General features: G+C 51.6%; 47 protein-coding genes (2 of these 47 running past the window's edge). 32 read left to right on the top strand and 15 right to left on the bottom strand.

Features of this window, described 5'->3' with window-relative positions; all coding sequences use genetic code 11:
• The 4 genes in view from ACFQ88_RS16960 to ACFQ88_RS16945 are tightly spaced (at most 30 nt apart) and all read left to right on the top strand, a layout consistent with a single transcriptional unit that may run on beyond the window.
• Positions 1 to 1,279: the 3' portion of a spore germination protein gene (locus ACFQ88_RS16960; RefSeq protein ID WP_379454873.1), read on the top strand. Its footprint begins 305 nt before the window's first position; 1,279 of the gene's 1,584 nt are visible here — the last part of the coding sequence; its start codon lies beyond the left edge, outside the window; the stop codon is at positions 1,277 to 1,279.
• On the top strand, positions 1,276 to 2,382 hold the full coding sequence (locus ACFQ88_RS16955) for a GerAB/ArcD/ProY family transporter (RefSeq protein WP_379454872.1): 1,107 nt from the start codon (positions 1,276 to 1,278) through the stop codon (positions 2,380 to 2,382). Before ACFQ88_RS16960 ends, ACFQ88_RS16955 begins: the two co-directional genes overlap by 4 nt.
• A 30-nt stretch (positions 2,383 to 2,412) precedes the next feature.
• Positions 2,413 to 3,651, top strand: a complete 1,239-nt coding sequence (locus ACFQ88_RS16950; protein ID WP_379454871.1) for a Ger(x)C family spore germination protein — start codon at positions 2,413 to 2,415, stop codon at positions 3,649 to 3,651.
• Complete coding sequence (locus tag ACFQ88_RS16945; RefSeq protein WP_239628078.1) at positions 3,648 to 3,875, top strand: hypothetical protein; 228 nt, start codon at positions 3,648 to 3,650, stop codon at positions 3,873 to 3,875. Before ACFQ88_RS16950 ends, ACFQ88_RS16945 begins: the two co-directional genes overlap by 4 nt.
• A gap of 58 nt (positions 3,876 to 3,933) precedes the next feature.
• On the opposite strand, the gene ACFQ88_RS16940 is transcribed toward ACFQ88_RS16945, so the two are convergent.
• Positions 3,934 to 5,286, bottom strand: a complete 1,353-nt coding sequence (locus tag ACFQ88_RS16940; protein ID WP_239628077.1) for an ABC transporter substrate-binding protein — start codon at positions 5,284 to 5,286, stop codon at positions 3,934 to 3,936.
• 225 nt (positions 5,287 to 5,511) lie between these two features.
• Positions 5,512 to 7,449 carry an ABC transporter ATP-binding protein gene (locus ACFQ88_RS16935; RefSeq protein ID WP_379454870.1) on the bottom strand — a complete coding sequence of 646 codons (1,938 nt, stop codon included), beginning with the start codon at positions 7,447 to 7,449 and terminating at the stop codon, positions 5,512 to 5,514.
• A 272-nt stretch (positions 7,450 to 7,721) separates the two neighbouring features.
• Here ACFQ88_RS16935 and ACFQ88_RS16930 point away from each other — a divergent pair, with 272 nt between their 5' ends.
• The 11 genes from ACFQ88_RS16930 to ACFQ88_RS16880 all read left to right on the top strand — a co-directional run bounded on the left by ACFQ88_RS16930 (position 7,722) and on the right by ACFQ88_RS16880 (position 22,899).
• Entirely contained in the window at positions 7,722 to 8,843 is a 1,122-nt protein-coding gene (locus ACFQ88_RS16930; RefSeq protein WP_239628074.1) for an ABC transporter ATP-binding protein, read from the top strand.
• Positions 8,844 to 8,863: 20 nt separating this feature from the next.
• Positions 8,864 to 11,878 carry an extracellular solute-binding protein gene (locus ACFQ88_RS16925; RefSeq protein WP_379454869.1) on the top strand — a complete coding sequence of 1,005 codons (3,015 nt, stop codon included), beginning with the start codon at positions 8,864 to 8,866 and terminating at the stop codon, positions 11,876 to 11,878.
• Positions 11,879 to 11,936: 58 nt separating this feature from the next.
• Complete coding sequence (locus tag ACFQ88_RS16920) at positions 11,937 to 12,845, top strand: carbohydrate ABC transporter permease (RefSeq protein WP_379454924.1); 909 nt, start codon at positions 11,937 to 11,939, stop codon at positions 12,843 to 12,845.
• A complete protein-coding gene (locus ACFQ88_RS16915; protein WP_239628067.1) occupies positions 12,845 to 13,747 on the top strand; it encodes a carbohydrate ABC transporter permease in 903 nt (300 codons plus the stop codon). Before ACFQ88_RS16920 ends, ACFQ88_RS16915 begins: the two co-directional genes overlap by 1 nt.
• A 20-nt stretch (positions 13,748 to 13,767) precedes the next feature.
• On the top strand, positions 13,768 to 15,915 hold the full coding sequence (locus tag ACFQ88_RS16910; protein ID WP_379454868.1) for an SMP-30/gluconolactonase/LRE family protein: 2,148 nt from the start codon (positions 13,768 to 13,770) through the stop codon (positions 15,913 to 15,915).
• Positions 15,912 to 18,245 (top strand): DUF5696 domain-containing protein, encoded by a 2,334-nt coding sequence (locus ACFQ88_RS16905; RefSeq protein ID WP_379454867.1) that lies wholly within the window; start codon positions 15,912 to 15,914, stop codon positions 18,243 to 18,245. Before ACFQ88_RS16910 ends, ACFQ88_RS16905 begins: the two co-directional genes overlap by 4 nt.
• The gene (locus ACFQ88_RS16900) at positions 18,242 to 19,108 is read left to right on the top strand and encodes a carbohydrate ABC transporter permease (protein ID WP_239635517.1); all 867 of its coding nucleotides are present in this window, start codon (positions 18,242 to 18,244) and stop codon (positions 19,106 to 19,108) included. Before ACFQ88_RS16905 ends, ACFQ88_RS16900 begins: the two co-directional genes overlap by 4 nt.
• Positions 19,109 to 19,125: 17 nt before the next feature.
• Complete coding sequence (locus ACFQ88_RS16895) at positions 19,126 to 20,094, top strand: carbohydrate ABC transporter permease (RefSeq protein ID WP_239628063.1); 969 nt, start codon at positions 19,126 to 19,128, stop codon at positions 20,092 to 20,094.
• 128 nt (positions 20,095 to 20,222) lie between these two features.
• On the top strand, positions 20,223 to 20,936 hold the full coding sequence (locus ACFQ88_RS16890) for a response regulator transcription factor (protein WP_239628062.1): 714 nt from the start codon (positions 20,223 to 20,225) through the stop codon (positions 20,934 to 20,936).
• Between the two features lies 1 nt (position 20,937).
• Entirely contained in the window at positions 20,938 to 22,308 is a 1,371-nt protein-coding gene (locus tag ACFQ88_RS16885) for a sensor histidine kinase (RefSeq protein WP_239628061.1), read from the top strand.
• Positions 22,309 to 22,347: 39 nt separating this feature from the next.
• Positions 22,348 to 22,899, top strand: coding sequence for a glycerol-3-phosphate responsive antiterminator (locus tag ACFQ88_RS16880; protein WP_379454866.1), 552 nt, complete (start codon positions 22,348 to 22,350; stop codon positions 22,897 to 22,899).
• 21 nt (positions 22,900 to 22,920) lie between these two features.
• Here ACFQ88_RS16880 and ACFQ88_RS16875 read toward each other — a convergent pair whose 3' ends face one another.
• Positions 22,921 to 24,585: a glycerol-3-phosphate dehydrogenase/oxidase gene (locus tag ACFQ88_RS16875; RefSeq protein WP_379454865.1), complete on the bottom strand. Its 1,665-nt coding sequence runs from the start codon at positions 24,583 to 24,585 to the stop codon at positions 22,921 to 22,923.
• 288 nt (positions 24,586 to 24,873) lie between these two features.
• On the opposite strand from ACFQ88_RS16875, the gene glpK reads away from it, so the two are divergent.
• A complete protein-coding gene (glpK, locus tag ACFQ88_RS16870) occupies positions 24,874 to 26,364 on the top strand; it encodes a glycerol kinase GlpK (RefSeq protein ID WP_379454864.1) in 1,491 nt (496 codons plus the stop codon).
• 166 nt (positions 26,365 to 26,530) lie between these two features.
• On the opposite strand, the gene ACFQ88_RS16865 is transcribed toward glpK, so the two are convergent.
• Both ACFQ88_RS16865 and ACFQ88_RS16860 read right to left on the bottom strand, forming a co-directional pair.
• The gene (locus ACFQ88_RS16865; RefSeq protein WP_239635516.1) at positions 26,531 to 27,337 is read right to left on the bottom strand and encodes a histidinol-phosphatase; all 807 of its coding nucleotides are present in this window, start codon (positions 27,335 to 27,337) and stop codon (positions 26,531 to 26,533) included.
• A gap of 5 nt (positions 27,338 to 27,342) precedes the next feature.
• Complete coding sequence (locus ACFQ88_RS16860; protein WP_239628049.1) at positions 27,343 to 28,245, bottom strand: LysR family transcriptional regulator; 903 nt, start codon at positions 28,243 to 28,245, stop codon at positions 27,343 to 27,345.
• A gap of 269 nt (positions 28,246 to 28,514) precedes the next feature.
• On the opposite strand from ACFQ88_RS16860, the gene ACFQ88_RS16855 reads away from it, so the two are divergent.
• Positions 28,515 to 30,047, top strand: coding sequence for an MDR family MFS transporter (locus ACFQ88_RS16855; RefSeq protein ID WP_379454863.1), 1,533 nt, complete (start codon positions 28,515 to 28,517; stop codon positions 30,045 to 30,047).
• 65 nt (positions 30,048 to 30,112) lie between these two features.
• Positions 30,113 to 30,676: a PadR family transcriptional regulator gene (locus tag ACFQ88_RS16850; protein WP_239628044.1), complete on the top strand. Its 564-nt coding sequence runs from the start codon at positions 30,113 to 30,115 to the stop codon at positions 30,674 to 30,676.
• A gap of 167 nt (positions 30,677 to 30,843) precedes the next feature.
• Here the strand turns inward: ACFQ88_RS16850 and ACFQ88_RS16845 are convergent, their stop codons facing one another.
• Positions 30,844 to 31,632, bottom strand: coding sequence for a TIGR01457 family HAD-type hydrolase (locus tag ACFQ88_RS16845; protein ID WP_379454862.1), 789 nt, complete (start codon positions 31,630 to 31,632; stop codon positions 30,844 to 30,846).
• A gap of 132 nt (positions 31,633 to 31,764) precedes the next feature.
• Here ACFQ88_RS16845 and ACFQ88_RS16840 point away from each other — a divergent pair, with 132 nt between their 5' ends.
• From ACFQ88_RS16840 to ACFQ88_RS16825, 4 genes are all read left to right on the top strand, one after another.
• A complete protein-coding gene (locus ACFQ88_RS16840) occupies positions 31,765 to 32,439 on the top strand; it encodes a DNA alkylation repair protein (protein ID WP_379454861.1) in 675 nt (224 codons plus the stop codon).
• A 227-nt stretch (positions 32,440 to 32,666) separates the two neighbouring features.
• On the top strand, positions 32,667 to 33,158 hold the full coding sequence (locus tag ACFQ88_RS16835) for a cysteine dioxygenase (RefSeq protein WP_239628036.1): 492 nt from the start codon (positions 32,667 to 32,669) through the stop codon (positions 33,156 to 33,158).
• Positions 33,159 to 33,333: 175 nt separating this feature from the next.
• Positions 33,334 to 34,182 carry a helix-turn-helix domain-containing protein gene (locus ACFQ88_RS16830; RefSeq protein WP_379454860.1) on the top strand — a complete coding sequence of 283 codons (849 nt, stop codon included), beginning with the start codon at positions 33,334 to 33,336 and terminating at the stop codon, positions 34,180 to 34,182.
• Between the two features lie 140 nt (positions 34,183 to 34,322).
• Positions 34,323 to 38,375 carry a X2-like carbohydrate binding domain-containing protein gene (locus tag ACFQ88_RS16825; protein WP_379454859.1) on the top strand — a complete coding sequence of 1,351 codons (4,053 nt, stop codon included), beginning with the start codon at positions 34,323 to 34,325 and terminating at the stop codon, positions 38,373 to 38,375.
• A 704-nt stretch (positions 38,376 to 39,079) separates the two neighbouring features.
• On the opposite strand, the gene ACFQ88_RS16820 is transcribed toward ACFQ88_RS16825, so the two are convergent.
• Positions 39,080 to 40,339 carry an MFS transporter gene (locus tag ACFQ88_RS16820; RefSeq protein WP_379454858.1) on the bottom strand — a complete coding sequence of 420 codons (1,260 nt, stop codon included), beginning with the start codon at positions 40,337 to 40,339 and terminating at the stop codon, positions 39,080 to 39,082.
• Positions 40,340 to 40,568: 229 nt separating this feature from the next.
• Here ACFQ88_RS16820 and ACFQ88_RS16815 point away from each other — a divergent pair, with 229 nt between their 5' ends.
• The 3 genes from ACFQ88_RS16815 (at position 40,569) to ACFQ88_RS16805 (ending at position 42,739) form a co-directional block, all read left to right on the top strand.
• Positions 40,569 to 41,531, top strand: a complete 963-nt coding sequence (locus tag ACFQ88_RS16815) for an acetylxylan esterase (RefSeq protein ID WP_379454923.1) — start codon at positions 40,569 to 40,571, stop codon at positions 41,529 to 41,531.
• 104 nt (positions 41,532 to 41,635) lie between these two features.
• Positions 41,636 to 42,118: a CcdC family protein gene (locus ACFQ88_RS16810; protein ID WP_379454857.1), complete on the top strand. Its 483-nt coding sequence runs from the start codon at positions 41,636 to 41,638 to the stop codon at positions 42,116 to 42,118.
• A 159-nt stretch (positions 42,119 to 42,277) separates the two neighbouring features.
• Positions 42,278 to 42,739 carry a zinc ribbon domain-containing protein gene (locus tag ACFQ88_RS16805; RefSeq protein ID WP_239628026.1) on the top strand — a complete coding sequence of 154 codons (462 nt, stop codon included), beginning with the start codon at positions 42,278 to 42,280 and terminating at the stop codon, positions 42,737 to 42,739.
• Between the two features lie 48 nt (positions 42,740 to 42,787).
• Here ACFQ88_RS16805 and ACFQ88_RS16800 read toward each other — a convergent pair whose 3' ends face one another.
• The 5 genes from ACFQ88_RS16800 to ACFQ88_RS16780 form a co-directional block, all read right to left on the bottom strand.
• Positions 42,788 to 43,159 (bottom strand): c-type cytochrome, encoded by a 372-nt coding sequence (locus ACFQ88_RS16800; protein ID WP_379454856.1) that lies wholly within the window; start codon positions 43,157 to 43,159, stop codon positions 42,788 to 42,790.
• Positions 43,156 to 43,359: a twin-arginine translocase TatA/TatE family subunit gene (locus ACFQ88_RS16795; RefSeq protein ID WP_239628023.1), complete on the bottom strand. Its 204-nt coding sequence runs from the start codon at positions 43,357 to 43,359 to the stop codon at positions 43,156 to 43,158. Before ACFQ88_RS16795 ends, ACFQ88_RS16800 begins: the two co-directional genes overlap by 4 nt.
• Before the next feature lie 200 nt (positions 43,360 to 43,559).
• On the bottom strand, positions 43,560 to 44,288 hold the full coding sequence (tatC, locus tag ACFQ88_RS16790; RefSeq protein WP_379454855.1) for a twin-arginine translocase subunit TatC: 729 nt from the start codon (positions 44,286 to 44,288) through the stop codon (positions 43,560 to 43,562).
• A 15-nt stretch (positions 44,289 to 44,303) separates the two neighbouring features.
• Positions 44,304 to 46,028 carry a GMC family oxidoreductase gene (locus tag ACFQ88_RS16785; protein ID WP_239628021.1) on the bottom strand — a complete coding sequence of 575 codons (1,725 nt, stop codon included), beginning with the start codon at positions 46,026 to 46,028 and terminating at the stop codon, positions 44,304 to 44,306.
• Positions 46,029 to 46,043: 15 nt separating this feature from the next.
• Complete coding sequence (locus ACFQ88_RS16780) at positions 46,044 to 46,811, bottom strand: gluconate 2-dehydrogenase subunit 3 family protein (protein ID WP_239628020.1); 768 nt, start codon at positions 46,809 to 46,811, stop codon at positions 46,044 to 46,046.
• A gap of 272 nt (positions 46,812 to 47,083) precedes the next feature.
• Between ACFQ88_RS16780 and ACFQ88_RS16775 the strand changes: the two genes are divergently transcribed.
• A complete protein-coding gene (locus tag ACFQ88_RS16775; RefSeq protein WP_239628019.1) occupies positions 47,084 to 47,542 on the top strand; it encodes a chemotaxis protein CheX in 459 nt (152 codons plus the stop codon).
• Positions 47,543 to 47,676: 134 nt separating this feature from the next.
• Entirely contained in the window at positions 47,677 to 48,450 is a 774-nt protein-coding gene (locus ACFQ88_RS16770; protein WP_379454854.1) for an SDR family NAD(P)-dependent oxidoreductase, read from the top strand.
• 150 nt (positions 48,451 to 48,600) lie between these two features.
• Here ACFQ88_RS16770 and ACFQ88_RS16765 read toward each other — a convergent pair whose 3' ends face one another.
• Positions 48,601 to 48,864 (bottom strand): DUF2573 family protein, encoded by a 264-nt coding sequence (locus ACFQ88_RS16765; RefSeq protein ID WP_239628015.1) that lies wholly within the window; start codon positions 48,862 to 48,864, stop codon positions 48,601 to 48,603.
• 281 nt (positions 48,865 to 49,145) lie between these two features.
• Between ACFQ88_RS16765 and ACFQ88_RS16760 the strand changes: the two genes are divergently transcribed.
• Genes ACFQ88_RS16760 through ACFQ88_RS16750 form a run of 3 tightly spaced genes read left to right on the top strand, consistent with a single transcriptional unit; the run spans position 49,146 to position 52,031 of the window.
• The gene (locus tag ACFQ88_RS16760; protein WP_379454922.1) at positions 49,146 to 49,982 is read left to right on the top strand and encodes an alpha/beta hydrolase family protein; all 837 of its coding nucleotides are present in this window, start codon (positions 49,146 to 49,148) and stop codon (positions 49,980 to 49,982) included.
• 47 nt (positions 49,983 to 50,029) lie between these two features.
• A complete protein-coding gene (locus ACFQ88_RS16755; protein WP_239628010.1) occupies positions 50,030 to 51,448 on the top strand; it encodes a DEAD/DEAH box helicase in 1,419 nt (472 codons plus the stop codon).
• A 43-nt stretch (positions 51,449 to 51,491) separates the two neighbouring features.
• A complete protein-coding gene (locus ACFQ88_RS16750) occupies positions 51,492 to 52,031 on the top strand; it encodes a hypothetical protein (protein WP_379454853.1) in 540 nt (179 codons plus the stop codon).
• Positions 52,032 to 52,136: 105 nt separating this feature from the next.
• On the opposite strand, the gene rsgA is transcribed toward ACFQ88_RS16750, so the two are convergent.
• Positions 52,137 to 53,192, bottom strand: coding sequence for a ribosome small subunit-dependent GTPase A (gene rsgA / locus ACFQ88_RS16745; RefSeq protein WP_379454921.1), 1,056 nt, complete (start codon positions 53,190 to 53,192; stop codon positions 52,137 to 52,139).
• A gap of 262 nt (positions 53,193 to 53,454) precedes the next feature.
• On the opposite strand from rsgA, the gene ACFQ88_RS16740 reads away from it, so the two are divergent.
• Positions 53,455 to 55,236, top strand: coding sequence for an ABC transporter ATP-binding protein (locus tag ACFQ88_RS16740; RefSeq protein ID WP_379454920.1), 1,782 nt, complete (start codon positions 53,455 to 53,457; stop codon positions 55,234 to 55,236).
• Between the two features lie 109 nt (positions 55,237 to 55,345).
• On the opposite strand, the gene ACFQ88_RS16735 is transcribed toward ACFQ88_RS16740, so the two are convergent.
• Complete coding sequence (locus ACFQ88_RS16735) at positions 55,346 to 56,953, bottom strand: FAD-dependent oxidoreductase (protein WP_379454852.1); 1,608 nt, start codon at positions 56,951 to 56,953, stop codon at positions 55,346 to 55,348.
• A 276-nt stretch (positions 56,954 to 57,229) separates the two neighbouring features.
• Here ACFQ88_RS16735 and ACFQ88_RS16730 point away from each other — a divergent pair, with 276 nt between their 5' ends.
• Positions 57,230 to 57,671, top strand: partial view of an S-layer homology domain-containing protein gene (locus tag ACFQ88_RS16730; protein WP_379454851.1) — the 5' portion only. It continues 1,106 nt past the right edge of the window; only the first 442 of its 1,548 coding nucleotides appear in the window; the start codon lies at positions 57,230 to 57,232; the stop codon falls past the right edge of the window.

Genomic DNA, 57,671 nt, shown 5'->3' with positions numbered 1-57,671 from the left:
AAATTTGGCCAAAAACATTAGCGTTTGCCACGCTAAGGAGCTTGCCACCATGGAAGAGGCGGTGGGGCAAATATCCAAGGGAAATCCGGTCATGTTCATCGACGGGTATGAGAAGGCAATCTCGCTCGGCGTAGCCAAGTGGGCGAAGAGAAGCATTGAAGAGCCTGTAGCCGAATCGGTCGTGCGCGGTCCAAGACTTGGCTTTACCGAAACGATCGGCGTGAATACCTCATTGCTCCGCCGAAGCATCAAGAGCCCCGCTCTGAAGATGAAATTGCTCAAGATCGGGCAGTACACCCAAACCGAAGTAGTCGTTACCTACATAGACGGCATCGCCGATATGAACCTGGTTAATGAAGTGATCAGCCGGCTTAAGAGGATTGAAATCGACGGAATTATTGACAGCGCCTATATTGAGGAGCTGATCGGCGACAATGCGATGAGCCCGTTTCCGCAGCTGATGTCAACGGAGCGTCCGGACGCCGTTAGCGCCAACCTGCTGGAAGGAAGAGTCGGCATTATCATCGAAGGCTCTCCATTCGTGCTCGTCGCTCCGATCACCTTGTTTTCTTTATTGCAATCTCCCGAAGACTACTATCAGTCGTTTTGGGCAGGCTCGTTAATCCGGTGGCTGCGGTATTTCTTCTTCGTTATAGCACTGACGGTCCCATCGGCTTATGTGGCGATTCTTACCTATCATCAAGAGATGATCCCTACGACCCTTTTGCTGAGTGTTGCCAAATCACGTGAGGAAATCCCGTTCCCGGCATTAGTGGAAGCTCTGCTGATGGAGATCACGTTCGAGGCGCTGCGTGAAGCGGGGCTGCGGCTCCCCAAGCAGGTCGGCGCTGCCGTAAGTATCGTCGGTGCGTTGGTTATCGGCCAAGCGGCTATTTCCGCCGGTCTCGTTTCCTCGCCGATGGTCATGGTCGTTGCCTTCACGGGAATCGCGTCATTTACCTTTCCGCGCTATACGCTCGGCATTGCCGTTCGGCTGCTGCGGTTTCCGCTCATGTTCCTGGCCGGCTTTCTCGGCTTGCTCGGGCTCATGCTCGGGATTATATTGATCGTCATCCATCTGAGCACGCTTCGCTCCTTCGGGGTTCCTTATCTTTCCCCTTTAGCTCCATTGAAGAAGAACGAACTGGGGGACGTTCTGATCCGGGCCCCGTTATGGACGCGTGATAAGCGGCCGCACCTGAGTAATGGCCTATATAACGCTTACCGGCAAGTTCCCGGGCTGCAGCCGAAGCCTCCTCAAGGAGAGGATGCCGGATGATGGAGAAAGGAAAGCTGTCTGCTCTTCAAATGGGTATTCTGATGTACCCGACGATCTTGGCTACAGCGATCCTGATCGTTCCCGCGATTACAATAAGATACGCTCACAGAGATTCGTGGCTCTCTCCGCTGTGGGCGGCACTTGGCGGACTGCTTCTTGTATTGATCGTCGACCGTCTCAATAAACGGTATCCGCAGATGAGTATGATTCAGGCAAGCGAGCACATTTTGGGGAAGCCGCTCGGCAAAGTATACGGGTTTCTCTACTTTTTTTTGTATACGCAGGACACCGGTTTTGTTATTAGGGAATACGGAGAGTTTGTGGTAGGGAGCTTTTTGCCAAGCACACCTCTTATCGCCGTAGCCATCTGTATGATCTTTACATGTGCCGTTGCCGTTCGCTGCGGCGTGGACGTATTGGCGAGGTGCGGCCAAGTTTTCGTGCCGTTCATGATTTTCTTTTTGCTGCTGGCGTTTGTTCTGCTTATTCCGGATGCGAAAATTCATCAGCTTTTCCCTATGATGGAGAACGGGCTCCGTTCATCGATTCGTGGCTCGTTTACGTTAACGAGCTGGTTCGGCGATTTCATTTTCCTTTCATTCTTATTTCCTATGCTGTCAGACCGGTCTAAGGGAAGAACATGGGGGTTCATCGCTGTTATCGCTGTCGCCTTCACGATGAGTATAACGAATTTCTTTATTCTGCTGTTGTTTGGAGAAGTCGCGGCCAATTTTACTTATCCGGTTATGGTTGCCGCCCGCTATATTAGCCTTGCCGATTTCATCGAGCATATGGAGGCGCTGGTCATGGCGGTTTGGGTGATGAGTATTTTTTTGAAAATTTGCGTGTATTACTACACGCTCGTTCTGGTCTTCACTCAATGGCTCGCTATCGAAAACTTTCGCTCGACAGTGTACCCGCTTGGCATATTACTTGTGCCGTACACTCTCTGGATTGCGCCTAATTTGCAGGAGATGGCCCATTTTTTCGATGTTGTCGGAGCGATCTATATGATCTTTATGAAAATGCTGCTGCCTCTTCTGCTGCTCGTCATCGCCTGGCTGTGCAAAAAAGAGGCTCCGCCCCAGCCATCAAACCATTGACAACCGGAGAGAGGGAGGTCCTATACCCGCATGATCGACATAATCAGACTCATCTTGCAAAAAGCCGGGATGACGGCCTTTCCGGGAAAAGCGGTCGGTTTACTTCTGCCACTGCTGCTCGTTATTCCGCTGGCCGGCTGTTGGGATCGAAACGAAGTGAACGATTTGATGCTCATCATGGCTGCCGGCCTGGATAAAAGGGACGACAAGACCATCGAGCTCTCAGTCGAAGTATACGTCCCAAAAGCCTCGGGAGGCGGCGAGCATGGAGCATCCGGAACGGGCAGCAGCACGGGCGGGGCGCAGACGCTGATCAAATCGGCTTATGGAGTGACGCTGGCGGACGCGATGGCTAAGCTCCAGGAGCAATTTCCCCGGCGCATCTTTTGGGGGCATTGTGAAATTTTTATTTTCGGCGAAGAGCTGGCCAAACAGGGAATCCGCAATCAGCTTGATTTTATGATGCGAGCTCCGGGGCCACGTGAACGTGCTGACGTATTTGTAAGCAGTGAGGCGAAGAAGGTCATAGGGCTGATACCGCCAATTGAAAGAAGCTCGGCGGAGGTGCTGCGCGAGATGGCCAAGCTGCAAACCGGGATGAAGGTGACGGTCAAGGATTTGGCCGAAATGTTGATCGGTGATGCGCAGGCTGCTGCCGTTCCTTGGGTGGATATCGCTCCGGCCGATCCGTACAAGCAGCCTAATCAGACGATAGGCTTTATCCATGGTACAGCGATATTCAAGAAAGACAAAATGGTCGGAAGGCTGGACGACCGGTTGACTCGCGGCTTGCTCTGGCTGAGGGACGAAGTGGCGACGTCCACCGTTACATTCACTCCGAAGGAATCCACCGGATACATATCGAGTAAGCTGCTGCGCAGCAAAACCCAGTTGATCCCTAAGATTGAGGGGGATAAGTGGAGTGTGACCGTCAAGATCGATACGGAAGACGATGTGATTCAAAATACGACGGGGATGGATCTGAACAAGCCCGATATTTCTCGCAGTCTGGAGCGCCAATTGGCGGAAGCGATTGAAAATCGGATCAAAGCTGCGCTCGTCCGTCCGCAAAAGCAGCTTAACGCCGATATTTTCAACTTTGCGGAGGCGTTTCACCGCAAATATCCGCAGGAGTGGAAGGAAGCCAAAGAACGGTGGAACGAGCTGTTCCCGACCGTCGAGGTAAGAACGGAAGCGACAGCCAAAATATTGCGTACCGGTATGGCGACCGTCGGGGCTACCCGGAAGGAAGGAGAGGTGAAGAAGTGAGTCTGGGCTCCATGATTACGATTACCGTTGCGGTGATTCTCCTCTTTTGGTATGAATGGCCGAAGCTGAAGCGATATTCCGGCAAGGAGAAGGGGGCTTTTATTGCAATCACTGCCTTGGGTTGGATCCTGTCGATTCTCCTTCTCCTGTTTCCGGAAATGCCCGGGCCAACGCAGCTGGTCCATGCGATTTTCAAGCCGCTCGGCCAGCTTCTGGAGCAATAAAATGCAAGAACAAAAGCAGCCTGTGCGGCTGCTTTTGCTGCTTGGAGCAGGGGAGACATCATTGCGCTTTGATTTTCGCTTCGACGATCTTGTTGATTTCTTCATTCGCATCGCGCAGGGCGGAGTTGATGTCTTTCTCTTTCTTGAGTACTGCTTCATAGGCATCGATGATCGCTTTGTTCGTGTCGCTGCCCTGATACTTGGACGTGCGGGGGACGGACGGCTTCAGCTTAACGATGCTGCTTAAGTTCAATGTTTTGTTGGCGAATTCGGGAATCCCTCGCCCGTATTCCTGCACTACCTTGTCGTTCTTCAGGACGGACATTTTGCCGTTGCGTGCCAAATCCAGCTGCACTTCATCCGACAGGGCGGTTTCGATAACGAGGAAGGCCGCCTGCTTATTCGGGCTTTGCTCGGTTATGGACAAGTTCGGAGTGTCGACATTCGTGCTGTAGCCCATTTTATCGCGGTGCTGCGGATAGGTTACGACGTCCCAGTTCATGTCCGGCGCTTGGCGAAGAGCGTTCAAGGTGCTGCTGTAGCCGGTAATCATACCCAGCTCGCCCTTGATAAAGGCTGCCTGGTTATTGCCGAAGTTGATCGTGTTATACGGAGCATCGGAGTTGCCCGGGTAGTTGTAGATGCTGTCCCACAGCTCGAACGCTTTTTTCCAAGGATCGGTTGTGATGATAGCCTTGTTGTCTTTATCCAGCTGATACAAGGTGATTTGGTTGATCATCCGGTTGACCCCGTCGGGGAAAAATCCGCGGTACTGGATGCCGTCGTAATTCCTAGTAATTTTTTTGCCGAGATCGCCGACCTCTTCCCAGGTCATACCGTCCTTCGGATAAGGCACCGCGAATTTATCGAACAGCGCTTTATTGTAAAACAGCCCGAAAGCATTGTTGTACACAGGCAGAGCTCCCAAATAGTCGGAGCTGCCGTTGACTTTGATATATTCCAGCATTTCCGGAATGACCCGGTTCGTATCGAATTTGTTCTGTTTGATAATCGGATCCATGTTATATAGCAATTTCAGGTCGATCAGCTGCTTGAGCGTCGACCCGTAGCCAACGACAATGTCGGGAATGGTCCCGGCCGCGATCAGCTCGTTCAGACTGAAGCCCTTCTCCGACGTGTTGATATATTCGACGGAAATATTGGGATATTTCTTGGCGACAGGCTCGGCGATGTACTTTTTAAATTCCGTGTCGCTGAAAATTCCCTGACTTGTTGCAAACTTGACGGTAACTGGTCCTGTAAGCGCTTTCGGAATATCGGCCTGTTCAGTCTTGTTGTCTTTAGCGCTGCCAGTTCCCGAGGTACCTGAACCGCCGGCGTTACAACCAGAAAGCATGATCGCTGCACATGTTAGAACGATAGATGTCTTTTTGAAACGGTTTGTTTTCAATGACGTTCGCCCCTTTAAATGATTTTAGCGTTTCACGAGTCTGAGCTACAAAAATAAGAACGCTTTCAAAGTATTGTAAACGATTTGCCGGAAGTTCAACGATGGCTAAAGTTCAGAACTTTTTATCCATTACTCATGAGTTGCGGCACAACGAAAAAAAAAGAGAGAAGTACCTGTATAGGTGCTTCTCTCCTCTGTAATTACGTTTCGATATGGATTGAACTATTAAGTCCCGAAGCTGAGGCTTTTTAGTTCGTCGGGACGCATGGCCTTCAGCTGCTTCTCATATAATTCGCGGTATAGGCCGCCTTGCTGAAGCAGCTCTTGATGCGTGCCTCTCTCGACGATTCGGCCTTGATCGAAAACAAGGATCTGGTTCGCCCGGACAACGGTAGCCAGCCTGTGGGCGATAATGAAGGTCGTGCGGTCCTTCATCAAATGCTCCAGCGCTTCGGTGACCAGCGCCTCGGATTCCGCATCCAGCGCGGATGTCGCTTCGTCCAGGATGAGGATGCGCGGATTTTTGAGCAGCGCCCTTGCGATGGCGATCCGCTGCTTCTGGCCTCCGGATAGCCTGACGCCCCGTTCGCCGACGACCGTATCGTATCCCAGCTCCATTTCGGAAATAAACCCGTGCGCATTCGCGGCTTTGGCGGCTTGCTCCACAAGCTTCATGTCAGCGGCCGGATTTCCGTAGGCGATGTTCTCGTAGATCGTTCCCGAGAACAGCATATTGTCTTGAAGGACAAGAGCTATTTGCATGCGCACATCGAACAGATCGTAATCCTTAAGATTGACTCCGTCGAGGTACACATCCCCTTGATTCGGGTCGTAAAACCGCGGGATCAGGTTGATGAGCGTCGATTTGCCGGCGCCGCTCGGACCTACAAGAGCAACGACGTCGCCTGGGCGGACGGTGAAGCTGATGTCGCTTAGCGCCACCCGCGTTTCCTTGATCATCGGCGGAGGATCCATCTTCGTTTTGGGCGGAATGATGTAAAACTTTTTGGCGGGCTCGGCCATATCGACCAAATCCGGATCGTATTTTTTGCCGGGTGTTTTCATCTCTTCCGGGCGTTCGGACACATAAGTGAAGGAGACGTTGTCGAAAACGACGCTTCCCTTGCAATGCTTGAGCGGCACCGGATTTTCCTTGACCGTAATCTCGGGCTCGATGTCGAACACTTCAAAGATTCTCTCGATGTTGCTCATGGAGTTCTGAATCGTCACGTTGGCTTCGGCAAACCGCTGGATCGGTCCGTACAGCTGTCCGAGATAAGCCTGAAAGGCGACGAGAGATCCGATGGTCAGCTCTCCCTTGAGTACAAGCAAGCCTCCGGTGAACCATATGATCAAGCCGCCCGTCTGTGTGAACGTTTGGCTGATGCGCCCCAAGGAGTTGGCCAGGAGCTGCGCTTTGTTGGCGTGGGAAATATGATTTTTGGCCTGCTTTTCAAAGCGTTCCATCTCTGTTTTTTCCTGATTGAACGATTGAACGACCTTCATCCCCGATATTTTCTCGACCAGCACGCCGTGAATTCGCTCCATCTGACGATGGACGGACCGCCAGGACAGCCGTATGCGCACATTCATGTTCGTAAAAGTTAAATAATACAAAGGCAGGAGCCACAAAGAGAGCAGCGCCAGCTGCCAGTTCAGCTTGAACAGCATGAAGCCGGCGAAAAAGACGAGAAACAGATCGATGATGAGATTGATAATGCCGCCGTTGACCAGGTTCTGCGCGCCGTTCACATCGTTCATAATCCTCGTTACGATGCTTCCCACCTGCCGGTTGTCGTAAAAGCGCTGCGACAGCTTCTGCATATGCTGGTACAGCTGATGGCGAATATCGTATACCATCCGGTTGCCTAGGCGGAACGTGATGGTATTTCGCAAGAAGTTGATCCAGATGCCGAAAGCATACACGGCGCCGAGAAAGGTGACCGCTTTTCCAAGCGTCCAGAAGCTTTCCTTCTGAGGGAGCACTTCGTCGATCAAAATTTTCGTCATCCAGGGCCCGATCATCGGCACGGCAAATTGCAGTATGCCGAGCGAAAGAATGAGCAAAAGCGTAAAGCGGTAAGGCTTCAAAAACGTTAAGTACCGTTGGACCAGCTTTTTCTTCTCGGCCGGCTCGGCCGGATTTTGAGCGGACGCATCCATGCAATCCCTCCCTGCAGTTGTCGTAAATTTCCAACAGATTAGACAATAGCACAGTCGTTCTCAAATAAAAATGAAGAATTGCCTTAAGATTCATGGACTATTTTGCTTTGGAATCGCTGAGCTTCTTTCCATTTTCAATAGTAAAACATTGTCGGAATATGGAAAAGCATGCCGTAATGGCAGCGCTTCACACAATTATTCACACTATCTTCACACGGAATTCATTACAATGATTTCTAAGATTAAGTAAATTTGCGCGTGGAGGCGGGAATATGGCGAGAATTCTTATCAATCATCTCTATAAGCGATATGGGAAAGATAAGCATCCGGTCGTGAAGGATTTCCATTTGGAAATCAAAGATAAGGAGTTTTTGGTCTTTGTCGGACCGTCCGGCTGTGGGAAGTCGACGACACTAAGGATGATTGCCGGGCTGGAGGACATCTCCGAAGGAGAGATCTATATCGGCGATACGCTGGTGAACGATTTACCTCCGAAAGACCGGGACATCGCGATGGTGTTCCAGAACTATGCTCTTTACCCTAACATGAGCGTTTACGAAAATATCGCGTTTGGACTTCGTTTGCGCAAGCTGCCTAAGCACGAAATCGATTTGGCTGTAAAGAGGGCGGCAAGAGTATTGGAAATCGAGCAGTATTTGAGCCGCAAGCCGAAGCAGCTGTCCGGCGGTCAGCGCCAGCGTGTTGCCTTGGGACGCGCGATCGTGCGCAATCCGCAAGTATTCTTGATGGATGAGCCGCTCTCCAACTTGGACGCGAAGCTGCGCGTGCAGATGAGAACGGAAATTATTAAGCTTCACAAGACCTTGGGCGTTACGATGATTTACGTTACGCATGACCAGATCGAAGCGATGACGATGGGCGACAGAATCGTTGTTATGAAAGACGGTATCATCCAGCAGGTGGACACTCCGGAGACGATCTACACGAATCCGGCGAACACCTTCGTTGCGAGCTTTATCGGTTCTCCTCCGATGAACTTTATCGAAGGGCGCATCACCGAGAACGCCACCGGGAAGCTTGAATTCCATACGCAGCGTTTTGCCCTTGCGATTCCGGAAGGCCGGGCGCATGCTTTGATCAAGAACAAGCAAGTTAATAAGGTGGTTACGCTGGGCATCAGACCGGAGAACATCAGCCTGGAGGAAATGGTATTCCAAGCGTTCCCGAACGCGATTATCCCGGGAACACACAAGCTGAGCGAGCTGATGGGAGCCGACCGGTACCTGCACCTGGATATTGGACAGGATCGGATGCTGGTTGTCCGTGTCAATCCGCGTTACCACTATGATGAGGAAGATAAAGTTCAGGTGGCCGTCGATATGTCGAAAGCCCTGTTCTTCTATAATGAAACCGGCGAACGAATCATGGATTAACAATGTCATATGGGAAAGGAGTGAACAATTTGCAAGCTGTCAAATGGAAACGCATACGAAACCGCTTTCTTGCAGTGCTTCTTATCGGAGCGCTAGGTTTGACCAGCACCGGCTTTCCGACGCTTCCGCAGCAATCGGCCAGCGCAGCCGATACGTCCAAGCCGGCCGCGCCTCAAACCAACGCCGCAGCACCCGCGTCCGGTCAGGCGAATCAGCGTCAGGTGGTTAAGGCGGCGGAATTCGAGCCGTACTATGCCAACGTGTTGAAAGGCTGGAAGGACAAAGGAATTAAGGATGGAGCCGCTCCGATCGAAATCAGCGCAGCGAAGACATCGCAAAAATCCGATGAGTCCGTGGCGAAAGTAGGCAATTACGAAGGCAAGAACAACGTTCTGATCTGGAACAGCCCGCGTGAGAGCTGGGTTGAATACCAGATCGACGTGCCTGCAGACGGATTGTACGAAATTCACGTCTCTTACCGTCCGTTTACCGGCCAAGGACTTCGCCGTCCGATTAACTGGGCTGTGAAGCTGGACGGAGCGCACCCGTTCCGCGAAGCTTCCTCCATTACGCTGTACCGTGAGTGGAAGGATGCCCGTCCGATTAAGAAGGATATCGACGGCAACGACATCCGTCCGAAATCCGAAGACATTTCAGGATGGTCGGTCAAGCCGCTGATTGACTCCGCGGGAGCCTACTCCGAGCCGCTTCAATGGTACTTCAGCAAAGGATCGCACACGCTGCGTCTCCAAGGCTTCGAGCCGGTAGCTCTGGAATCCATCAAGCTGGTACCGCAAACGAAGCTTAAGCCGTACAAGGACGTTGCGGCGGCTTATCCGCAATCGAAGCCGGTTACAGCTGAGGTTGCCACGCTGCAAGCCGAGGATGTGAAATCGAAGAGCGACTCCGCGATTCAGATGGTTTCCGACACGGATCAAAGATCGGTGCCATTAGCGAAGGGCAGAATTACGTTTAACAGCATCGGCGGTAAAAAGTGGTACGATCAAAACCAGGAAGTGACCTGGACCATCGACGTTCCTGAATCAGGCAAGTACAAATTCGGAATGCGGGCGCTGCAAAATACGATTTCGCAAAAAGCATCGTTCCGCCGTATTGCGATTGACGGAAAAGTGCCGTTCCAGGAAATGCTGCAATACCGATTCCCTTATTCTACAGGCTGGGAAGGCGTCGTATTGTCGGACGATCAGGGCAAGCCTTACGAGTTTTACCTGGAAAAGGGACAGCATACGCTGACGATGTCCGTTACCCATTCGCCTTTTAAGCCGGTTATTCTAGGAATTGAGGAAATTACCGATATTCTCATGGGAATCGATCAGGACTTGAAGTCACTCACAGGCGGACAAGACGACAAGAACCGTACCTGGAAGATCGCTCAGGATATGCCGGATCTGCCGAAGCGGCTAGCTACCGTATCGGAAAAGATGCAAAAGCTGTCCGAGCAAGTGCTGCAGGTGAACGGACGTAAAGATAACGTAAGCGAAAGCATCAATACGTCGATCCGGGATATCGAAGAGCTCTTGTCGAAAGTAGACGACATTCCTTATCACATGGATACGATTACTTCCATGAACGAGAAGGTCAGCAAATTCATTGAAACATTGGTTCAGCAGCCGCTTCAGCTGGACGAAATTTATATCGCTCCGGCAGAGAAGAATATTACGAATATGGAAGCCTCCTTCATTTCCAAGATGAAAGGAATGGTCGTTAACTTCTTCTATTCGTTCCAATCGAAAAACCGTTTGAGCGATATGGACGACAAAGTGCTGAACGTATGGGTTCAACGCGGTCGTGACTATGTAACGCAGCTGCAGGAGCTTTCGGATGAAATGTTTACTCCGGAAACCGGTATACAAGTAAAAGTAAACCTGCTTCCAAATGCTCAGCTGCTTGTTTTGTCGAACGCTGCCGGATTGCAGCCTGACATCGCATTGGGGTTAACCCAAGACTTGCCGGTTGACTATGCGATACGTAACAGCGTTTACGATCTTTCGAAATTCCCTGACTTCAAAGAAGTGTACAATCGTTACAGCCCGGGCTCCTGGCTTCCGTTCTATTACAACAAAGGGTACTACGCGCTTCCGGAAACGCAATCGTTCCACGTGCTGTACTACCGTAAAGATATTTTGAGCCGTCTCGGACTTGCGATTCCAAACACTTGGGATGAAGTTTACGATATGCTGCCTACACTGCAGCAAAACTATATGAACTTCTACATGCCTCCTACGGAGTTCATGACATTCATTTATCAGAACAAAGCCGAGTTCTTCGATAAGGACGGCGTAAAGACGGCGCTCGATAAGCCGGAAGGCTTCAAGGCGTTCAAGCAATGGACGGATTTGTTCAACATCTACGCTATGGACCGTTCCGTATCCAGCTTCTATCAGCACTTCCGCAAGGGAACGATGCCGATCGGTTTTGCCGACTACAATATGTACATTCAGCTGTCTGCGGCAGCGCCTGAGCTGAACGGCTCCTGGGGCATCGCGCAAATTCCGGGCACGGTTCAACCGGACGGATCGATCGCTCGCTGGTCCGGCGGCGGACAGACGTCGGGAGTTATTTTCAACTCCTCCAAGAAGAAAGACCAGGCATGGGAATTCATGAAATGGTGGACATCCGCCGATACTCAAGAGCGTTACGGGTCGGATCTTGAAGCGTTTAACGGTATCGCCTTCCGTTGGAATACCGCTAACGTCGAAGCGTTCTCCAAGCTTCCTTGGAAACGAGATGACGCTAACGTCATTTTGTCGCAGTGGAGATGGTACAAGGATATGCCGAACCTGCCGGGCGGTTACTTCGTAGGTCGGGAAATCAATAATGCCTGGAACCGGGCCGTTGTTGACGGCATGAATTACCGAAGCTCGCTGGAAATGACCGTATTGGATATTAACAGGGAGTTAAGGCGTAAGCAGCAAGAATTCGGATTTATCGATGCGAATGGCAACGTGATTGAAACCATGCAGCTGCCGGTTGTCGATAAGCCGTGGGATGGGGTGAATCCGTATGTTAAGTAACCAAGCAAGCCTTTCGACGAAAACGGGCTCTCCGGTCAAACTGACATGGACGGATAAAATGAGAAGTCTTATGTCAGAGATTTGGTCTTACCGTTTATCGTATTTGTTTATTGCTCCGTTCATGTTTTGCTTCATTGCCTTTATCGTAATACCGGTGGTTGCGGCGATCGGCTTAAGCTTCACCTACTTTAACGCCATCGAGCCGCCCCGGTTTATCGGGTGGACGAACTTTCAGAACCTGATTTCACAGGATTTGACCTTTTTGAAATATGCATTGCCGAATACGTTCAAGTTCGCGATTATCGTCGGACCGGGCGGTTATGTCCTGGCATTTCTCCTTGCATGGTTAATTACCCAGTTACCGGCTAGATTACGCAAATGGTTTGCGCTGGCGATGTATACTCCTTCGCTTACGATGGGTATCGCGATGTCGATCGTATGGCTGCCTTTGCTTTCCGGTGACCGTCTAGGTTATTTGAACAGCGTACTCCTGCAGATTGGTTTTCTCGATGAGCCATTGCTGTGGGTTACAGACAAAAAATATTTGATGAATTCCATGATCGTAGTTACGCTATGGTCGAGTATGGGTGTCGGCTTCCTTGCCATGATGGCCGGTATTCTGAACGTCAATCCGGAGCTTTATGAAGCAGGACGCATTGACGGCATGAAGAGCCGTTTACAGGAAATCTGGTATATTACGATTCCTTCGATGAAGCCGCAGATGCTATTTGGCGCTGTTATGGCTATCGTTTCGACCTTTAAGGCGGGTTCCATCGGTGTGGAGCTGTCGGGACAAACGCCGACTCCGCAGTATTCGGGACATCTCATCATTAACCATATTGACGACTATGGATTTATCCGGTTCGAGATGGGTTATGCAGCGGCAATTTCCGTATTCCTGCTTATCCTGATGTACTTGTCGAATAAATTTTGCTGGGGATTGTTCGGCTCCAAGGAGGATGAATAATGCAAAACGCAGCGGTCTGGTTAAAAAATATCAATCCTTGGAGAAAAAAGTCCAAATTAAAGTCGATGGACACATTTCAAAAAGTACTCGTATTTTTACTTGTCCTATTCTCCATCTTCATGCTGCTTCCGCTCATCTTTATATTTAACCATGCGCTGAAGCCGTATCAGGAGCTCTTTATTTATCCTCCTAACATCTTTGTTAGGGAGCCTTCGTTCCAAAACTTCGTCGAGCTGTTCCTGGTAGCTTCCAGCTCGACGGTACCTGTTACCCGTTATTTGTTCAATAGCTTGGTTATATCGGGAGGTTCGGTTGTTCTCGTAACGATTGTTAGTGCGCTGTGCGCGTATCCGATATCGAAGCATAAGTTTCCGGGTCATAAAATTGTGTTCTCAACAATAATATTGACGCTCATGTTTGCGCCAGAGGCCGTACAAATTCCACGGTACCTTGTAGCGAGCAACCTGGGCATCATGAACACGTATTTAGGCCATCTTTTGCCGCTTCTGGCAATGCCCGTCGGGGTGTTTCTGCTTAAGCAGTTTATGGATCAATTGCCTAACGAGCTGCTGGAGGCCGCAAGGATGGATGGAGCGACGGAAATACACACGTTCTTGCGTATCGTTATCCCTATTGTTATGCCGGCAATTGCAACGGTTGCCATCCTGACGTTTCAGAGCTCCTGGGGCAACGTCGAAACATCCACGTTGTTCATGCAGGACGACGAGATGAAGAACTTCCCGTTCTTCCTGTCCACACTGACCAACAACTTGGCGAACAACGTTGCGAGACAAGGCGCCGCAGCAGCAGCTGCGATGGTTATGTTCGTTCCGAACCTGATCATTTTCCTTATATTCCAAGGTAAAGTCATAGAGACGATGGCCCATTCCGGGATCAAATAATAGAGAAAGGAGGAAGAACCATGATTGTCAAAACAAGAGGGCGCCGGCCGATGGTTATCCTTTTACTGCTGGCCATGCTTGTATCCGTGATGATGCCGATAACGGCTCTGGCTTATGTGCCGTATGATACGAACTATAAGGACGGCTTTGATCAGCTTGTCTGGACGCAGTCCGCGTACACTCCGGTAGAAGTTATGGGACGCGAGATTTACATTCCTGATCCGAAAGATCCGAGCAAAATGGTGCATTCTCCGCTGGTTCAGCCGAAAGGGATTTTCATTGACGATAAAGATAATATCTATATTGCCGATTCCGGCAACAACCGGATCGTTCACCTCGATGAAAAAGGTAATTTCAAACGGATTATCGATGTGAAGGAAAGCCCGATGAAGAAGCCGGAAGGCGTATTTATCAACAAAAACGGTGATATCTACATTGCGGACACCGGTAATAAGCGCGTCATTCGGCTCGACAACAGCGGCAAGCTGATCCGTGAGTTTAAACGTCCGGATTCCAAGTTTTTGCCTGAATCGTTCAAATACGATCCGATCAAGGTTGCTGTAGACAAACGGGGCTTCTTGTACATCGCTACACTAGGCGGTTACCAAGGCTTGCTGCAGCTGGATCCCGAAGGCAATTTCCAAAGCTTCTTCGGAGCCAACAAAACGGAATTTTCCGTTATGGACGCTTTGAAACGGATGCTGTATACCCGTGAAATGTATTTGCGGGAGATCAGTAAGCTGCCAGGTTCGGTCAGCAGCGTAACGATCGACCAGAACGGCTTTATTTACACGGTAACGAAAGAAGTAACCAAAGGGCAAATCAAGAAGCTTAATATCGCAGGCAAAGACTTGTTGGCTACGGTCAATGATTCCTCTGCAACAGGCGAGGAGATAAAGACATTCGGGGAAGTCCGCTTTCCGAGCAGAGATAAGCTGACACCGAAGCTTAACGACTTGACGGTAGACCGCAACGGGAACATTACCGCAATCGACTCGACCTTGAAGTATGTAAACCAATACGATGCGAACGGTAACCTGTTGTTCTTCTGGTCCGGTGATACGAGCGCTTCGGCCTCGAAGCTGGGCGTAGTAAAGACGCCTTCGGCCATCGCATCCAACTCGAAGAACAACCTGTTCATTCTTGACGAGGAAAACAACGTAGTGCAAGTTTTCCGTTTGTCCGAGTTCGGAGAACTGGTGCATAAGGCGAACCAGCTGACGCAGGAAGGTCGCTACGAAGAGAGCGAAAAGCCATGGCAGGAAGTGCTGCGCCTGAATGCTTATTATACTCCGGCTATGCTCGGCCTTGCCAAAGCGGCCTACAAAAAAGGCGATTATGAAACGGCACAAAAGCTGTTCTATGATGCCGGACAAACGCAAGGTTACTCCGATGCGTTCTGGCAAATCCGCTTGAACTGGTTCCAGAAGAACTTCGGTATGCTGATGAATATCTTTTTGGTTGTAGTTATCGGCTATCTGGTGCTGAATAAGCTAACCAAGAAGAGTGCGTTCCGTCAAAAATGGCGCAACCGCCGCAGATCGCAAATTCCTCTGGTTATTCAACTGAAGCATGCGTTCTATATATTGAAGCATCCGATCGACGGATTTAGCGCTATTCGCTATGAAGGAAAAGGAAGCTTCGCAAGCAGCTTCATCATGCTGATTTTGGCTTTGATTTCGTTCTGTATCTATAAAGGCTTTACGAGCTTTACGTTTAACCCGACCATCGTATTGGATGTGAACCTGGTCACTTTATTTTTCCAATTTATGATTCTATGGTTCGCATGGATCATTTCCAACTACTTGATCAGTACCATTTATCGCGGTGAAGGACGTTTCCGGGATGTTGCCTACGGCAGCACCTACGCACTGTTCCCGCTGGCGCTTGTAGGTCTTCCTCTGACGCTCATTTCCAACATCATGACCTTGAGTGAAGATTCGATCTTCTCTTTCTTGCAGGTAGCGATGGTTGTCTGGATCGGACTGCTCATGTTCTGGAAAGTTCAGGCGATGCAGAACTACAGCGTCGGGGAAACGGCAATGAACATTTTCCTGTCACTGGTTACGATGACCCTGCTGGGCGTTCTGGTGTTCATAACCTTCGGCTTAAGCAGTGAGCTGAAAGACTTCTTCTTCTCGATCTATCAGGAGGTGACGATCCGATGAGACGTAAGCGGCACAAAATAGTCCTCTCTGCAACATTGGCTGCGGCGTTAAGCATATCGCTTATCGCTACGCAAACCGTACAAACGATTAATGCAGCGGATCCACCGGCTGCCGGATCGGCGAAGACGGATAACGCAGCTCAGCCGGCTGCCAACACGCAAGCACATGCACAGGCACCTGCGCAAGCTCCGGCCCAGCAGGCCGCTCAGCCTGTGGATATTAACAAGGTGAAGGCTGAGCTCCCGAGCGATGCGAACTTCAAGCTGGCTGCGCAAAGCGATAAGCTGAAGCTTCTTGTGGACAGCACTACGGGACATTTTCAAGTAGAAGATAAACGGAACGGCGAAATTTGGCGCTCATATCCGAATCCGGATCAATGGCCTCAAGAAACGATTACCGGTACTTGGCGCAACAACTTGCGTTCTCCGATCATGCTGGAGTATATCGATGCGGCTAACTTCAAGTCGCAGCCGAAAATGACCAGCTTGCTTGAGGACAAGGGCGCAGTGGAGGGATTGCAAACGACAGCAACCGGATTTAAGCTGACGTTTAACTTCAAAACCTCCGGCTTCAAAATCCCGGTGGAAGTGAACGTGAAGGATGATTACATTGAAACGAAAATCATCGACAGCGGCATTACGGAAGGCAAGCTGAGCTTGCTGAACCTGAAGCTGTATCCGATGTTCGGAGCGGAGCCTTCTATCGGCCAGGACGGCTATATGGTCGTACCGGACGGCTCCGGCGCATTGATTCGCTTCAAGCAAAAATCAATCAACGACAAGTCGATTTATCGCGAGAACATGTATGGCAGCGACATTTCGTTCTACGCGGAAAGAACGGCGCGCCTCAACGCCACCTTCCCTGTATACGGAATGAAATCCGGCGATAAAGCATTCGTCGCCGTGCTGACAGGCGGAGAAGAATACTCCAAAGTATTCGGTTCCCCGTCCGGGGCATTCGGTATCTCCAACTGGATGACGTCGGAGTGGCAGTACCGGATCAAGTTTTTCCAGAATACGAGCCGGAAAGGAAATGCGGGCTTCTTCACGTACAGTAAAGAACGGTTCACTTCGGAAGCACGCTCCACCCGATATTATTTGCTGGAAAAAGATAAAGCCGACTATGTCGGAATGGCGTCCAAATACCGCGAATACTTAATGAAGGACCAAGGGCTGCAGCAGCTGAAAGTGACATCGAACAAAATTCCGATGTTCCTCGATATTGTCGGTGCCGATATTAAGAAGGGCATGCTGTGGGATAAATATTTGACGGGAACCACGACGTCCGAAGCGATGGAAATGGTGAAGAGACTGTACGGTCTTGGCATCGAGAACATGTCCGTTAACTATCTGGGATGGCAGAAGGGCGGTTACAGCTCGTTCGGCGGCTTGTTCCCTGTAGACAAAAGACTCGGCGGCAACGAGGGGATGAAGCAATTCATCCAGTATGCTCACACGTTGAACGTTCCTGTCTTTCTTGGAGGCAACTATACTTACAATAACAATGAGCGCGACGGCTTTAATCCTAGATACGACGGTATGCGCAACTTGGCGGGAAGACTTCAGGAATTCGAGCAATTTTCCAACCTGGAAAAAATAACGTTAATGAGCCCCGAGTTCTCGGCCCAATCGTTATCTAAGGATTTAAAGGAGTTCAAAGAGCTCGGTGCGGACGGCGTTCACTTCGAGGACGGGATCGGCCGTTTCTTGAACAGCGATTTCAACACTCGTTATCCATCCACTAGAACCGAGACGATGCGCACGCAGCAGGACATGCTGAAGGAAGCTAAAGAAACGCTAGGCAATGTCAGCGTTGAAAGAGCAAACGCGTATACATTGAAGAATATATCTCATATTCACCGCTTCAACGACGATTTCTCTTACGATTTGTTCATTGACGAAGCGATTCCGTTCTATCAGATCGCCATTCACGGATTGGTCACTTATTCCTCCAACTGGGCGAATTTGCGCAATCAGTATAAGACGGAAATGCTTCGCAGTATAGAATATGGTGCAAGCCCTTCATTCATTTTCACCAACGCGCCTTCGGAGGAAATGAAAGGAGCTTACTCCGTCTACTATTACAGCATGAACGTGCATGACTGGGAATCGACAGCAGTAGAGGAGTACCAGCGTTACAACAAGGCATTAGGAGACGTACAGAACAAGTTTATTACCGGACATCGTACCATCGCTCCAAATGTCAAGGAAGTTACTTATGAAGGCGGCAAGAAAGTCATTATTAACTACAACACTACGGCTTACAGCGACGGTAAAATTAGCGTTCCAGCGCAAGACATTGCCGTTGTGGCAGGAGGGGGAAGCCAATAATGCGTAAATTAAAATTGAGCTCCACCGCTCTCCGCAAAGTGGAAGGATCACTGTTTATAACCCCTTGGGTTATCGGATTTCTGGCATTTATCGCTTTTCCTCTGGTGTACTCGTTTTACATGAGCTTCAACCGGGTCAAAATTACAGCCGGCGGCGTAGAATATACGCCGGTCGGACTGCAATATTACCGCGAGATCCTGTTCGCCGATGGCGGCTTGCTGTATAACGATTTGCTTCCGTTCTTGCGCCAGGCTTTAATTATGATTCCGGTTATCGTTGTATTTTCCTTGTTAATCGCGATTTTGCTCAATCAGAAGTTCATTGGCCGTTCGTTTTTCCGGGTTATCTTCTTCCTGCCGGTTATCTTCTCTACCGGTCAAATCATTCAGGAATTTATAACCCAGGGCGAAGGAACGCTGGCTTTCGTACAAGAGTTTGAAATCGGCGGATACATTAATACTTACTTGCCTAAGACTTGGGCGGCACCGCTTAACTCCATTATCAACTCGTTCGTGTTGATTCTATGGAACTCGGGTGTGCAGATCTTGATCTTCCTTGCCGGACGGCAAACGATTTCCACCTCGGTTTATGAAGCGGCGAGGATTGATGGCGCCGATCCATGGGAGACGTTCTGGAAAATCACTTTGCCTGGTTTGACTCCGTTTATTTTGCTGAACCTGATTTACACTGTAGTAGACCTGTTTACGTTTCCGTCGAATCCGATCATTGCTAAAGTCAACACGACTAACTACGGATTATCTAGCGCCCTTGCCTGGATTTACTTTGCTATCGTACTGATCTTCCTGGGGCTTGTATTGTACATTTTCTCCCGGGTAACCAAATCCGCAAGCGGAGCCAAATAGAAAGGAGGCGTAACGGAATGCAGAAAATAGTCAGAGATATTAAAAACGTGCGACTGGATACCCATTCCATCATGCGATGGCTTGGGGCAACCAAGAGAGTGCTCATCGGTAAGGAAGCCGACAAAGGCTTAATCTTCCGCTTGTTCATGTACTTGATTCTGATCGACGTTGCGTTTATTTATATCAAGCCCATTATCTACATGGTAACGACGATGATCAAGGATTCGGCGAACTTGCTGGATCCGGCGGTTATCTGGGTACCGCGCTCATTCTTTATGGGCCATTTGGAGGAAGCTTTCCGCTTATTGAAATATTCGAATGCTTTTTTCATCAGTGCGACAGTGGCTCTGAGCGTAGCGGTACTGCAAGTCATTTCCTGCGCCATCGCCGGCTATGCGTTTGCGCGGCTTGACTTCCCGCTGAAAAAGTTCTGGTTCGTATGCTTGATCTTTACGTTCGTTATGCCGCCGCAGGTTACGATTCTTCCTTCCATCCTGCTGTTTAAGGATTTCGGCTGGATCAATACGTACCTGCCGCTGATCGTACCGGCGGTCTTCGGCCATGGTTTGAAAGGCGCTTTGTTCGTCATCATTTATCGCCAGTTTTTCAGTACATTGCCTAAGGAATTGGAGGAAGCGGCCAAAATTGACGGCGCCAGTGTATACCGGGTGTTTTTCCGGGTTATGCTTCCGATTTCCTCCTCGGCGATTATCGTCGTATTCTTGTTCTCCTTCGTTTGGAACTGGAACGATTTCTACTTCCCGACGATGTATATGTTCGGAGCTAAGGAAGTTCCGTTGTCCATCAGTTTGTCTCGTCTGGCAGCGTCCTTGACGGCTGAAGCGGAGCAAACGGGACCGAGCATTTTTGCAGAGCCGATCAAAATGGCGGCATCGTTCCTGATCATTATGCCGGTCTTGATCGTGTACACCTTTACGCAGCGCTGGTTCGTCGAAGGCGTGGAGCGTACCGGTTTGGTAGAGTAGGAAGGAAGCCTGACTCGCTCAGGCTTTTTCTCTTCCCGATTTCCTTGAAAAAAGCCTGAAAAAATCAGGCTTTTTTCTTGTGTAATAACGGTTGGACAAGTAATATGAAGAGATGGGGGGAGTTATCAATGCAAATATTACTTGTGGAAGATGAGCCAAAAATCCGCGAAGTAGTAACCGCTTATTTAAAAAATGAAGGTTGGGAAGTCGATTGTACGGCAAACGGCCTGGAGGCTGTGCAGCTTTTTGACAATAACTCCTACGATCTGGTTATCCTGGATTTGATGCTGGAGGGCTTGCCAGGTGAAGAAGTATGCAAACGAATTCGCGAGAAATCGGTCGTGCCTATCATTATGCTTACCTCCAAATCCCGTGAGAGCGATACGATAGCAGGGCTCAACCTGGGTGCGGATGATTATATAGCCAAGCCGTTTCGCGTAAAGGAAGTCATTGCCCGCATTCATGCGTTAACCAGAAGGATACATGCCTACAAGCCGGATAAGGCCAAGGAAACGGTTCTGACGTTCGACAGAGGGCAGCTGGTTATCGACCTGGAAGCGAACACACTGCTCGTTAGAGGGGTCCATGCGAACCTGACGACCACCGAATTCAAGCTGCTGACGGTATTCGCAGGCAAACCGGGCAAGACTTGGTCGCGGAGCGATTTATCTTATCATGTGCTAGGCTACAGGTTTCAAGGAGACAGCCGGTCCATCGATACCCATGTGAAAAATTTGCGCAAAAAAATCGAGGAAGATTCTAAGGATCCTAAATATATATTGACCTTGGTTGGGACAGGCTACAAATTTGCGGCAGAACCTGATGTGAAGGAAGCTACATGATATGATCCGAGTATTCCGCAAAATGAATGTCATTTTATTTATTACGCTTCAAAGCTGCTTCCTGCTTATTATTTCCGTTATAGCGTACGGATACAATTTCAATTGGCAAAATGTATTCGACCGGTATCAGCAGGATCAGTTGAAGGTAACCGCTTACAAGCTGATCGACGATATGCGAAACGAAGATTTGTCTGTTGGACCTTACAATACGGACCAAAAATCGTGGTTGACCCGAAGAGCGACGCTATACGGCATCCTTGTCCGTTACCAGGAAGACCGGTTTAATGTATGGTTCGATATGTTCAGCCGCGTGCAAAATGAAAAGGACCTCATTATTCAAGAATATCCCGTTGTGGCCAAAGGGGAAATGCGGGGCACGTTAAGAGTCGGCTATTTGAAAACGGTCAATCAGAACGATCCGAACGTAATAGCTTACCAGGAAATGATGCATAAGCGCTCCGCGTATCTTTACGGAATTCTCATTCTGATTTCCATCATCGTCAGCTTCTTCGTGGCGCGTCTCTTGTCAACTCACCTGCACAGGCTGCAGGAAACAGCCAATAAAATCCGTCTAGGCAACTGGGAAGTACAAGCTGCAGTCAAAGGGCCGGAAGAAGTGAGAGGGCTCGCTCTCACGCTGAATGAGCTGTCCAGAGAGCTGAAGAAGCAGGAGGATTGGCGCCATCATCTGATGGAGGACTTGACTCATGAGCTGCGTACGCCGCTTACATCCATGCTATCCCAGCTGGAGGCGATGATTGACGGCATTTACGAAGTCGATATGGAATGGCTGCAGCAGATTTATGATGAGCTGATCCGCCTGACCCGGTTGATGAACGATATGGAAAAGCTGTCGGAAGCCGAAGCGGCCCGATTTACAATTCATATCCGGCGTGTCAACATGGTTCAGCTCGCGCAGAACGTATTCCGCAATTTTCAGCAGATGGCCAAAAGCAAAGGAGTCAAGCTGCAATTCATGCCCACGAATGCTCCGTGCTATGCTGAGGTAGACAGGGATAAAATGATTCAGGTTATTTCCAACATCGTATCGAACGCGATTAAATATACGAATGAAGGCGGCAAAGTGACCATCGGCGTCGACTGGACGATAGATTCCACTATTATCTATTGTGAGGATACAGGAATAGGCATCGGTGCTGCGGACCTGCCGTACGTGTTCAACCGGCTGTACCGAGTAGACAAATCGCGCTCGCGCTTCAGCGGAGGCGTCGGTTTGGGGTTAAGCATTGTCAAAGCGCTCGTGGAAGCGCATGAAGGGAAGATTGAAGTATCCAGCAAGCTGGGCAGCGGCTCAGTGTTCAAGGTGACGATCCCGAACGTGTACAAGTCGTTGGAGCAGCAGCTCGGATGAGCGAATGTGAATGTCATAGACAAGAAGGGGGAAGGGGCAGTGAATTTTTACGGTCAGAGGGTTCTTCCCGCAGTCCGCAAAATGCGCGATTTGGAGCTGCTGCTGAAGAGCCAGTTTCAATATTTGGTGCTGCTGGATATCCATATTTCGCAATTGATGAATATCGTTCAGCTGGCAAGAAGCAGCCAGAAGAAGATGCTGATCCATGCGGATTTAATCCACGGCTTGAAAAATGACGAATACGCGATTGAGTTTCTGTGCCAGACGATCAAGCCGGCCGGCGTGATTTCAACGAAAAGCGCCGCGATCGCTACGGCCAAGAAAAATAACGTATTGGCGATACAGCGCCATTTTCTGCTGGATACGACGGCATTGGAAACGACATATAAACTGACGGAGAAGGTCAAACCGGATTTTATCGAGGTATTGCCGGGGGTTATGCCTCACATTATCGCGGAGATGAAGGAGCAGCTGGGCATACCGATCTTGGCCGGCGGATTGATTCGTACGGTGGATGAGGTGGAGCAGGCTCTCCAAGCGGGGGCGGTCGCCGTAACGACCTCCCGCCGGGATATATGGAGCCATTATTAAGTAGGATGGGATGACAGCCAATTAAGCTTCCAGCGGCTGAACCGCATCATGAATGTGCATTTCCAGCAAGCGGGCTTGACGCAGGATCTCTTCGTCCGTCCAGCCGTACAGCTGGGACATATAGGCAATGACGGGCTGCTTCCACTTCTGAACGGAAGCGATATCGAAGTAAAGGGCGCCCGTCCGGCGGATGAAAAAGTCCAGCGGGGTCGATACCATCTCGGCCTCGATGCCGTACAGCAGCGACGCAAACCATGTTCCGGGTATCCCGTATTGCTTGGCTTCTTCTTGATGAGCCTGATACAGCTCGAATACACGCCCCGCATTGGAGCCGTAACGCTGAACGAGAACGGCGGCTTCGGCTTCCTTCAAACCGCAGCGCATTCCCTGCTGCACCATTTGCTTGGTGAACTCCTTGAACCCTCTCGAACCGCCGACATCGCCACCGGAGAGCTTAATTTGATCTGTCGTGCATCCAGGGTAGGCGGCATGTCCCTGCTGCTCCAGCTGGTTTGCGACGAGGTTGACGATACGCTCGGCCATTTTCCGGTAACCGGTCAATTTGCCGCCGGCGATGGTAATGAGACCCGATGGCGCGATAAAAATTTCATCCTTCCGCGAGAGCTCGGACGGCGATTTGCCGTCTTCGTGAATTAGCGGACGCAGACCCGACCAGCTGGACTCGACATCCTTAGGGCCCAACTGAAGGGTTGGGAACATAAAGTTCGCCGCGCGCAAAATATAGTCACGGTCCTCCAGCGTCATCCGCGGATGAGCAATATCTCCGTTATAGTTCGTATCGGTAGTTCCGATATAGGTTTTGCCGTCGCGAGGAATCGCAAACACCATCCGTCCGTCCGGCGTATCGAAGTAGATCGCCTGCTTCAGCGGGAACCGTTGGCCGTCGATCACAAGATGGACGCCTTTGGTCAAATGAAGCCGTTTGCCCTGCTTGGAGCCGTCGATCTCCCGGATCGTATCGACCCATGGGCCGGCGGCGTTGACGATTTTTTTCGCGCGGATTTCGAAGCTCTCCCCGCTCAGCTGATCCACCGCACGCACTCCCACCAGCTTTCCTTGCTCGTACAGCAGCTCCTCCGCTTTGGCGTAATTGATAGCCTTCACACCGCGGCGCACCGCTTCTTTCATTGTTTCAATCGTCAAGCGCGCATCATCCGTGCGGTATTCGACGTAATATCCGCCGCCTTTCAGCTTGTCTTTACGAAGCAGCGGCTCCATGGTGAGCGTTTTGTCCTTATTCAGCATGATCCGGCGCTCCTGCCTGCGGACTCCAGCTAAAAAATCATATACGAGCAAGCCGACGGAAGTGGCAAGCTTGCCGTACGTGCCGCCCTCGATGATCGGGAGCAGCATCCATTCCGGCGTCGTCACATGCGGAGCATTCTCGTAGACGATCGCTCTTTCCTTACCGACCTCGGCGACCAGCTTGAATTCCAGCTGCTTCAGGTAACGCAGCCCGCCGTGGATCAGCTTGGTGGAACGGCTCGATGTTCCTGCGCCAAAATCCTGCATCTCGATGAGACCTGTATCCATACCGCGCGTCCTCGCGTCGAGGGCTATCCCGGCCCCGGTGATCCCTCCGCCAATGACAAGCAGATCGAGCGTCTGCGCAGACAAGCTTTGTTTATGCTCCGAACGGTGCGTTCCGGAAAAATTCGTCGTCATGTGATATCCATCCTTTTGGTTAGTTGGTTGGTTCAAAGGTTCAGAGCAACAAAAAGACCGCTAACATGCCTTTGCATAGAAGAAGCTGATTCCAGCCTTCTGCAAAGTATGTTACGGTCTACTCTTAATCTCTGACCAAATTATTAACTTGTTAATTACCCGTATCATATCATGAGACAGCTTGAGAATCAATATAGTTGACAGAGAAAATGTTCCTGTGTTAGATTTCAACTTGAAAACGGTTTATACTGTTACGGAGTTTCCGGAAGCGGCGAGGAGGAGAAATACATGAACAATGAACCCCGTTATGTCGTTGCTATAGATCAAGGAACAACCAGCTGCCGAGCTATCGTGTTCGATAAGCAGGGGACGATAGTCCATACGGCGCAAAAGGAATTTACCCAGTTTTTTCCACAATCCGGCTGGGTGGAGCATGACGCGGAGGAAATATGGCAAACGCAGCTTGACGTATTGCGGCAAGCGGTGCAATCGGTTTCACTGTCCGATATTGCCGCAATCGGCATTACGAACCAGCGGGAAACGACGGTCGTATGGGACAAGCAAACCGGCAAGCCGCTGCATCCGGCTATCGTATGGCAATGCCGCAGAACGAGCGCAATATGCGACGATCTGAAGCAGCGGGGCTGGGAGGACAAGATCCGAAGCAAGACAGGGCTTGTGGTCGACGCTTATTTTTCGGGAACCAAGCTCAAATGGATACTGGATGCCCATCCGGAGATCCGGGAGAAGGCGGCTCGGGGAGAGGCGCTGTTCGGCACGATCGACAGCTGGCTGATCTGGAAGCTGACCGAGGGGCGAAGCCATGTCACGGACGTATCGAACGCTTCCCGCACGATGCTGCTCAATATTCATACGGTGCAATGGGACCAGGACATTTTGCAGGAATTCCAAGTTCCGGAGGCGATGCTGCCGGAGGTGCGCTCGTCCAGTGAAGTGTACGGACATACGAGCCTGCTCGGTGACGGAACGGCGGCTATTCCCATCGCGGGTGCTGCCGGAGATCAGCAGGCGGCGCTGTTCGGTCAAGGCTGCTTTGCCGCAGGGACGGCAAAGAATACGTACGGAACCGGGTGCTTCGTCCTGAAGCAAACCGGAGAAAAGCCGGTTCTATCGCAAAAAGGATTAATTACGACGATCGCATGGAAGCTTAACGATAAAGTGTACTATGCGCTGGAAGGCAGCGTCTTCAATGCAGGAACGGTCGTGCAATGGCTGCGCGACGGCATGGGGCTCATTCGGGATGCAGCGGAAACCGATGCTCTGGCATCCTCGGTCGAGCATACCGAAGGCGTCTATTTCGTGCCGGCGTTCACCGGGCTGGGCACCCCTTATTGGGAGCCTGATGCTCGCGGTATGATCACGGGTCTGACAAGAGCTTCGTCCAAAGCGCATCTGGTACGTGCGGCGTTGGAATCGATCGCCTACCAGAGCGCGGAAGTGCTGAATGTGATGGAGGAGGAGTCGGGCATTCACCTGCGTGAGCTGCGCGTAGACGGCGGCGCGGTGAAGAACAATTTCCTGATGCAGTTTCAGGCCGATCTGCTGGGAGTTCCTGTCGTCCGTCCTCAGGTCATTGAAACAACGGCGTTGGGCGCAGCGCTGCTAGCCGGTCTGGCTGTTGGCTTCTGGAAGGACACGTCCGAGATCGAGCAGCTGAAGGGGCACGGAAGCACGTTCACCCCTCACGGGGACGATGATGAGCGTGAACGGAAAATGGCCGGGTGGAAGCGGGCCGTTGCCTATCAGGTTCAATCATAATCGGCCGCAGCAAGAGGTCGACAAGTAAAAGAAACGGCATATAGTCATCATACTACTCATAACCAAGTCCGATTCTCTCTACATTTAATCTGTAGAAGGGTTCGGGCTTTTTTTGCGTAAAATAAAACGACCTTCCCAACCAAGGAAAGGCCGTCGTACTCATCGTTTATAACGGAACGATTTGACGTTCTTTTTGCTTGAAATAAACCCATTCTTTGAAGCCGATCTCTTTGAGCCGCTTGCTGACCAAATCCCAGTCGTCACCGACGCGCTCAGGCTTGTGGGCATCGGAGCCGAAGGTCACCTTGACGCCGAAATGGTTCGCTCGTTCGAGAACGGCGTCGATCGGATACCATCCGCCGCAGTCTTTCGTCTTGCCTGATGTATTGATCTCGATTGCGACATCCTGCTCGGCGATCACCTTCAGCGTCTTGTCGACGGCATCCGTCGGAATATCGGAGAAGGCGGGGTAGAAGCCGCGCATCGCATCAATGTGGCCGAGAATTTGGAACATGCCGCTGCGGGCGGATTGGGCAATCAAATCGTAATACATCTCTTTTTGCTCGATCTTCTGCTCGTCTGTCAGGCCGTTCCAGCGCTTTTTGTTAAAAATGCTGACGCCTCCGGACAAATGGACCGAACCGATCAAATAATCGAAGGGATACTGCTCGTAAATTTTGCGGTACACTTCCGCATGCTCTGGAAAATAGTCCGACTCGCAGCCAAGCAGCACATCGATTTTGCCGCTGTACTCCTGTTTCAGCTTAAGCACTTCCTCCACGTAACGGCTGAATTCGCTCTTGGCCATAGCAATGCCCGGCTGTTCCCGGTCAACGTCGCTTGCAAAATAAGGAGAGTGATCGGAAATCCCGATCACCGACAGACCATGGCGGATGCCGGCTTCAATATAGTCGCGAATCGTCCCCAATGCATGGCCGCAACGCTCGTGGTGGGTATGCAAATCGAATTTCAACATAATCACTCCGATCCGATAAATTGAGTTTCCTGCATGCCTTTCAAATCCTGCAAAAACTGATGCAAAGCGGAGCTCAAGTAGCGTCCCGACTTGTACACGACGCCGACGGGATGGCTGCTCTCCAGCTCGTTTACTTTAATCATCTTTAAGGTACCGAGTCTTAGCTCAGTAGCAATGGACATCTTGGAGATGATCGCGGCGCCCAGATTCAGCTCGACCATCCGCTTCACTTCCTCACTGCTGGACAGCTCCATGACAATTTGCGGCGTAAGGAACCGCTGTTTGAATATTTGATCGACGAATCGCCGTCCTGCGGTCTCGGGAGATAGCATGATCAGGGGAATGTCCTGAAGCTTCTCGATAGGCACATGCTGAAACCGGCTAAGCGGGTGCTGCGGAGAAACGACGAGCTCGAAGGTATCGTAATACAGCACGGAGCATTCCAGTGCAGGGTGCTTTTCGAACAGGTACGTAATGCCGATGTCAATGTTACCGTTCTCGACGTTTTGCATGATTTGCGACGATGTCATGGAATGGATGGTCGTTTTGATCAGCGGGAATTGATCTTGGAAATACGATAGTACCCGCGGCAATATTTGAATGGCGATCGAAGTTGTCGTTCCGAGGTGGATATGCCCTTGCGGCGTACTGTTCAAATCGGCGAGACGCTGTTTCAAATCCTCAACAGTCTGCAGGATAAGCTCCGCATGCTCAAGGAATACCCTTCCGCTATCGGTCAGTGTCACAGGCTGGTTGCGGTCGACCAGCACCGTCTTGAACTCGTCCTCCAGGCTTTTGATCTGGGCCGATACGGCGGGCTGCGTAAGGTTCAGAACCTCTCCCGCTTTGCGAAAGCTCATGGTTTTGGAAATGGTAAGCAGTGTCTCCAATTGGTTTAAATTCAATACCGGACCCTCCTCTCCCAAAGGGGTTATATGTTTCATACATACGGTTTACAGCGCGATAAAATAGATTATATTTATCAACTTTACAAAAAATATAAAAACCTTTTCTCAATATAGTACCATTATATGATACTTGAAGGGAGGGAGCAAACAAAAACTACTTTAGTGCCAAAATAGTTTTATTAATAAATAGTTAAATCACTTGAATACTACTCAAATTTGAATATAATATCTAGTGTAGCAAAACCATGGAAATGAGGGAAGACTTAATGCCACCAAAAAAATCAAATGTCCGTTGGACGATTGCGGGCTTGATGCTCGGACTGCTGCTCGCCTCGCTCGATCAGACCATCGTATCGACTGCTATGCCTACCATCGTCGGAACGCTTGGCGGCTTGGACAAATTCGTATGGGTGTTCTCCGCCTACTTGATCGCCAATGTCGTATCGATGCCTATCTTCGGCAAATTGTCCGATATGTACGGGAGAAAGCTGTTTTTCCTGCTTGGTCTCGGCGTATTCATGATCGGCTCCGCGCTGTGCGGCATGTCGTCGTCCATGCTCGAGCTGATCATTTACCGGGCGATTCAGGGGATCGGCGGAGGCGCGCTGATGCCTATTACGTTCACGATTATTTTCGACTTGTTCCCTCCGGAGAAGAGGGGGAAAATGCAAGGTCTGTTCGGCGCCGTCTTCGGCATATCCAGTGTGCTGGGACCGCTGGCAGGAGCTTATTTTACGGATAATGTGGATTGGACCTGGATTTTCTACATTAACCTGCCGTTAGGCGTTATCTCCTTTGCTCTTATCGCCTTGTTCTATCATCCTGCACTGCCTACGAACCGCAATCAGAAGATCGACTGGCTCGGAACGGTTACGTTCGCCGGCGCCATCTTGTGCCTGATGTTCGCCTTGGAGCTCGGAGGCAAGGAGTTTGCATGGAATTCGCTGCCAAGCTACGGATTGTTCGGCGGCTTCGTGCTCCTGTTCATCTTGTTCTTGTGGATGGAGACGAAGGTTCCCGCTCCGGTCGTGCCGCTGCAGCTGTTCCGCAACCGGCTGTTCAGCTCCAGCATGGGCGCAAGCCTGGTGTATGGCGCGATTATGATGGCCGCCGCTTCCTATATTCCCCTGTTTATCCAGGGAGTATTCGAGGGCTCGGCAACTAGCGCCGGGCAAGTATTGACGCCGATGATGCTCGGGGTAGTAGCAAGCTCTACTTTGGGCGGAAGGTTTATCGGCAGAACGAGCTACCGGAATATTATGCTCGTATCGGTCACTTTGCTTCTTATCGCGACCTTGCTTCTCAGCATGGTTTCGGTGACTACGCCGCGATGGGTCGTTACGTTGTATATGGTTGTGATGGGTCTCGGCGTTGGGGTCTCGTTCCCGGTTACATCGATGTCGGCGCTGCACCAAATCGGTCCGCAGCAGCGCGGGATTGTGACTTCGCTGGTCAGCTTTTTCCGGTCGATCGGCTCGGCCATTGGCGTTACCGTGTTCGGGGCGGTTCAAGCCGCAGCTCTGAGAGCGAATTTGGCGGAATCGCTCCCCGGCTCCGAGCTAGCCGGAAAGCCTGTCGATGCGCAGGTGCTGCTGCAGCCTCAAGTTAGAGCATCCATACCGGGACCGGAGCTGCAAAAGATGATCATCGCTTTGGCTGATTCCATTGCCTTTGTATTCGCCTGCACGGTGTTTATGGCGGCTGTCGGACTCGTGTTCGTGCTGTTGATGGGTAAAGCAAAAATGGAAATTGCCGCATCGCAGCAGAAGGCTATGCATGCCGAGCAAGTTAAAGCTTGATCTCCCGCGGCAGCGTACGGTAACATGTACAGTGCCGAGTTTGCCGGGAGGGTGAGGAAAAGCCGATGTCGATGAAGCTCGTCATTTTGGGGCTGCTTATGGAGAACAATGCGCATCCCTATGAAATACGCGCAACGATGAAAGAACGCGAAATGCATCATTATATTAAAATGCGGGACGGATCCCTCTATTACGCTATCGATCAGCTGCGTAAAGAGGGCTTGATAGAGACCGTGGAAGTCGTAAGAGACAGCAACCGTCCGGATAAGACGATTTACCGGATTACCGATCAGGGGAAGGAGCTTTTTCAAGAGCTCCTTCTACAGCAGTTCGAGGAGCAGAAGGAGCTGTACGATCCTATGGGGACGGCACTGATGTTTGCCAAGGACGGGGATCAGGAGGAAATTCACCGTATCCTGAGTAGCAGGCTGGAGGAGCAGAAAAAGCGGGTGCGCCAAATGCGAGAGCTGTACGAGGAGCACATACCCATCGTCTCCCGCGGCGTGCTGCACATGATGATGAATGCTTACGAGCACGGCCTAACCCAGCTTCGCTGTCTGGAGCGGATGGTCAAGGACGCGAAGGACGGACGGATGGCGGAGCGTGGAATTCCGCTCGAGGAGCAATAACAAGAAGCCGCAGCGAGCACCGGAGGGTGCGCGTGCGGCTTCTTTTTGTTTTGCCGGCGGCGATAGACGGTATCGCCGCGATGATCCCGCAAGCGAGACGCGGCTTCTTCCGAAAGTAGCCGCGTCTCGCTAAGAGCTGGCCGCCGCCCGCCGGCACGAGGCGGCGGTTAGGCCTCCTCCGACAGCTTGACGGCCAGATCCGTCAAGCTGTCGCAGACCAAGTCGGGCTCGAACCCGGTCCGCTGCAGCTGCTCCTGCAGCGTGTCCCGGCTGATGAGCCCGGTAAGCACGAGCGCGGTTCGGCATTGCGCTGCGATACCGCCGCGGATGTCCGTCAGCAGGTTGTCCCCGACAACCCAAATCTGCTCCGCCGGCAATCCGAGCTTGCGGATGGCGTAATTCATAATAATCGGCGACGGCTTGCCGATGACTACGGGCTCGGTTTGGCTGGCCCGCTCGATCGATGCGCCGATCGATCCGGCGCCGGGACGCAGCTCGTTGTTCCACGGGAGCAAGTGATCGGGATTGGTCAGCACGAATTCCGCTCCTGCGCGAATGCGGCTGACGGCTTCCGCCAGCAACTCGTAATTAAAGCTGCGGTCGATCCCTTGCACGACGAAGTCGGCCTGCCCTTCCGTCACCGATTCGAAGCCTGCGTCGCGCATCGCTTGCTGCAGACCATTTTCACCGATGATATAAGCGCGGTTCCCTAACTTCCGTTCCTGCATGTATAAGGCAGCCGCCTGGGAGGAGGTCAGCACTTCTTCCGGACTTGCCTCAATGCCTACCTTGGCGAAATGCTCCACTACCTGCTCCGGCGTACGGGAGGAATTGTTGGTCACGAACAAGTACGGATAGCCCTGTTCCTTCAACCATTGTATGAACGATGCCGCTCCGGCAATCGGCGAATCTCCATGATATAAAGTTCCGTCCAAATCGAGTAAAAATCCAGGCACTTTTCAATGTCCCCCTTGTTGATAGTAATAAGTTTCAGTGTAGCAAAAGAGGACGGGCTACGCCACACAATGATATAATGGAAGGATAAAGGGAACGATGTGGTTCCTTTACATTGGATTCGGAGGGGCCTAATGAACGCATACACGGAGCAAATCGTTCGAATATTGGCACAGCACCACAACGCTGAGGATGCCGTGGCGATGAAGCAATATATGCGGAACCAGTTTGAATTTCTGGGAATAAGGAAACCTCAGCGTGAATCGCTGTGCAAGCAATTCATCCAGGAGCAGGGAGTGCCGTCGATCGAGATGCTCCCCGATATCATAACGGAGCTGTGGAATTTGCCGGAGCGGGAGTATCAGTACACGGCGCTCGATATATTGGCCAAATCGGTCAAAAGGCTGAATCCGAACCATATGAGCCTGTTGGAGCGGCTTATTGTCAATAAGTCATGGTGGGATACGGTCGACGGCATCGCGCCGAATATGGCGGGGCATCTGCTCAGACAGTATCCGGAGCTGATTGCGATGTATGCGGAGCCTTGGATTGAATCGGATAATATGTGGCTGAACCGGTCTGCGATTTTGTTTCAGTTGAAATATAAACAGCATACGGATGAGAAGCTGCTCTATGACTACATTGTCCGCAAGGCGGATTCGAACGAGTTTTTTATTCAAAAAGCGATCGGCTGGGCGCTGCGGGAATATGCCAAAACAAATCCGGGCTCGGTTCAGCAGTTTATCGATAGTCATGAATTGAAGCCTTTGAGCAGGCGGGAAGGTTTAAAGCATCTGCAGAACGCTTAAGCATAATACAGCAACGGTTGAGGCGATACCTATTCTGGCGATACCGATTCAGGCGAAAAGAAGACACTGGGCGCGAACGGCCCGGTGTTTTTTTGTTGTTCATGTGCTTCTTTCATGGGATTTGTGCGCGATACAGGCACCTGCAGGGCATTAGCGGAATACACCATACATTATAAGATTTTCTTATGCGTATCTGCAGAAAAAGTTATTAATGGAGGTTAACCACCATGAAACTACTTGAAGCCATCGGGCAAGCGTTTCAGCATGTCAAAAGTCCGTCTCCCCATGAATTGAGAGCGTTGATGCAGCAGCTGGATATGAATCCGGAAGAGGTATCCTCGTATGTCGAAGAGCCGTCGTGTTTGCCCTATGGAAGAACCGTCCTGTTCCGGTCGGACGAAGTGGAGGTCATCCTGATCCATCTGCCGGCAGGAAGGGAGACTTACATCCACGATCACGGGGCTTCGGAAGGATGTGCTTTGGTGCTCGAGGGCCAGTTGACGAACCGTCACTACCGGCTGGGGACGGGAGGGTACGCTTATGAGAGCGGAGCAAGTATCGTGAAGGCGAACCAGTTCATGTATGCTCCAACCGGTCAAATTCATCAGATGTGCAATGAAGGTAAAGAAAGGGTCGTTTCATTGCATGCCTACACGCCTGTCATGAAGGATACGAAAATCTATGCCACTTACGAGCAGGTGTTGGATTACGTCATTTAGCCGGTTTGTGCGCCCGGACCTGGAGCTTGCTTGCGTCCGTGGCGCATTTTTTTAGGTACAGGAGAAGAATACGCGTCCGCTGCACATCTACTATACGAAACAAGAAGGGGAACGAAGTCCGGAAATAGAAAGTAAAGGGAGCTAGCATAACAGCGGATAAAATGGGGGGATGGAGTTGGATAAAGTCGCAGCGCAATTGTTAAACCGCCAGCTGTCGTATTTGCAGGTGCAGCTGCTGAATGCCAAGCTGTCGAGATGTACGCAGGATTGGAGAATGCTGCATATTTCCCCTACCTACAACAAACTGTATTACATACGCGACGGAGAAGGGTGTGTGCAGATCGGCAACGAGCTTTTTTATCCCCGGCCCGGGGAGCTGATGCTGATTCCAGGCGGAGTGAAGCATTCGTGCTCCACCACCGGTGGCACGCCCTATACGAAATATTGGTGCCATTTCAAATCGAACATCAATTTCGGCAGATTGTTGAACCGTTTGAATCTTCCCTGCCTCGTTCAGGTGGAGGATGCAGGCACCATGCAGCGGCACTTTGAAGAGATGATACATCATTATTCCAACCGCGGCCCGACGGCATCGATCCGGATTCAGGCCGCTCTGTTCTCCGTCATCAGTCTGTTTCTCGAACAGGCATTGGCCAACCAGCATCATCACATGGGCTCCGGAATCGAACGCAAACTGATTGATTCCTTGCATTATATCGACGCCCATTTGGCCGAGGAGCTTACTGTCGAGCAGCTGTCCCTCCATGCCCATTTCCACCCCAATTACTTCATTCGCATGTTCAAAAAACATATGGGCACGCCGCCGATGAAATATATCCATGAGCGCAGGCTCGAAAAGGCGCAGCAGCTGCTGACTTCGACCGAACTGACCGTAGGCGAAGTAGCCGGCAGGACAGGCTTTAACGACGTGTCGTATTTCTCGGCGGCTTTTAAGAAGCATACCGGCGCGACTCCTTCGGATTACAGGAATATACCTGCAGCAAGCGCCAGGACGAACCGATAATGCGGCTCCATTCGGCAGGTTAGTTTTACAACAATAAAGGTTAGGCAGACAACTTCTTCTTGCTATGTAAGCGCTGTATTATGGTGTGGTGGGCTCGATACGTGCTCACGGCACTTTATACATAGGAGAGGCGGGAAATAATGAGACCAACGAGGCGATGGAAGGCGCTGCTTGTTGCAAGTGCGCTGATTTTCGGCAGCTTGCCATGGGGGGAGGGAGGACATAGGTTGCAAGCACAGGAAGGACCCATGCAGCTGTACGTAGCCACTAACGGCAGCGATACGAATGACGGTTCATTGAACAGCCCTTTTGCTACGCTGGAAAAAGCGAGGGATACGATTCGCGAAAGAAAGGGCGCCGGCGGACTGCCTGCATCCGGTGTTACGGTGAACATCCGGGGCGGCGAATACCGATTCACGGATACGTTTCAGCTGGATGAACGGGATTCCGGGGCGGAGGGCGCTCCTGTTGTGTACCAAGCCTATGGCGGAGAAAAAGTATCCTTCCTCGGCGGCGATACACTGGATACATCGTTGTTTCAGCCGGTTACGGATGCTGCCGTGCTGGCACGCATTCCGCAGGAAGTCGCAGGTAAAGTGGTCCAGGTCGATTTGAATGCACTTGGCATTACCGATTACGGGCTTCTAGGAAGCAATACGGCGGTGGCTCCGGAGCTGTTTTTTAACGGCAATGTCATGACCTTGGCCAGATGGCCGAACAGCGGTTTTACGACGGTCAACCAGGTCGTGTACACCCCGAATAGCACAGCGGGAACGGGCTATACGTTTACCTACAAGGATGACGGGCTGCGCAAATGGTCCAGCAGCGACTATACGTGGATGCTCGGGTATTGGGGTAACGACTGGGCTACGAACGATCTGGAGATCAAATCGATCGACTGGGACCGGAAAACGATCGAAACATACAAGGGAACGAGCTATGCGATGAAAGCCGGACAGCGGTTTTACTTCTACAATGTTTTGGAAGAGCTCGATGCTCCGGGTGAATGGTATTTGGACCGCAATGCAGGAATGCTTTATTTTTATCCTCCTGCCCCCGTACAAGGCAAAAAGATTCAGCTGTCTCTATTCAACAAAAACATGATAACGATGAACAATGCATCGAATATTATTTTCAGCGGTTTGTCGATGGAGGTTCATCGCGGTAATGCCATCGATATGACCGGCGGCGAGAACAACCAGATCCGTTACAGCGAAATCAGCAAGATGGGCGGCTACGCGGTCAAAATTAACGGCGGACGCAACAACGGCGTCTACGGCTCCCGGATTTACAGCATGGGCAATGGTGGCGTCTCATTAAATGGAGGGGACTTCACGACTCTGACTCCGGCGGGGAACTATGCCGACAATAACGATATTTACGACTACGCCAGAATCAAACTAACCTATACTTCTGCGGTGGAGCTGAACGGAGTCGGCAACCGGGCGACGCATAACAAAATGCATGATGCTCCCCACCTCGCGATCCAGTTCCGAGGGAACGACCATGTGATGGAGTATAACGAAATTTATGACGTGGTCAAAGAAACGGCGGACGCGTCGGCCATTTACTCGGGAAGAAGCTTCGTATGGCGCGGCAATGCCATTCGCTATAATTATTTCCATGATATTATCGCCAGCGATCTGCGCGTTTCTACCGCTGCTATTTATTTGGACGATTACATGAGCGGCGTGGAGATGCGGGGCAACGTCTTTTCCAAGATCGGCAAGCAGGCGTTCAAGCTGGCCAACGGACGGGAAAATATTGTCGAGAACAATATCGTCATCGACTCGGGAACGTCCATTGCCTTCATGACCCGCGATTATAAGCCGGGTGAGACGAACTATAATTCACTGATGAGCAAATTCAATCAGGTTCCTTATCAAAGCGATCTCTGGAGAGAGCGTTATCCTACGCTGCCCGATATTTTAAACGACGAGCCTTTGCTGCCGAAACGGAATGTCGTCCGCAACAATGCAATTGTGAGCAGCGGGGCCATTTCGGGAGACGTGAACCGCAACATGCAGCTCGGCACGTTTGCCAACAACCTGACCTATGCCGATAAAAATGCTCTCGGGTTCGTGGATCCGGCAACAGGCAACTTTCAGCTGCGGAACGATTCGGTCATTTACACCCAAATACCGGAATTCCAGCCTATTCCGTTCGGCGAAATCGGCATTCAAGCGGCGGGCTTGCCGCAGGCTCATTCCGCTCTGACCGTTCCGTCCATTCAGTTCATGCAAAATGGCGGGGATGTCGCGGTCGGCGTTCATCTGAACGGCAATACGCTGGCTTCCGTATCCGATGCGTCCAGCCGGCTTATCGAAGGCGTCGATTACGTGAATCAGGGGACATCCGTCCTGTTGAACAAACAATACCTGTCCAAGCTGCCGATTGGACCGCATACGCTTACGTTTGCTTTCAGCGCAGGGAATGAGTCGCTGCTCACCGTGTACGTTCAACCGCCTGCCAGCGCAGAGCTTGGTTCGTCGACCTTGAAGTATGCGCTGGGCTCGGGAGACAGCTCGATTGCGTTGAATCTGAACGGCAACACGCTGGTGTCCATCCGTGACGCCGCCGGCGTTCTTAAGGAAGGAACCGATTATACCGCTACCGGGACCTCGGTTACTTTTAAAAGCGCCTACTTGAGCAAGTTAGCTATTGGGCAATACCCTGTCACGTTTACTTTCAGTTCGGGCAGCAGCGCCGTGCTGACGATTCAGGTTGTTCAAGACAGCTTTACGTTGAACAAAACCTACGCCGCTTCGTCACAATGGAGCGACACCTACACTGCTGGCAAAGCGTTCGACGGCAATACTTCAACCCGCTGGTCTGCAGCCAAAGGCAGCGTGACGGATCAATATCTGCTTGTCGATTTCGGGAATGAAGTCCGGTTCAACCAAGCGGTCATTAATGAAATCTCGTATCCGCGCGTCGATTCTTACGTGCTGCAGGCTTCGGATGACGGCATTAACTATGTCGATATTCCCGGTACCGAAGGGACGTCGATAGGCGCGAACAAGACGATCAGCTTCGCTCCGGTCACTGCGCAGTATTTGCGCCTGTGGATGTTCTCGACGAAGAAAGAGTCGGGTGTGAGCAAAGAGCCGACGATCAACGAAATCAGTGTGTACTATGTTTCCAACCTGCAGCTGACGGCTCCGGCCAATGTAACCGCGGAAGCAACGGGCGAACGAACGCCGGTCGAGATCGGCACCGCTGTCGCATCAGAAGGCGCCGTAGTCACTAACGACGCGCCGCAGGATTTTCCGCTTGGTACGACGACGGTGACTTGGACGGCGACGGATGCGCAGGGTGACACGATTACGTCCAAGCAGACGGTTACCGTAGTCGATACGAAGCCTCCCGTAATCACGGGAGAAGCTGTGACCCGGCCTAACGCTAACGGATGGTACAATTCGGATGTGACGGTGCGGTTTACGGCTGTTGACAGCGGATCGGGAATAGCGTCCGTCGATTCGGCAAAAATCGTCTCATCCGAAGGTGCGAATCAGACCGTTACGGGAACGGCGATGGACAGGGGCGGGAACACGGCGACAGCTGCCGTATACGGCATCCATCTAGATAAAACAAAGCCTGCCGTTGTTATAAATACCGCATCCTCGTATACGACTTCCCAGTCGATGACGGTATCTTATGCCGTGTACGACAGCTTATCGGGTGTCGATACCGTGTCCGCTGCATTGAACGGCAAGCCGGTTGCGGACGGGCAAACCGTCAGCCTAGCCCAGTTAGCGGGCAGCAATACGCTGACGGTTACGGCTCGGGATAAAGCAGGCAACAGCATCACGCAGTCCGTTGCCTTCCAGGTGGCGGTGGAGGCCAAGGTGGAGATAGTTCCTAACGTCATTATGGCCAAAAATCCGGTGGGAGTGCCTCATTTCCTGGCGTTCATTCAGCTCCCTGCAGGTTACGATGTAGCCACCATCGATAAATCCTCGGTAAAGCTGCAAGTCAACGGAGCTTCGGTGCAGGCACAATTAAGTCCGTGGGAATTCGGGGACCGGGTCCAAGGCAAAGACCGGTTCAAAATCGTGATGGTCCGTTTCGACCGGAAGCAAGTGCTTGATGCGCTCGGCAGTGCGAGCGGCAGCACGAAAGTAACGATTGTAGGCAGCATGACGGGCGGAAAAAGCTTTTCCGGCAGCGAGACCATACGAGTGATCCAATGATGAAGCTGTAAATTGAAAAAAGTCGTAGTTATATTGCCCTTGGGCAGCATAACTACGACTTTTCTTTTGTTCTGATCAGAGGGCACGGCGTCTGATTGCAGGATCTTACGAGCGGGTTACGCCGCGCTTTGCGGCAGCTCATTTGTAAGCCGGAATTTCCGTCTTACAGAAGCATCCGTCAGCGCCACAGGGCCTTGTAAGGCGGAATTTCCGCGTTACAGCGGGAGAAAGCCGCCACCGCGCGGTCTCTCCGGCGCTCGTAAGCCGCTTTTTCCGTCTTACAGAAGCATCCGTCAGCGCCGCAGGGCCTTGTAAGGCGGAATTTCCGCGTTACAGCGGGAGAAAGCCGCCGCCGCGCGGCCTCTCCGGCGCTGTAAGCTGCTTATTCCGTCTTACAGAAGCGTCCGTCCGCGCCGCAGGGCCTTGTAAGGCGGAATTTCCGCGTTACAGCGGGAGAAAGCCGCCGCCGCGCGGCCTCTCCGGCGCTCGTAAGCCGCTTTTTCCGTCTTACAGAAGCATCCGTCAGCGCCGCAGGGCCTTGTAAGGCGGATTCTCCGCGTTACAGCGGGAGAAAGCCGCCCCCGCGCGGCCTCCCCGGCGCTGTAAGCCGCTTTTTCCGTCCTACAGAAGCGGGCGCCAGCATCACAGCGGCTTGTAAGCCGGATTTTCCGTCTTACAGCCCTTAACCCTTCCAGCGGTACTCCTTAGCTACTCGAAGTGCTGCCGAGGAGTGCAGTCTTCCGCTCCCGCCCGATGTAGACAACGTAGACGACCAGGTAGATTACGAACATGATGCCTGACAGCCGGTACATCATCGCATAGTTGGTCGCTGCGGCGATGGGGCCGAGAATTAAGGCGCCGAGGCCGATCCCGAGATCGAACGCCGAGAAAAAGGTCGCGTTAGCCGCGCCGCGCCGGTCGGGAGCGGCCCTCTGCACGGTCCATGCCTGAAGCGAAGGCTGGATCGCGCCGAATCCGATGCCGTAACAGGCGGCGGCCAGCATCAGCATCGGAGTCCCCGACGTGTAGGACAGAAGAAGCAGCCCGGCGAGGCTGAACACGGCTCCCGGGAGGAGAACCCATACATGACCTTTGGTATCGAATATTTTGCCGGATACCGGTCTTACCAGAAACAGCATCAGTGCATTAACCGAGAAAAACCAGCCGACATTAGCGATATTCTGCTCATTGCCGAATAAAGTTATGAAGCTCACGATCCCTCCGTATGTAACGGCGATGAGCAGCACCAGAAGCGAAGGGAACAATGCTTGCTTGTCGACAAGCCGGGACAGCAGACTGCTGTTGGCCGCGGGAATTGCAGGCGCCGTCTTATTCGCAGTAGCCTCCTTCGACGGTTTGCCGCTTCCTCGAAGCAGCAAGGAAACCAGCAGCGAGCAGAAGGTCAACGAGAACGAGACGATAAACAAGACGGAGTAATCATAGGTTTTCATAATAGCGATACCGCTCATCGGACCTAATGCCATGGCTAGCGTAGAAGCAAGGCCGAAATACCCCATGCCCTCGCCTCTCCGGGAAGCGGGGATGATGTCGGAAGCCATCGTCCCGTACGTCGTCGTCGAAATGCCCCAGCCGATGCCGTGGACGACGCGGAGCAAGTAGATGATCCCTACGCTGGCGGCGATGATATAGCTTCCTATAGCTATCAACGTAATAATCGAGCCGACTATAAGAATTAGTCTGCCTGAGAACATATCGAGTGCCGCGCCGGAAAAAGGCCGGACGATCAGCGCGGACAACGTAAGAATGAAAATAACCATGCCGATGGCGGAATTATCGCCTCCCAATTGAGTTACATAGGCCGGGATGGTTGGCAGCAGCATCTGAAAGCCAAAAAACAAAAAGAGATTGGCAACGGACAGCATAATAAAACGGCTGGTCCACAACGGCTCTTTAGCCGAAGGCTGGATGGATGATGGTGTCGAATCCGCCGGTCGTTCTTTCATAACGGTAGCCTCCTGTAGTTTGTTGTCTTGCCAAGTGCAAGGTACGAACAAGTGTCGCATATTTTAAAACATTTTATATATATATGTTTAATAACCACATTAGCACCTAACCCGTAAATTGTAAATACATCGTTTGGTTCCGAGTGCAGGACGATTCTTCGCATGGAAAGCATTGCCTTATCCGGACCTTATCCTATATAGTTAATAATAAAACAAGGACGTGATGGTTATTCATTACTTGGATAAAAAACAAGCGGAGCTTTACGCCTATCATCCTGAGCCGACACCTCCGGCCGATCTTGATGTGTTTTGGACAGCGACATTGCAAGAGAGCGCGAAGGCTCCGTTCCATGACCGAAGGGAGCTTACTCCAACGAGCTCGGCCTATATCGACGCGTATCGTGTGACTTACAACGGGTTTGACGCGACGCCTATTAAAGGATGGTATCTGCTGCCGCGGTTCGCTATGCAATCGGGCGAAGCGCTGCCTTGCATCGTTTCCTTCCATGGGTATACCGGAAGCAAAGGGATTCCCGAGCATCATGCAGCCTGGCTTTTGGCGGGCTTCGCTGTCTTTGCGGTCGATGTAAGAGGACAAGGCGGAGAGACCGGCAATCTTCTGCCCCTCCATTACGGGATGAGAAAAGGCTGGATCACTCAAGGGATTTTGGATCCTTACCAAAGCTACTACCGCGCTATTACGGTCGATGCGATCAAAGCCGTGCAATGGGCTGCGCAGCAGCCGGAGATCGATCCAGGCTCCATTATCGTCTCCGGGGAGAGCCAGGGAGGCGGACTTGCGCTAATAACCGGTGCGTTAAGCGACATTCCGTGCAAAGTAATTGCGGACATCCCTAACATGTGCCATATGGATTTCGGCATCTTCCATTCGACGGGATCACTGAAGGAAGCGGCGGACTTCGTGTCAAGCCATCCGGAGTCATTGGAGCAGGTGCTGTACACGTTGAGCTATTTCGACATGCTGAACCTCGTCCATAAGCTGAACAAGCCGGTGCTGATGTCCGTAGGGCTGAAAGACACTGTCTGCATGCCCGAAACGATTTTTGCGGTGTTCAACCGGATAACGGCAGACAAGCATTTATGCGTGTTTCCGTTCAACGGGCATTTTACGAGCCGCGACCATATCCAGACGAGAATCCGCTTCATTCGCGACCAAAAGTTCCAGCAGTAACATACTTACTTTACGCAATCGTATTCGTTATACTATAAGAATAGATGAATGAGCTATCGGATCGAGTGATGATCGATTTCTTAAAATACAGGACGGTGAGCGACATGCATATCGTAAATTTGCAAACGACCGTGACGATAGGCGCTGTGATGACGGCAACGATGGCAATGCTTGTCCGTATGCGTTCGACCAATAAGCCGGTTAATCCGAGAAAGCTGCTTATTCCGCCGCTGGCTATGAGTACGGGCTTTCTTATGTTCGCGGTTCCCTTCACCCGCATTCCCTTTACTTGGGGCATCGCCGCACTGCTGATCGGCGCCTTTTTGTTCTCGTATCCGTTAATACGGTATTCGCAGTTAGAGCAGCGTGAAGGACACGTTTATATGAAAAAGTCGAAAGTATTTGCGTTCATTCTTATCGGCTTGCTGCTTATCCGCGTGCTTCTGCGGCAGGTTATTGAGCAGTATGTGTCATTGCCGCAGACCGGCGCGATCTTTTTCCTGCTTGCTTTCGGTATGCTTCTTCCGTGGCGTCTCGCGATGTATGCCAAATTTCGCAAGCTGCAGAGTCAAGAAGCTGCGAACTAATTATCCATAAGTATTGCTGCTAAGCTCCATTCCTGCTGATACAGCCGGGGTGGGGCTTTTTTTATCACAATGATCTCTGGTTGAAAATGGCATGCGGAGGGTAGGTTCCGTCATATGGATAATGATAAGAAATCAGAAGATCCAAGGGAGGCTTGTCCGATGTCATTTTTCGACAAAATGAAGCAAGGAGCGTCCGAGGCCGCCAAAAAAGCGCAGCAAACCGTAGAAATGACGAAGCTTAGAACGCAAATCGCTTCGAAAGAGAAAGAAATCGAGAAGGCGTTCACATTGATCGGAGAATCGATATATCAATCGCATACAGCCGGCAACTGGAAGAGCTCCGAGCGGGACGTAGCAGCATACTGCGACCATATTGCTCTGCTGAAGCAGGGCATTCAGGCGTTGGAAGTCAAAATCAAGCTGGCCAAAAATGAAAAAGAATGCCGGTGCGGGAAAGTCGTTGCGAGCGACGTAAAATTTTGTCCGGTGTGCGGGTTCCAGTTTCAAGATTTCCAGCGTACGGAGGAGTCGGACGAGGCAGTTCAGGTCATGTGCCGTTCCTGCAAAAATTACAACGAAATGGATGCCAAGTTTTGCGCTCATTGCGGCGTCGTCATCTAAGGCTTGTAAAAAAGAAAGAGAAGGCTTGGGGGCCTTCTCTTTTTAATGCTATTTCTTGGCCGCCAGCCAGTCGGCGAGTCCTTGAACCTCGGTATCCTTCAGCTGATTTTTGAAGGCTGGCATACCGCCACCGCCATTGGCGATTTTGGTGGCGATTTGATCTTTGTTTAATTTGCCGCCGACAGCAGCTAGGCTTGGGCCTGTTTTCCCTTCCAGGTTGCCGCCGTGGCAAGCCATACAGCTTTGCTTGTAAATCGCTTCGGCATTAACCGTACCGCCTCCAGCCGTACCGCCGGTTGTGCCTCCGGCTGCAGGGGATGGAGATGGCGAAGGGGTAGGCGTCGCTGTTTTGCCGCCTCCACAGGCCGTCATGCTTAAGACGAACAGGATCGTTAGTAACAGCAGGTGCCAATTTTTCATTTCAATTCCTCCAGTGCGTGCTTGATGGGTTCATCTCTTTTATCGTCTCCGTCATCGACCATGCCTCTTGTCGAATTGCGGAATTCGCGAAGCGTATCGCCGAACGCTCTTCCGAGCTGCGGAAGCTTGGCCGGACCGAATACGATCAGCGCAATGATCAAGATGATGATCAGCCCTGAAACCCCGATGTTGTTGAACATGTTTTTTCCTCCTAAGAGTTTTGCCGTAGGCAAAACTGGCATCGAAAGCATTACTTGAGTTTTCGTAATAAAACTGGCATCGAAAGCGGTACTTGAGTTTTCGTAAGAAAACTTACTTCGAAAGCGCTGCTGAGTTGGGCTTGTACATCCTATTACCCTAGCCCGGAAGTAATCCAAACCAGTCGAGGCCACTTGAAGCGCTACGGGTTCGGTATCGCCGACAGCTTGCGGTAATATTGGCCGGACACGATCACGCTAAGCTCGAATAAAATCAGCAGCGGAATGGTGACGGACAGATGAGATACGAAATCCGGAGGCGAAATGCACGAGCCGGTGATCGCTAGTCCCAGGTATGCGTATTTTCTCGTTTTCTTCAGCCTCTCCGGCGTGAGCACGCCGATTCGTGTCAGAAACAGCACGACGACAGGCATCTCGAACGCGATGGCGAGAGGGAAGATCACATTGAACATGAAAGAAAAATATTTGTCTATCCCGTATGTTTCCACAGCACCGATCGTTTGATTCATCTTTTTCATGAATTGGACCATCATCGGAAACACCACATAATAGCTAAACGCAATTCCTGACAAGAAAAGGAAGAACGAAGCCGGTATGTAGGCGAAAGTTTCCTTAGCCTCCGAATCGGTCAAGCCGGGTCGAACGAACGCCCATACGTGATAGAGCAGGATAGGCAGCGTCACGAACACCGCGAATACGAACGCGCATTTCATGTAGATGAACAGGCCGTCGGTGAACGAAAATACGTTCCACTGCACGTCCATTGCGGCAGGTCTGGAGCGGATATACTCCAATATGGCCGGGGAGACGTACAGTCCGGTGCACAATGCCAGGACGAACCAGACGACCACGATGATGAGCCGTTTTCTTACTTCGGTCAGGTGCTCTACCAGATCTTCATTGGCTTCCACGAACGGTTCACCCCGCTATACTAAAGATCCGCCGCCCTGCTGGATATATTTCAAAATCCCCTCCGACGCACGGTAAGATAACGCTCCTACCACGGCCGTCGGGTTATATCCGCTGTTATGGGCAAAATTCGACGCCCCGATAATAAACACATTTTCCGCATCCCACATTTGCAGGAAGTTGTTCACGACAGAAGTGTTCGGATCGGCGCCCATCACCGTACCGCCCGTATTATGAGTCGATTGGTACGGCACGATGTTGTAGTTTTTCAGTTCGGCGTTCGTCTGCTGCTTGGTTGGCTTCATTTCCTTCATGATGCCGTCCGCTTTCTCGGCTATGAATTTCACGAGCTCCCGGTCCTGGTCTTCGAAGTCATACGTAATCCGTATAAGCGGAAGACCATAAGCATCCTTGTATGTAGGGTCGAGATCCAGATAGTGGTGTCTCCACGGCATGTTGGAGCCTTGACCGCTTACCGACAAGACGCGGTTGGCATATTTGATCGAGGCCTGCTTAAATTCCTTGCCCCAACCCGGAGTCCCTTTGGGCGTCGAGTTATTGTCAATCGGACGAAGCCCGGTTTGGGATATGCGAATCCCTGCGCCATGGATGAAATTCAGACTGCTGTGATCGAAGTTGTCGCCGTTGAAATCATCGATTTCGCTGCCAAGAGCGCCTGCGCCGGCATACAGATTGAACTCCTGATCGTCATAAAAGCCGACCGAGGTAGCGCCGTTCACCTGGTACGCATAGTTTCGTCCGACGACGCCTGTGCCAGTTTTCGGATCGTAAGGCTTGCCCAGCTTCGATGTGAGCAGCAGCCGTACATTGTTGAACACGTAGCTGGTCAGGATGACGATATCGGCAGGCTGTTCGAACTCTTCGCCTGTGATGGTATTCACATACACGACGCCTGTTGCTTTTTTTCCGTCGTGCAAAATTTTGGTCACATTCGATTCGGTTCGAATTTCCAAATTGCCGGTTGCTTGAGCTACCGGGATGACGGTAACGACCGGATCTGCCTTCGCGCCGTATTCGCAGCCGAACCGTTCGCAAAAGGCGCAGTATTGACAGGCTGCACGGGTAATCCCGTCAGGGTTCGTATATTGCGTCGACAGGTTGCCTGAAGGATACATGTACGGATGGTAGCCGAGCTTTTTGCTTGCTTCCTCGAACATGAGGATGCTTGGTGTTTTTTTCATCGGCGGCGTCGGAAACGGATTGGAACGTTTGCCGACCATCGGATTTTGCTCGGCTTCACCGGAGATTCCGGCCGTTTTTTCAAACTTATCGAAATAAGGCTCCAGCTGGTCGTAAGTAATGCCCCAGTCTTGGATCGTCATTCCTTCGGGTATTTTTTTCGCGCCATAGCGTTCTACCGTCTTCGTATAAATTTCAAAATCGTACGGCAGGAAGCGGAAATATTGACCGTTCCAATGGACGCCTGCGCCGCCCAAGCCTTCGCCTAGAAGGAAGGAGCCGTAGGAACGCATCGGAAGCGCCGTTCCTTTTTCCGTATTGCGGAAGGTGACCGTTTCTTTGGACAGGTCTTGCATGAGGCCGTATTGGCGCGCATAGCGAAGCTCGTCGTGGACCATGTAATAGTCCTCGGTTTTTCTGCCTTTGCCCCGTTCCAAGGCTACAACCTTGATGCCGGCTTTCGTCAATTCGGCTGCGATGACGCCGCCGGTCCAGCCCAATCCGACGACAACGGCTTGTACTTGAGGTAATTTGGTAGCCATAATCGTTCCTCCTTGCTAGTGGCTCAGATGGTCGCGCAGGCTTTGCGGTTCCATCTTCACGAATTCTTTTTTGTCGATGACATCAAGATAGCTCATTTGGTTACCGGGGTAGTTTTTCATTTTCCATCCCATCATATTTTTGTTGCCGCCATACAACGGATCGGAGTAGACGCCTTCCATGGTGAAGTTCTGAAGCATTTTGAAAAAGACAGGTCCCGTCGACCCGTACAGCTTAATATCGTTGCCGGCCTCCATCGCCTTCAGCACCTCGTCCTGCTCGGCTTCTCCCAGATCGAGGAACGATTTCTTGTATTTGCTCTGGCTTAAATTTTGGATCCCTTGCAGTCCCATCGTAAACAGCTCATGACGTCTTACATTCGGGAAATTCCCCTGTGTCACCTCGCCTGCCTGAAAAGGTCCCATCATGTAATCTCTAGCATTGATGCCCCATTGTCCGCCCAGCTGATGGTCGATGAAATAAGCGACTCCCAGCTCCTTCGCGCCTGGTCCCAGCTCGTCTTTGGGGAAAATACGCTCGGTTATCGCTTCCGTCAAACGGAACTGCTCCTGGTTGAAAAACATCAGCGCCTGATTATAGTCCGCGGCAGGCTGGATAGGGGTTGTTTCCGGCTGCTTGGAAGGCTCTACGGTTCTATTAAAGCCTTTGGTGATGGCAGTTCCTACAACACCGCCGACGACGACGCCGCCGAGGGCCACCCCGGAATACTTCAGAAATTTACGCCTGGAATTGCTTTGCGGTTCATTGGTATTATGGTCCGGCAAAGAAAGCTCCTCCTTCTGGATGCAAATGTGGATATATGGGGGAATTGCCTGTAATAAGGGTAGTTTTCCTAACTTTTGCATATTTATTCTATAAGAAGGAAGGGTCTGCATCCGGTGGTTTCAAACAAGGGATCGAAAGATGGGATGAAGGTCCTATTTTACGGCTTCACAAGCAAAAAATGTATACTTATTGTCGAATTTTAGGTATAATGAAGGAGATTTAGGACCTATGGATGTTGTGCGAGATTATCGCAAAGGAGAACGTTCACCTTATGAAGGCAGAATATATTAATCCTTTTTTGGAATCGGCAAGGATCGTTATCGAGCAGGTCGCCAGTATCCGGCCTTCAACGGGGCAGCTAGGGATAAAGGATGTTAAGTTCGTCGAGAAATACATATGGATTCAAATCGGAATGACAGGCCAAATGCAAGGCGATATCGTGTTCGGTCTGCATGAAGATGTGGCTTTGAAGATGGTCTCCGCCATGATGGGGGGCTTTACGATTACCGAGATGGATGAAATGAGCAAGAGCGCGATCTCGGAGCTCGGCAATATGATCAGCGGCAATGCAAGCACGATGCTGTACAATCAGGGCGTTAAGGTGGATATAACACCGCCGAAGCTGCTTCATTCCGCGAACTCCGCAGGATTTTTGCCTAAGAAAGCATTGACGATCCCACTTATTATGGAGGGAATCGGGGAGCTGGACATTCAGGTTTTGATCGTCTAAATCAAATAGACTACAATAGTAAGCGGGGAGCTTTCCGGACAAGGAACAGCGATCCGCTTTTTTTGCTAATTAGCGGATGACCGCAATCAGATAATGCGAAAGGTATGATACTCTAGTTCACGGGGGAATGAACGATGTTTACTGGCAAGGTTGCCGTTATTACCGGAGCTTCCAGCGGGATCGGCGCAATAATGGCACAAAAGCTGTCTCAGCGTGGAGCGGTCCCGGTGCTTATGGCGCGATCGACCGATAAGCTCGAAGCCGTTGCCGCCTCTTTGCAAGGCCCGTGCGGAGTGTACCGGCTCGATGTGACGTCGACGGAGCAGGTGATGCAGACAATGGAACAAGTCATCGAGCAGTACGGACGGATCGACATGCTCATCAACAATGCGGGTTACGGCATATTCGAGCGGTTTGTCGACGCGCCTTTGGAGCAGTTTGAATATATGATGAATGTCAATTACTTGGGGACGGTTCGTTGTACGAAAGCGGTACTGCCCTATATGCTGAAAGCAGGCGGCGGACATATTGTCAATATTGCGTCCATGGCCGGCAAGATCGGTTCCGCCAAATCGTCAGGATATTCCGCAACCAAGCATGCGGTGCTCGGCTTTACGAACTGCTTGCGTCAGGAGCTCGTGGGTACCGGCGTTTATTTGTCCGCCATCAATCCTGGGCCGATCGATACACCCTTCTTCGACAAAGCTGATCCTACGGGCAACTATGTAAACAACGTCCGGTGGTTTATGCTGAAGCCGGATAAGGTGGCTGACCGGGTGCTGCACGCCATCGAACGGCGCATCCCCGAGATCGATATGCCTCTTATGGCGGGAGTGGGCGTGAAGCTGTTCCAGCTGTTTCCCCGTGCCTTCGATAAGGTGGCTTACAAGGTGCTGAACAAGAAGTGATATTGGGTCATCCTGAAATAGAGGGGATGAGCTCGCAAGCTAGGAATTGGCGGTGAAACCAAGAAGGAGCCTTCGACATCCTAAGTCCAAGGCTCCTCCTCTTTCCGCGGGACGGTTTCGTGCAGGTACCTCTTCAACTATGTAGGGTGATTATTCCTGCTCCGTGCTTTTGTTGCGTTCCTTCAGCTCGAGATTGAGCGAGCGAACCTCTTCGAACAATTCGCGAATAGCCGCCTTGCCTTCCGGATGAGCCTGGTTCCAATGGCTGGTCAATGCCGGCATCGATCGGTGAATATGGCTGTAGACGGACCACATTTTTATTTTTTCCACCATTTCTGGCGAGGAATGGCCTGTCAGAAGCTCGGTGAATTTTTCGACCAGCGCTTCGAATTCGCTTTGAACCTGGGGATTCATAGAAGCTCCACCTTTCAGAACATAATAAAGAAATATTTTATTGTAATGATTGTAAGTCTAGCGCACGATGATGCGTCTGTCAAAATAAGGGACGGCAATTCGTTGAGATGGCCGGGCAGGGGAGGACTCAATCAATGAACTATGATCCGTCATTGGAAAACCCGAATCAAACGTTAGCATACGATGCTTCTTTACCTGCTTCTTCCAGCATAGGATGGACTAAGGACGCTGAAGATGAATCAGGATTTGGAGATGCGGCGATTCAAGGCTCGCATGCTTCAATGAGCGAACAGCAGGGCACGCTGCTGGAAGCGCAGAACGGCAAGCTGCTGGCAAGAGAGCAGCTGCGCAGCTTGATCAAAGGCGTTCAGCTTTATGTTCTTACCTACGCTAGCGAGGGCTTGAAGGTAAAGGGCTACCTCGCCGTACCGGAGCATGCCTCGGCCGAGCCATGTCCGGGGCTTATTTATTGCCGCGGAGGCATTCGCAAAGTCGGAATGGTTCGCAAACGGCGCATCATGTCGATGGCCAAGCGGGGCTATGCCGTGTTTGCTCCGTTTTACCGCGGTAACGAAGGAGGCGAAGGAAGAGAGGATTTCGGAGGTGAGGACCGGTACGACGTATTTCATGCGATTACGCTCATGCAATCGCTGCCGGAGGTGACGCCCGGACGGATTCCGCTGATCGGTTTTTCCCGCGGCGCATTGATGGCGATGCTTGCGGCTAGGCAGTGTCCGCTGGCCGGGCCGGTCGTCGTCTGGGGCGGGGTCAGCGATTTGTTCGATACGTATGAGGAGCGCGTCGATTTGCGCCGCATGCTGAAGCGGGTCGTAGGCCACCCCCGCAAGCAGAGCGAGGCGTATGAGGACCGGTCCCCCGTATACTGGCTCGACCGGCTGCAGGTGCCGATCATGATCGTTCATGGAACGGCCGATCAGCAAGTGGGAGTAGCGCAAGCCCGCAAGCTTGCCGAGGGGCTCGAGAGGGCAGGCAAGGAATATGCGATGGAGCTGTATGAAGGATTGAAGCACCGATTTCCGCGGGAAGCGGATGAACAAGCACTCGATGCGGTGTTTGCCTGGATTGCCCGCAAGCTGGAAAGGCTGGAGAAGGCTTGATGTTCCGGTTATCCATTGGTATGATGCTTTTATGAAGGGGGAGTTCTATGAATAGCGGTTTTGCTTCGTTACCTATTGAAGATTTTTACGTGCGCCGGTTGCAGGAGCTGGACATTGTGACGCCTTCGCCGATTCAGGCGGAAGCTATTCCGGTCATTATGGAGGGCAGGGACGTCGTCGCTCAGTCGCAGACCGGATCAGGCAAAACGTTGGCTTATACGCTGCCGTTACTACATAAAATAGACAAGTCCTCGAAGGAGGTTCAAGCGATTGTGCTTGTTCCTACCCGCGAGCTTGGCATACAAATTCTGCAAACGCTGGAGCAGCTGACGGAGGGCAGCGGAATCCGGGTTCAATCGTTGATCGGCGGAGCTGCCATCAGCAGGCAGATCGACCGGTTGAAGCTGCGGCCGCAGGTCGTTGTCGGCACGCCGGGGCGTGTGATGGAGCTGCTCAAGCTGCGTAAGCTGAGCATGCATTATGTGAAGTGCGCCGTCGTAGACGAAGTCGATCAAGTATTCGACCTCGGATCGATGAACGAAGTCGAGGCCATATTCAAAGGGATGCTTCGCGACCGCCAGGTGCTGTTTTTCTCCGCTACGATGCCAGAGCCGGTCCGGGATGTCATCGACCGGTGGATGAACGAGCCTGCCTATGTGCAGGTGAATCCGGAGCAGCGAACCTCGCAAACATTGGAGCACATGTATTTCGTGTGCGAGGAGCGGGACAAAATCGATACGCTTCGCCGTATCGTCCGATTGTACAACCCTCCTGCCGCTATCGTGTTCATTAACGAAACCGAGGACGTGGCCGAGGTCGTCGAGAAGCTCCGCTATGTCGGATTATCGATCGAAGCGCTGTATGGGGAGGCCGGGAAGCAGGAGCGGGCCAAGGTGATGCAGTCGTTCCGCAACGGCAAATTCCAGCTGCTGCTGGCAACGGATATTGCGGCCCGGGGGCTGGATATTCCTCATGTTACTCATGTTATTAACCTGGACCCACCGATCGACGCCGATCATTACGTTCATCGTGTCGGCCGTACGGGGCGTATGGGTAAGAAGGGGACCGCGATCTCGATCATTACCCATAAAGAGCGGTTTATCATTGCCAAGTTCTCCAAGGCTCTTGGAGTTCCGATAGATGAGAAGGACATGTACCAGGGGAAAGTCATCGATGCCGGACAGCAAAGAGGCGGCCCTAGATCCTCGGCGAACCGGGTCCGGGTCGAGCCTGCGGCGGGCTTGCGCAGCACTGCTGCAAGTCAGCGCGAAGCTGCCGCCGAAGGCGGACGGAGTGGCGGAGCCAGAACGGGCGAGCCGAAGGCGCGTATATCCGCGAAGGTTCAGCCGGCTGCGAAATCATCGCCGATTTCCGATAAGCGCAAGCCAGAGCGCGAGCGGGACCGCAAAAACAAAGGGGCCCCGCGCTGGCTCAAGGAAAAGCAGAATAAGCCGAAGCCGCAATAGCCTGCTTGGGAAGAGGATCCGGAGAGGAGCCGAATGAGGGGAAATGGGAAAGCTGTTTCGCGGAATCGTAACGCTATGTGTATGCTGTGCGCTGCTGCTGGCTTTGGGATACTGGTATGCTCAGCCGGAACGGCCGCTGGATTTGGCCTACTCCGAGCTGCAAATTCGCAGTAAGCTGGCCGACATGCTGACAAGCCGCAAGCTGGAAGTGCAGCTGACGGAAGCCGAAGTGAACAGCCTGCTGAAGAAGTCGCTGGCCGCCCGGTCGCAGATCAATCCGGATCTGCAGATCACCGGTGCCCAGTTCTCTCTTGAGGGAAATCAGTGGATTGCAGATGTCAATGTTCTGTATAAGCACCAGTGGACGTTCGGAGCAAGAATGTACTTTGCCATGTCGTGGCGGGAGCCTTATATGACGGCGGAGCACACAGCGACACAGATCAAGCAAATAACGGTTCCGGCCTCATGGTTTCAGCTGGAACCCCTTCAAATCGAGCTCAACGACTATGTTCCCAAACCAGCAGGGGTGCGGGGAGTAGCGTTCGAGGAGCATGGAGTAAGAGTGGGATTAAAGCTCAGATAAAGCTATAAGTGCACGAATAAAACCCAGGTCCGATAGTCAATCGGTACCTGGGTTTTTGCATGTTGGCACGAGCCGGCAGGATCGGTCAAAGAAACCGATCACCGATTAGCGGTTGCCCCGCGCCTTCATGTCCTTGTGAATTTTTTTCCACCGGTCCTTCTCCACACGGGCAGCGGCTGCGTCGGCTTTGCGTTCCATATAAGCCAGCTCCTTTTGCAGCTTCAGGTAGCTGGAGAACCGTCCGCGATCCAGCGAGCCGTCCGCTAAAGCCGCCTGAATCGCACAGCCGGGCTCCTTGCGATGTCCGCAGTTGCTGAAGCGGCAGCTTGCGGCCAGCGTATCGATATCCTGAAAAGCGACGTCGATAGCGCCGCTTCCTTCCCATAGCTGCAGCTCGCGCATGCCCGGCGTGTCGATGATAATGGCACCGCTTGGCAGCACCACGAGCTCGCGGTGCGTCGTCGTATGCTTTCCGCGGTCATCGCCTTCGCGTACGCCTCCCGTCTTTTGCCGCTGCTCGCCGTAGAGACTGTTCAACAGCGTCGATTTTCCCGCGCCGGAGGAGCCCATCAAAGCAATGGTTTCACCCGGCCGGAGCGTGTCAGCGATAGCATCGGTCCCGTTCTCTTCCAGGCTGTTCACCGTGTAGATGGGAATGCCGAACGCAATCGCTTCAACTTCCCGAAGCAGGGCGTCGGGGTCATCGCACAAATCTTTTTTGGTCAGCACGATTTCCGGCATGGCGCCGCTGTCATAAGCGGTTAATAGATAGCGCTCCAGCCGCCGCACATTAAAATCCCGGTTTAAAGCCATAACAAGAAAGACCCGGTCGATATTGGCTGCTACGATTTGCTCCTCCGTTGTCTGGCCCGCGACTTTCCTCGAAAACTTGCTTTTTCGCGAATAGACGCCATGAATGATCGCTTTGCGCTCGCCGGGAAGCTTCGTCATCCATACCCAGTCGCCTACCGCGGGATAATCCTCCCGGGTTACCGCTTCATACCTGTATTTGCCCGAAAGCTCTCCCAGCCATTCACCGTCTTCGGAATATATCCGATACAAGTGCGTATGCTCCAGCGCAATGCGTCCGACATCGTATTGTTCTTTATGCTGCTCGGCAAAAAACGGCTGGTAGCCGTATTGTTCAAGTGTCGTAATAATTGTTCACTCCGTTTATCAGTATAGCAACAGTATAGGCAATCGGACGATGCACCAACAGGGAGAAAATCCGTATAATTAGTTTTTCGTGTCACGGCAGACTGTCTCGGATATTGTGAAACCGCGGAGTTTATATTCCGTTTAAAATACTGTCGTATGCTTTCGATGAGAAAAAGATCACTGGTGCTTTAAATGACCGGATAGGAGATGGAAAAGTTATATGGAAAGATCTATCGAAAGACCTATAGAAAGCCCGGCAGAAGCTATGACACAGAAAAAGACCAACTGGCGTTCGTTTCTGAAGCTGATTTGGCAGACGAAGCCATCCAAATGGATGCTCGGTACCGCGATAGGCTTAAGTGTCATCTCGACGGTTGTCGGGCTGATAGTTCCTTTGTTTACGAAAAACATGGTCGACAGCTTTTCGCTGTCCGCCATCGAGCCGATCCACATCGTTGCGCTTGTGTTAACCTTTACGGCCCAGGCTGTAGCCGGAGGGTTGTCGATTTACATGTTAAATCGCGTCGGCCAAGGTGTGGTGGCTAACCTGCGCGACCGATTGTGGAGAAAGCTGCTGGCGCTGACTGTTCCTTATTATGACAGCAACCGGACAGGGGAAACGATAAGCCGGATGACCAATGATACGGGAGTCGTCAAAGGATTGATCTCGGAAAATGTTACGAGCTTTTTTAACGGAATCATTGCCATCATCGGCTCCGTAACGATCCTGCTCGTACTTGATTGGAAGATGACGTTGATTATGCTGCTTGCCGTGCCGCTATCGCTTGCCGTGCTGATCCCGGTCGGAAGGCAAATGTATTTCATTTCCAAAGGCTTGCAGGATGAAACGGCCCGGTTCACGGGAATCTTGACGCAGGTGCTGTCGGAAATTCGTCTTGTGAAATCGTCTAATGCGGAGCCGCTGGAATATGAAGCGGGGAGAGACGGAATCCGGAAGCTGTTTCAATTCGGAGTAAGAGAAGGGAAGATGCAGGCGATGATCGCTCCGCTCATTTCCTTCGTTATTATGGCGCTGCTTGTTGTCATTATTGGCTACGGCGGCATGAGAGTATCTTCCGGCGCTCTGACGGCCGGGGAGCTGGTGGCGTTTATCCTGTATTTGATACAGATCATTATGCCGATGAATCAAATCACGACCTTTTTCACTCAGCTTCAAAAAGCGGTAGGGGCGACCGAACGGATTATCGCGACGCTTGAGGCCGACGAGGAGGATACCGTCCGCGGCCAAACGCTGGAGAACGCTCATCAGCCGATTACCGTCGACTATGTCACCTTCGGATACAACAACGGAGAAGCTGTGCTGAAGGATATCGGATTCACCTTGGATCCGGGGAAAGTGACAGCGATTGTAGGTCCGAGCGGAGGCGGCAAGACGACGATGTTTTCGCTGCTGGAGCGCTTTTATGCGCCTCAGAGCGGAACGATCCGCATCGGGGAGACGCCGATCGACGATTATTCGCTGCAGTCATGGCGCAGCAAGATCGGCTATGTATCGCAGGATAGCCCTCTCATTGCCGGAACGATCAAGGATAATATTACGTACGGCATGGATCGCGAGGTAAGCGCCGAGGAGCTGCAGCGGGCTGCCGAGATGGCGTATGCGGATCATTTCATCCAAGACTTCCCGGATGGTTTCGAGACGGAAGTAGGGGAGCGCGGAGTGAAGCTGTCGGGCGGACAGCGCCAAAGAATTGCGATTGCACGGGCTCTGCTTAGAGATCCGGAAATACTAATGCTCGATGAGGCAACCTCCAGTCTGGACAGCAAATCGGAAATCGTCGTGCAAGAGGCTTTGAAAAATTTGATGAGAGGCCGTACGACTCTCGTCATTGCCCATCGGCTGTCCACTGTCGTGGATGCGGATCAGATCTTGTTTATTGAGAAAGGAACCATTACGGGGAGAGGGAAGCATGAGGAGCTGTTCCAGTCGCATGCGCTGTACCGTGAATTTGCAACGCAGCAGCTGAGAATAAGAGAGCCGATTCAAGCCGAAGAGCTGCCGGAACCGATTCGAAGTGAAGCTTAAAAGCAATTCCCTGTCTGTGTTGCCGTTATGCAGTACAATAAAAAACCGTTCCTTAGGCGCAGTGGCTATCGCAGCCCTTGCAGTCGAAGGAACGGTTTATTTTTGCGGATTACTTTTTACGCTTGTTCACATACGACGGGTAAACGATTTCCCCCGTATCCAGCTTAGCAAGCTCATCCTGTGTCCAGCCTGCCAGCTTATTGTTGCCGGTAACGCCGGTCAGCTTGATTTTGTACTTCGATTCCAAATAGCTGTACAACGCCGGCATATCGGCTTCCTTCAATTCTCTCAGCTTCTTCTCGCCGCGCAGCTGCCCGATGAGAATGCCGATCGTTTCGGCAGCCAAGCTCGTATTCGGCTGAATTCGTGCGCTTCCGTAAGCGATAGCGGAAGAGCCGACATTTTTGCCCGCCATAATGACGTTGTCGTAGTTTTTCAGCAGGAAGCTCCGCAGCGGCATGCCGTACTTGTCCGGACGTCCCATCTCGATGCCCCACTTGTTCGCGCTGGTGCCTTGCAGATCAAGCGGATAACCGCCGATGCTTACGTTGTCCCAGAACATTTTGGCGCCGAGCATATCCGAAGGCTTCAGCACATAATCGGTTTCGTAATGGTTGTACTCTCGTATGTACAAATAATTCGGGAAGCCGTTCAGCTCCGCTTTTTCCCAGCCGACGATGTTTTTGCGGAAATGGTTCAGGATCAGCGGGATTTCCTTCTTCCCTAGCTCCATAGCCTCGGCTACCGATTTGTCGTCTGAAGGATCTACGGTATATACGAGGAATGCGTTGATGATGACCTCGCCGTCCCGCTGGCTGACCGCATTCAACCCGCGCAGAAACACTCTGTCGTTGGTCGGCTTATAGGCGCTCGTCATGCCGCTCAGGCCGATGGCAAAGCTGTCGTCGACCGAGCCGCCGCCGTATTTGGCTCTGCGCTCTTCCGGGCTCAGGCTGTTGAAATGGGTCTTGAACTTGGCCCAATCCACATTTTTGAATTTCATCATCATGCCGGAGCTCATATACTCGATGTTGTTCTGCCCGTAAAACTTCTCCAGTCCAGGCATCCGTGTCGCATCAAGCTTACTGGTCAGCGCGGCGAAATCCGTGTTATCGACCCAGTAATCGGCTTGCAAGTTTTTCTTGACGCCGTCCTTGCCGGAATAGGTGACAGATTCTATCGCATGAGGCCCGAATTTGCCGGGAATTTGCTTTACTTCCTCGAGCTTGATCCCGGACTCGACAGGAATATCCTTCTTCAGCTTGTCAAAATATTGCACGAATTCCGGCAGCTTGCGGATTTTGCCGTTGCGAAAGCCGTCAAACAGCTCCTTGGCACGGCCCTGGACCAACAGCCGGTGCTGCTCGTCTCTCGTTTCATCCAGAAACAGCATTTCGCCTTGCAGTACCTGCCCTCCGAACGCCTCGCGAGGATCGATGACCTTCACCTTCAACCCTTCGTCGGCAGCCGCCCTTGCCAGATACAGACCCTCCAGCTCGCTTCCGATGACGGCAACATCCACTTTTTCCGATGGAATTGGCGTTGGTGTCGGCGTCGGTATCGGCTTCGCGGATTGCGTACCTGATGGCGCTTCCGGCGTCGACGAGGATAATGGCTTCTCCTGATTTCGACCTGCATTGACGAACAATACAGACGCTACAGCGATCAGTGCCAAAACTACGATGCTGATCGATATGTTTTTCCCGTTCCATTTCATGATCTGATGCTCCTCCCCCGTTACTTGCCCAAAGCTGTGAAGCTGCTTGGATATTGCTAAAATCAAGCAATACAAAAATAGTCTACCATTTTTATCGAGCTTGTTCAAAAGACCCCCACAAACATTTTCAGGCAGGCGAAATCATGTAGTAAATCCAGCAACCCTTCGCGAAGGTTCTTGATTCATTCAAATCATACATGTCGAAAGCTGCCTGCAGCAGTTGTCGGCAACAACATCAAACAAATATTCTACCAATTAGAAAAGGGAGATTGGATTATGAATAAAACATTTAAGAAGGTTATGGTAACAGGCTTGACAGTAGCTATGATGGTAGGGGGCTCCACGGCTGCATTTGCTGACAACGGCAACGGCAAAGGAAAAGGCAACGACAAGGACCGCGACAATGAAATCAGATATAACGGCTATATTAATAATAAAAACGATAACAAAAACAACAATAACAACAACAACGGCAAAGACCTATACATAAACAATTTGAACGTAAAAAATCTCAACATCAAAATCAGCTTTGACGATGTTAAAGGCGGCGACGTAGAGTGGGCTGCCCGTTACATCGCGAGCTTGGCTTCCAAAGGCGTATTCGAAGGCTATGAGGACGGAACGTTCCAGCCTCGCAAAACAATCACTCGTATTGAAGCGATTACAGCCGCTGTCCGCCTGATGGGATTGCGCGAGCAAGCGGAATCCACGGATGCGA

This window comes from Paenibacillus sp. NPDC056579, from assembly GCF_042793215.1.
GTDB lineage: Bacteria > Bacillota > Bacilli > Paenibacillales > NBRC-103111 > Paenibacillus_S.
Note: the sequence above shows the minus strand (reverse complement) of the source record. Positions and strands in the feature narration are given on the sequence as shown.

Excerpts from the sequence above, each read along its gene's own strand:
- ACFQ88_RS16955 (WP_379454872.1), top strand. The coding sequence starts at position 1,276 with ATGATGGAGAAAGGAAAGCTGTCTGCTCTTCAAATGGGTATTCTGATG.
- ACFQ88_RS16950 (WP_379454871.1), top strand. The coding sequence starts at position 2,413 with ATGATCGACATAATCAGACTCATCTTGCAAAAAGCCGGGATGACGGCC.
- ACFQ88_RS16935 (WP_379454870.1), bottom strand. The coding sequence starts at position 7,449 with ATGGATGCGTCCGCTCAAAATCCGGCCGAGCCGGCCGAGAAGAAAAAG.
- ACFQ88_RS16930 (WP_239628074.1), top strand. The coding sequence starts at position 7,722 with ATGGCGAGAATTCTTATCAATCATCTCTATAAGCGATATGGGAAAGAT.
- ACFQ88_RS16920 (WP_379454924.1), top strand. The coding sequence starts at position 11,937 with ATGAGAAGTCTTATGTCAGAGATTTGGTCTTACCGTTTATCGTATTTG.
- ACFQ88_RS16915 (WP_239628067.1), top strand. The coding sequence starts at position 12,845 with ATGCAAAACGCAGCGGTCTGGTTAAAAAATATCAATCCTTGGAGAAAA.
- ACFQ88_RS16910 (WP_379454868.1), top strand. The coding sequence starts at position 13,768 with ATGATTGTCAAAACAAGAGGGCGCCGGCCGATGGTTATCCTTTTACTG.
- ACFQ88_RS16905 (WP_379454867.1), top strand. The coding sequence starts at position 15,912 with ATGAGACGTAAGCGGCACAAAATAGTCCTCTCTGCAACATTGGCTGCG.
- ACFQ88_RS16895 (WP_239628063.1), top strand. The coding sequence starts at position 19,126 with ATGCAGAAAATAGTCAGAGATATTAAAAACGTGCGACTGGATACCCAT.
- ACFQ88_RS16890 (WP_239628062.1), top strand. The coding sequence starts at position 20,223 with ATGCAAATATTACTTGTGGAAGATGAGCCAAAAATCCGCGAAGTAGTA.
- ACFQ88_RS16885 (WP_239628061.1), top strand. The coding sequence starts at position 20,938 with ATGATCCGAGTATTCCGCAAAATGAATGTCATTTTATTTATTACGCTT.
- ACFQ88_RS16875 (WP_379454865.1), bottom strand. The coding sequence starts at position 24,585 with ATGACGACGAATTTTTCCGGAACGCACCGTTCGGAGCATAAACAAAGC.
- glpK (WP_379454864.1), top strand. The coding sequence starts at position 24,874 with ATGAACAATGAACCCCGTTATGTCGTTGCTATAGATCAAGGAACAACC.
- ACFQ88_RS16855 (WP_379454863.1), top strand. The coding sequence starts at position 28,515 with ATGCCACCAAAAAAATCAAATGTCCGTTGGACGATTGCGGGCTTGATG.
- ACFQ88_RS16850 (WP_239628044.1), top strand. The coding sequence starts at position 30,113 with ATGTCGATGAAGCTCGTCATTTTGGGGCTGCTTATGGAGAACAATGCG.
- ACFQ88_RS16840 (WP_379454861.1), top strand. The coding sequence starts at position 31,765 with ATGAACGCATACACGGAGCAAATCGTTCGAATATTGGCACAGCACCAC.
- ACFQ88_RS16835 (WP_239628036.1), top strand. The coding sequence starts at position 32,667 with ATGAAACTACTTGAAGCCATCGGGCAAGCGTTTCAGCATGTCAAAAGT.
- ACFQ88_RS16825 (WP_379454859.1), top strand. The coding sequence starts at position 34,323 with ATGAGACCAACGAGGCGATGGAAGGCGCTGCTTGTTGCAAGTGCGCTG.
- ACFQ88_RS16820 (WP_379454858.1), bottom strand. The coding sequence starts at position 40,339 with ATGAAAGAACGACCGGCGGATTCGACACCATCATCCATCCAGCCTTCG.
- ACFQ88_RS16810 (WP_379454857.1), top strand. The coding sequence starts at position 41,636 with ATGCATATCGTAAATTTGCAAACGACCGTGACGATAGGCGCTGTGATG.
- ACFQ88_RS16805 (WP_239628026.1), top strand. The coding sequence starts at position 42,278 with ATGTCATTTTTCGACAAAATGAAGCAAGGAGCGTCCGAGGCCGCCAAA.
- ACFQ88_RS16800 (WP_379454856.1), bottom strand. The coding sequence starts at position 43,159 with ATGAAAAATTGGCACCTGCTGTTACTAACGATCCTGTTCGTCTTAAGC.
- ACFQ88_RS16795 (WP_239628023.1), bottom strand. The coding sequence starts at position 43,359 with ATGTTCAACAACATCGGGGTTTCAGGGCTGATCATCATCTTGATCATT.
- ACFQ88_RS16785 (WP_239628021.1), bottom strand. The coding sequence starts at position 46,028 with ATGGCTACCAAATTACCTCAAGTACAAGCCGTTGTCGTCGGATTGGGC.
- ACFQ88_RS16775 (WP_239628019.1), top strand. The coding sequence starts at position 47,084 with ATGAAGGCAGAATATATTAATCCTTTTTTGGAATCGGCAAGGATCGTT.
- ACFQ88_RS16770 (WP_379454854.1), top strand. The coding sequence starts at position 47,677 with ATGTTTACTGGCAAGGTTGCCGTTATTACCGGAGCTTCCAGCGGGATC.
- ACFQ88_RS16765 (WP_239628015.1), bottom strand. The coding sequence starts at position 48,864 with ATGAATCCCCAGGTTCAAAGCGAATTCGAAGCGCTGGTCGAAAAATTC.
- ACFQ88_RS16760 (WP_379454922.1), top strand. The coding sequence starts at position 49,146 with ATGAGCGAACAGCAGGGCACGCTGCTGGAAGCGCAGAACGGCAAGCTG.
- ACFQ88_RS16755 (WP_239628010.1), top strand. The coding sequence starts at position 50,030 with ATGAATAGCGGTTTTGCTTCGTTACCTATTGAAGATTTTTACGTGCGC.
- ACFQ88_RS16750 (WP_379454853.1), top strand. The coding sequence starts at position 51,492 with ATGGGAAAGCTGTTTCGCGGAATCGTAACGCTATGTGTATGCTGTGCG.
- ACFQ88_RS16740 (WP_379454920.1), top strand. The coding sequence starts at position 53,455 with ATGACACAGAAAAAGACCAACTGGCGTTCGTTTCTGAAGCTGATTTGG.
- ACFQ88_RS16735 (WP_379454852.1), bottom strand. The coding sequence starts at position 56,953 with ATGAAATGGAACGGGAAAAACATATCGATCAGCATCGTAGTTTTGGCA.